The organism is Agrococcus sp. AC640b (assembly GCF_979255995.1).
The window spans coordinates 112,521-160,491 of the sequence record NZ_CEEDMM010000029.1; the positions used below are offsets into that span (position 1 = coordinate 112,521).

At 71.8% G+C, this 47,971-nt stretch carries 46 protein-coding genes and 4 tRNA genes (1 of these 50 running past the window's edge); 17 read left to right on the plus strand and 33 right to left on the minus strand.

The window, feature by feature from the left end:
* From secF to ACZ6H8_RS12205, 8 genes are all read right to left on the minus strand, one after another.
* Positions 1-291 carry the beginning of a protein translocase subunit SecF gene (gene secF, locus ACZ6H8_RS12170; RefSeq protein WP_464147110.1) on the minus strand. It extends 684 nt beyond the left edge of the window, so the window shows 291 of its 975 coding nt (coding positions 1-291); it begins with the start codon at positions 289-291; the stop codon falls past the left edge of the window.
* Positions 291-1,916, minus strand: a complete 1,626-nt coding sequence (gene secD, locus ACZ6H8_RS12175) for a protein translocase subunit SecD (protein ID WP_464147111.1) — start codon at positions 1,914-1,916, stop codon at positions 291-293. The genes secF and secD overlap by 1 nt, the downstream gene beginning before the upstream one ends.
* A 47-nt stretch (positions 1,917-1,963) precedes the next feature.
* Entirely contained in the window at positions 1,964-2,344 is a 381-nt protein-coding gene (locus ACZ6H8_RS12180; RefSeq protein ID WP_464147112.1) for a preprotein translocase subunit YajC, read from the minus strand.
* A 74-nt stretch (positions 2,345-2,418) separates the two neighbouring features.
* The gene (ruvB, locus tag ACZ6H8_RS12185; protein ID WP_464147113.1) at positions 2,419-3,432 is read right to left on the minus strand and encodes a Holliday junction branch migration DNA helicase RuvB; all 1,014 of its coding nucleotides are present in this window, start codon (positions 3,430-3,432) and stop codon (positions 2,419-2,421) included.
* Positions 3,429-4,001 (minus strand): Holliday junction branch migration protein RuvA, encoded by a 573-nt coding sequence (ruvA, locus tag ACZ6H8_RS12190; protein WP_464147114.1) that lies wholly within the window; start codon positions 3,999-4,001, stop codon positions 3,429-3,431. The genes ruvB and ruvA overlap by 4 nt, the downstream gene beginning before the upstream one ends.
* 70 nt (positions 4,002-4,071) lie before the next feature.
* Positions 4,072-4,608, minus strand: coding sequence for a crossover junction endodeoxyribonuclease RuvC (ruvC, locus tag ACZ6H8_RS12195; RefSeq protein ID WP_464147294.1), 537 nt, complete (start codon positions 4,606-4,608; stop codon positions 4,072-4,074).
* 27 nt (positions 4,609-4,635) lie between these two features.
* Positions 4,636-5,403 carry a YebC/PmpR family DNA-binding transcriptional regulator gene (locus ACZ6H8_RS12200; protein ID WP_464147115.1) on the minus strand — a complete coding sequence of 256 codons (768 nt, stop codon included), beginning with the start codon at positions 5,401-5,403 and terminating at the stop codon, positions 4,636-4,638.
* A 24-nt stretch (positions 5,404-5,427) separates the two neighbouring features.
* Entirely contained in the window at positions 5,428-6,057 is a 630-nt protein-coding gene (locus ACZ6H8_RS12205) for a hypothetical protein (RefSeq protein WP_464147116.1), read from the minus strand.
* Between the two features lie 53 nt (positions 6,058-6,110).
* Here ACZ6H8_RS12205 and ACZ6H8_RS12210 point away from each other — a divergent pair, with 53 nt between their 5' ends.
* Positions 6,111-6,644: a hypothetical protein gene (locus ACZ6H8_RS12210; RefSeq protein ID WP_464147117.1), complete on the plus strand. Its 534-nt coding sequence runs from the start codon at positions 6,111-6,113 to the stop codon at positions 6,642-6,644.
* 6 nt (positions 6,645-6,650) lie between these two features.
* Here the strand turns inward: ACZ6H8_RS12210 and ACZ6H8_RS12215 are convergent, their stop codons facing one another.
* The 6 genes from ACZ6H8_RS12215 to ACZ6H8_RS12240 form a co-directional block, all read right to left on the minus strand.
* Positions 6,651-7,250 carry an HIT family protein gene (locus ACZ6H8_RS12215; RefSeq protein ID WP_464147118.1) on the minus strand — a complete coding sequence of 200 codons (600 nt, stop codon included), beginning with the start codon at positions 7,248-7,250 and terminating at the stop codon, positions 6,651-6,653.
* Positions 7,250-9,148, minus strand: a complete 1,899-nt coding sequence (thrS, locus tag ACZ6H8_RS12220) for a threonine--tRNA ligase (RefSeq protein ID WP_464147295.1) — start codon at positions 9,146-9,148, stop codon at positions 7,250-7,252. Before thrS ends, ACZ6H8_RS12215 begins: the two co-directional genes overlap by 1 nt.
* Before the next feature lie 163 nt (positions 9,149-9,311).
* Entirely contained in the window at positions 9,312-10,646 is a 1,335-nt protein-coding gene (locus ACZ6H8_RS12225) for an MFS transporter (RefSeq protein WP_464147296.1), read from the minus strand.
* 67 nt (positions 10,647-10,713) lie between these two features.
* Positions 10,714-10,788 (minus strand) — tRNA-Val (locus tag ACZ6H8_RS12230).
* 7 nt (positions 10,789-10,795) lie between these two features.
* Positions 10,796-10,866 (minus strand) — tRNA-Cys (locus tag ACZ6H8_RS12235).
* A gap of 48 nt (positions 10,867-10,914) precedes the next feature.
* A tRNA-Gly gene (locus ACZ6H8_RS12240) sits at positions 10,915-10,986 on the minus strand.
* A gap of 187 nt (positions 10,987-11,173) precedes the next feature.
* Between ACZ6H8_RS12240 and ACZ6H8_RS12245 the strand changes: the two genes are divergently transcribed.
* A tRNA-Val gene (locus ACZ6H8_RS12245) sits at positions 11,174-11,249 on the plus strand.
* A 57-nt stretch (positions 11,250-11,306) separates the two neighbouring features.
* Here the strand turns inward: ACZ6H8_RS12245 and ACZ6H8_RS12250 are convergent.
* On the minus strand, positions 11,307-12,278 hold the full coding sequence (locus ACZ6H8_RS12250; RefSeq protein WP_464147119.1) for an alpha/beta hydrolase: 972 nt from the start codon (positions 12,276-12,278) through the stop codon (positions 11,307-11,309).
* The gene (locus ACZ6H8_RS12255; RefSeq protein ID WP_464147120.1) at positions 12,275-13,288 is read right to left on the minus strand and encodes an alpha/beta hydrolase; all 1,014 of its coding nucleotides are present in this window, start codon (positions 13,286-13,288) and stop codon (positions 12,275-12,277) included. The genes ACZ6H8_RS12250 and ACZ6H8_RS12255 overlap by 4 nt, the downstream gene beginning before the upstream one ends.
* 104 nt (positions 13,289-13,392) lie before the next feature.
* Here ACZ6H8_RS12255 and ACZ6H8_RS12260 point away from each other — a divergent pair, with 104 nt between their 5' ends.
* Positions 13,393-13,962 (plus strand): hypothetical protein, encoded by a 570-nt coding sequence (locus ACZ6H8_RS12260; RefSeq protein ID WP_464147121.1) that lies wholly within the window; start codon positions 13,393-13,395, stop codon positions 13,960-13,962.
* Positions 13,963-14,051: 89 nt separating this feature from the next.
* On the opposite strand, the gene ACZ6H8_RS12265 is transcribed toward ACZ6H8_RS12260, so the two are convergent.
* Positions 14,052-15,278: an ammonium transporter gene (locus ACZ6H8_RS12265; RefSeq protein WP_464147122.1), complete on the minus strand. Its 1,227-nt coding sequence runs from the start codon at positions 15,276-15,278 to the stop codon at positions 14,052-14,054.
* 170 nt (positions 15,279-15,448) lie between these two features.
* Between ACZ6H8_RS12265 and ACZ6H8_RS12270 the strand changes: the two genes are divergently transcribed.
* Complete coding sequence (locus tag ACZ6H8_RS12270) at positions 15,449-16,645, plus strand: Na+/H+ antiporter NhaA (protein WP_464147124.1); 1,197 nt, start codon at positions 15,449-15,451, stop codon at positions 16,643-16,645.
* Positions 16,646-16,658: 13 nt separating this feature from the next.
* Here the strand turns inward: ACZ6H8_RS12270 and zapE are convergent, their stop codons facing one another.
* A complete protein-coding gene (zapE, locus tag ACZ6H8_RS12275) occupies positions 16,659-17,663 on the minus strand; it encodes a cell division protein ZapE (RefSeq protein ID WP_464147125.1) in 1,005 nt (334 codons plus the stop codon).
* 132 nt (positions 17,664-17,795) lie between these two features.
* Here zapE and ACZ6H8_RS12280 point away from each other — a divergent pair, with 132 nt between their 5' ends.
* Together ACZ6H8_RS12280 and ACZ6H8_RS12285 are read left to right on the plus strand one after the other, a co-directional pair.
* Positions 17,796-18,692 carry a sulfurtransferase gene (locus tag ACZ6H8_RS12280; RefSeq protein ID WP_464147127.1) on the plus strand — a complete coding sequence of 299 codons (897 nt, stop codon included), beginning with the start codon at positions 17,796-17,798 and terminating at the stop codon, positions 18,690-18,692.
* Positions 18,689-19,117: a SufE family protein gene (locus ACZ6H8_RS12285; RefSeq protein ID WP_464147128.1), complete on the plus strand. Its 429-nt coding sequence runs from the start codon at positions 18,689-18,691 to the stop codon at positions 19,115-19,117. The genes ACZ6H8_RS12280 and ACZ6H8_RS12285 overlap by 4 nt, the downstream gene beginning before the upstream one ends.
* 24 nt (positions 19,118-19,141) lie before the next feature.
* Here the strand turns inward: ACZ6H8_RS12285 and ACZ6H8_RS12290 are convergent, their stop codons facing one another.
* Entirely contained in the window at positions 19,142-20,281 is a 1,140-nt protein-coding gene (locus ACZ6H8_RS12290; protein ID WP_464147129.1) for an alpha/beta hydrolase family protein, read from the minus strand.
* Positions 20,282-20,303: 22 nt separating this feature from the next.
* Here ACZ6H8_RS12290 and ACZ6H8_RS12295 point away from each other — a divergent pair, with 22 nt between their 5' ends.
* The 5 genes from ACZ6H8_RS12295 (at position 20,304) to ACZ6H8_RS12315 (ending at position 27,106) form a co-directional block, all read left to right on the plus strand.
* Positions 20,304-20,894: a DUF3000 domain-containing protein gene (locus ACZ6H8_RS12295; protein WP_464147130.1), complete on the plus strand. Its 591-nt coding sequence runs from the start codon at positions 20,304-20,306 to the stop codon at positions 20,892-20,894.
* A gap of 71 nt (positions 20,895-20,965) precedes the next feature.
* Positions 20,966-22,168, plus strand: coding sequence for an HRDC domain-containing protein (locus ACZ6H8_RS12300; RefSeq protein WP_464147297.1), 1,203 nt, complete (start codon positions 20,966-20,968; stop codon positions 22,166-22,168).
* Positions 22,169-22,271: 103 nt separating this feature from the next.
* Complete coding sequence (locus tag ACZ6H8_RS12305) at positions 22,272-23,453, plus strand: thiolase family protein (protein ID WP_464147298.1); 1,182 nt, start codon at positions 22,272-22,274, stop codon at positions 23,451-23,453.
* Between the two features lie 2 nt (positions 23,454-23,455).
* A complete protein-coding gene (locus ACZ6H8_RS12310) occupies positions 23,456-25,591 on the plus strand; it encodes a 3-hydroxyacyl-CoA dehydrogenase NAD-binding domain-containing protein (protein ID WP_464147299.1) in 2,136 nt (711 codons plus the stop codon).
* Complete coding sequence (locus tag ACZ6H8_RS12315) at positions 25,592-27,106, plus strand: DUF7059 domain-containing protein (protein WP_464147131.1); 1,515 nt, start codon at positions 25,592-25,594, stop codon at positions 27,104-27,106.
* A 7-nt stretch (positions 27,107-27,113) separates the two neighbouring features.
* On the opposite strand, the gene ACZ6H8_RS12320 is transcribed toward ACZ6H8_RS12315, so the two are convergent.
* The 5 genes from ACZ6H8_RS12320 to ACZ6H8_RS12340 form a co-directional block, all read right to left on the minus strand.
* A complete protein-coding gene (locus ACZ6H8_RS12320; protein WP_464147132.1) occupies positions 27,114-27,935 on the minus strand; it encodes an ADP-dependent NAD(P)H-hydrate dehydratase in 822 nt (273 codons plus the stop codon).
* Between the two features lie 105 nt (positions 27,936-28,040).
* Positions 28,041-28,838 carry an ectoine/hydroxyectoine ABC transporter ATP-binding protein EhuA gene (gene ehuA / locus ACZ6H8_RS12325; RefSeq protein ID WP_464147133.1) on the minus strand — a complete coding sequence of 266 codons (798 nt, stop codon included), beginning with the start codon at positions 28,836-28,838 and terminating at the stop codon, positions 28,041-28,043.
* Positions 28,822-29,478, minus strand: coding sequence for an ectoine/hydroxyectoine ABC transporter permease subunit EhuD (ehuD, locus tag ACZ6H8_RS12330; RefSeq protein WP_464147134.1), 657 nt, complete (start codon positions 29,476-29,478; stop codon positions 28,822-28,824). Before ehuD ends, ehuA begins: the two co-directional genes overlap by 17 nt.
* Positions 29,475-30,197 carry an ectoine/hydroxyectoine ABC transporter permease subunit EhuC gene (gene ehuC, locus ACZ6H8_RS12335; protein WP_464147135.1) on the minus strand — a complete coding sequence of 241 codons (723 nt, stop codon included), beginning with the start codon at positions 30,195-30,197 and terminating at the stop codon, positions 29,475-29,477. The genes ehuD and ehuC overlap by 4 nt, the downstream gene beginning before the upstream one ends.
* 10 nt (positions 30,198-30,207) lie before the next feature.
* Positions 30,208-31,101, minus strand: coding sequence for a transporter substrate-binding domain-containing protein (locus tag ACZ6H8_RS12340; RefSeq protein ID WP_464147136.1), 894 nt, complete (start codon positions 31,099-31,101; stop codon positions 30,208-30,210).
* A 197-nt stretch (positions 31,102-31,298) separates the two neighbouring features.
* Between ACZ6H8_RS12340 and ACZ6H8_RS12345 the strand changes: the two genes are divergently transcribed.
* Positions 31,299-32,063 (plus strand): GntR family transcriptional regulator, encoded by a 765-nt coding sequence (locus ACZ6H8_RS12345; RefSeq protein WP_464147137.1) that lies wholly within the window; start codon positions 31,299-31,301, stop codon positions 32,061-32,063.
* Between the two features lie 15 nt (positions 32,064-32,078).
* Here the strand turns inward: ACZ6H8_RS12345 and ACZ6H8_RS12350 are convergent, their stop codons facing one another.
* The 7 genes from ACZ6H8_RS12350 to dut form a co-directional block, all read right to left on the minus strand.
* Positions 32,079-32,369 (minus strand): hypothetical protein, encoded by a 291-nt coding sequence (locus ACZ6H8_RS12350; protein ID WP_464147138.1) that lies wholly within the window; start codon positions 32,367-32,369, stop codon positions 32,079-32,081.
* Between the two features lie 5 nt (positions 32,370-32,374).
* Positions 32,375-33,757, minus strand: coding sequence for a TFIIB-type zinc ribbon-containing protein (locus ACZ6H8_RS12355; protein WP_464147139.1), 1,383 nt, complete (start codon positions 33,755-33,757; stop codon positions 32,375-32,377).
* A gap of 19 nt (positions 33,758-33,776) precedes the next feature.
* Positions 33,777-34,982, minus strand: a complete 1,206-nt coding sequence (locus tag ACZ6H8_RS12360) for an SPFH domain-containing protein (protein ID WP_464147140.1) — start codon at positions 34,980-34,982, stop codon at positions 33,777-33,779.
* A 128-nt stretch (positions 34,983-35,110) separates the two neighbouring features.
* Positions 35,111-37,972: an aconitate hydratase gene (locus ACZ6H8_RS12365; protein WP_464147141.1), complete on the minus strand. Its 2,862-nt coding sequence runs from the start codon at positions 37,970-37,972 to the stop codon at positions 35,111-35,113.
* 126 nt (positions 37,973-38,098) lie between these two features.
* Positions 38,099-38,878, minus strand: coding sequence for a DUF3159 domain-containing protein (locus tag ACZ6H8_RS12370; protein ID WP_464147142.1), 780 nt, complete (start codon positions 38,876-38,878; stop codon positions 38,099-38,101).
* Positions 38,875-39,462, minus strand: coding sequence for a DUF3710 domain-containing protein (locus tag ACZ6H8_RS12375; RefSeq protein ID WP_464147143.1), 588 nt, complete (start codon positions 39,460-39,462; stop codon positions 38,875-38,877). Before ACZ6H8_RS12375 ends, ACZ6H8_RS12370 begins: the two co-directional genes overlap by 4 nt.
* A 5-nt stretch (positions 39,463-39,467) precedes the next feature.
* Positions 39,468-39,902, minus strand: a complete 435-nt coding sequence (gene dut, locus ACZ6H8_RS12380) for a dUTP diphosphatase (protein WP_464147144.1) — start codon at positions 39,900-39,902, stop codon at positions 39,468-39,470.
* A gap of 32 nt (positions 39,903-39,934) precedes the next feature.
* Here dut and ACZ6H8_RS12385 point away from each other — a divergent pair, with 32 nt between their 5' ends.
* Positions 39,935-40,381, plus strand: a complete 447-nt coding sequence (locus tag ACZ6H8_RS12385; protein ID WP_464147146.1) for a DUF3093 domain-containing protein — start codon at positions 39,935-39,937, stop codon at positions 40,379-40,381.
* Between the two features lie 25 nt (positions 40,382-40,406).
* Here ACZ6H8_RS12385 and ACZ6H8_RS12390 read toward each other — a convergent pair whose 3' ends face one another.
* The gene (locus ACZ6H8_RS12390) at positions 40,407-40,694 is read right to left on the minus strand and encodes a DUF4193 domain-containing protein (protein ID WP_464147147.1); all 288 of its coding nucleotides are present in this window, start codon (positions 40,692-40,694) and stop codon (positions 40,407-40,409) included.
* Between the two features lie 163 nt (positions 40,695-40,857).
* On the opposite strand from ACZ6H8_RS12390, the gene sepH reads away from it, so the two are divergent.
* The 3 genes from sepH (at position 40,858) to ACZ6H8_RS12405 (ending at position 44,402) form a co-directional block, all read left to right on the plus strand.
* Complete coding sequence (gene sepH / locus ACZ6H8_RS12395; protein WP_464147148.1) at positions 40,858-41,976, plus strand: septation protein SepH; 1,119 nt, start codon at positions 40,858-40,860, stop codon at positions 41,974-41,976.
* 114 nt (positions 41,977-42,090) lie between these two features.
* Positions 42,091-43,449: an MFS transporter gene (locus ACZ6H8_RS12400; protein WP_464147149.1), complete on the plus strand. Its 1,359-nt coding sequence runs from the start codon at positions 42,091-42,093 to the stop codon at positions 43,447-43,449.
* A complete protein-coding gene (locus tag ACZ6H8_RS12405; RefSeq protein ID WP_464147150.1) occupies positions 43,446-44,402 on the plus strand; it encodes an NAD(P)-dependent oxidoreductase in 957 nt (318 codons plus the stop codon). Before ACZ6H8_RS12400 ends, ACZ6H8_RS12405 begins: the two co-directional genes overlap by 4 nt.
* Here ACZ6H8_RS12405 and ACZ6H8_RS12410 read toward each other — a convergent pair.
* Positions 44,399-45,493 carry an alkaline phosphatase family protein gene (locus ACZ6H8_RS12410; RefSeq protein ID WP_464147151.1) on the minus strand — a complete coding sequence of 365 codons (1,095 nt, stop codon included), beginning with the start codon at positions 45,491-45,493 and terminating at the stop codon, positions 44,399-44,401. The genes ACZ6H8_RS12405 and ACZ6H8_RS12410 overlap by 4 nt on opposite strands.
* A gap of 11 nt (positions 45,494-45,504) precedes the next feature.
* Between ACZ6H8_RS12410 and ACZ6H8_RS12415 the strand changes: the two genes are divergently transcribed.
* On the plus strand, positions 45,505-47,919 hold the full coding sequence (locus ACZ6H8_RS12415; protein WP_464147152.1) for a DNA gyrase/topoisomerase IV subunit A: 2,415 nt from the start codon (positions 45,505-45,507) through the stop codon (positions 47,917-47,919).
* The last annotated feature ends 52 nt before the right edge of the window (positions 47,920-47,971 follow it).

Sequence of the window (47,971 nt, forward strand, 5' to 3'; positions counted from 1 at the left end):
CAGGCCGTCCTGGCCGATCTGGGCGACGTTCGGCACCTGCTGGGCGCCGAGCACGCTCGTGACGGCGTCGGAGGCGACCTGCTCGTCGACCTGCTCGACGCCCGAGATGCGGAACTCGCTGCCGCCGCGGAACTCGATGCCGAACTCGAACCCGCCGCGCAGGATGGGGCCGAGGATGCACAGGGCGAGCACCGCGAGGGCGACGAGGAACCACGTCTTGCGTCGCGCCACGAACGGGAACGAGGTCTCGCCCGTGTAGAGGCGGTTGCCGAACTGGGTGAGGGATGCCATCACCGCTCCTGCTCTGTCGAGGCGGATGCCTTGCGCTCGGCGATCGACTGGCGGCGCTGCGCCTCGCGCGAGCTCGTCGCACCCTTGCCAGCTGCGACGGGGTCGCGGAACTGCGCACGGCCGCGGTAGACCGCGCCCAGCGCCTTCGGGTCGAGACCCGACAGCGGGTGGCCGCCGGAGAAGAAGCGCGTCCGTGCCACGAGCTGCAGCATCGGATGCGTGAAGAGCGCGACGACGATGAGGTCGATGATCGCCGTGATGCCGATCGTGAACGCGAAGCCGCGGACGTTGCCGACGGCGACGAGGTAGAGCACGACGGCCGCGAGCAGGTTGAGCGCCTTCGAGGCGAGGATCGTGCGCCATGCACGACGCCAGCCTGCCTCGACGGCGCTCGTGAGCGCACGCCCGTCGCGCAGCTCGTCGCGCACGCGCTCGAAGTACACGATGAACGAGTCGGCGACGAGGCCGATCGAGATGATGAGGCCCGTGACGCCGGCGAGCGACAGTCGGTAGCCCTCGGCCGACGACAGCCACGTGATGACGAGGTAGGTGAGTCCTGCTGCGATGAGCAGCGACGCGATCGTCACCCCCGCGAGCGCCCGGTACTGGAAGATCGAGTAGCCGATGACCAGGATGAGGCCGATGATGCCTGCGATGATGCCCGCCTGCAGCTGGCTCTCGCCGAGCGTCGCGGCGATGGTCTCCTCCGACTGCACCTCGAAGCCGATCGGCAGCGAGCCGAACTTCAGCTGGTCGGCGAGCGACGAGGCGCTGTCCTGGTCGAAGCCACCCGTGATGGACGCCTCGCCGTTCGTGATGACGGCGTTCGACTGCGGCGCGATGATCACGGCGCCGTCGAGCACGACGGCGAACTGGTTGCGCGGGCTCTCGAGGCTCGTGATGCGGCTCGTGACCTCGTCGAAGGCCTCGGTGCCCTCGGCATCGAGCTGGAGGCGCACCTCCCACTCGCCGGTCACGGCACCGGTCGACGTCGTCGCCTGGCCGGATGAGGCGTCGGAGATGTCGGCGCCCTCGACCTCGACGGGTCCGAGGATGTAGCGCGCGTCGCTCGTCTCGCTGCACGTGATGAGCGGCTCGTCGGTCGGCTGCTCGCCGCGCTCCGGGTCCTCGAGGGCCGCGCAGTCGAACGTGCCGAACTCGGCCTCGAGCGTCGGCGTGATCCACGCGAGGTCAGAGGCGTCGGCGGGGGCCGCCGCAGCCGGGTCGTCGACGGGCGGCGTCGCCTCGATCGCGGCCTCGTTCGCCGCGATCTCCTCCGGGGTGAGCGCGGCAGCGACGGTGAGGACGGGGCGGAACTCCATGCGGGCGCTCGACTGCAGCCGGTCCATCGTCGCGTCGTCGACCTCGCCTGGGATCGACACGACGATGTTCTGGCCGCCCTGCGTCGTGATCTCGGACTCGGAGACGCCGGAGGCGTCGACGCGGTCGCGGATGATCTCGACGGCCTGGGTCAGCTGCTCCTCGGTGACCTGCTCGCCCTCCTGGAGCTGCGGCGTGAGGATGACCTGCGTGCCGCCCTCGAGGTCGAGGGCGAGGCGCGGCGTCCACGAGCCGCCGCCTGCGATGCTCGCCCAGTTCAGCGCAGCGAAGACCGCGCCGATCACGACGAGCCAGATGAGTGCGCGCCCGGTGCGCGCCCGCGCCCGCGCCACTACGGGCGCTCGGTGGTGGTGCCGTCGCCGGTGGTCTCGGCGTCGTCGGCAGGCGTCTCAGCGACCGTCTCGTCGTCGACGACGCGAGCGAGCACCTGACGGTGCACGCGCAGCGTCGTGCCGGGTGCGACCTCGATGAGCGCCTCGTTGCTCTCCTCGTCGATCGCCACGAGCTCGCCGAACAGGCCGAAGTTCGTCATGACCTGCGCACCGGGGACCATCTTGTCCTGCAGCTGGGCGGCCTGCGCCTTGCGCTTCTTGCTGTTGCGGAACATGAAGAAGATCAGCACCGCGAGGATCAGCAGCATGCCGATCGTCAGCGGGTCGAACGGGATGCCGCCCTGAGCGTTCTCGTTCGCGGTCTGAGGAAGGAGGTGCATGTGGAAGTCGCTTCAGTCGAAGTGCGGATGGGTCCGGGCGACGATGCGCGCACGCGCAGGCACGGACCCGACGATCATAGTCGATCGTCCAATGTGGGCTGGACGAGCACGCCCGCATGGGCGAGCCCCTCGGGCGTCGCGATGCGGCCGCGGGGCGTGCGCGCCAGCATGCCCTCGCGCACGAGGTACGGCTCGACGACCGACGCGATGGTGTCGGCGTCCTCGCCGATCGACGCCGCGAGCGTCGACAGACCCACGGGACCGCCGCGGAATCGGTGCGCGATGCTGTGGAGCACGGCACGGTCGAGCCGGTCGAGCCCGGCCTCGTCGACGTCGTAGAGCAGCAGCGCGGCGCGCACGGCCTCGATGCCGTCGCTGTCGTCGTGCACGAGCAGCCAGTCGCGCACCCGTCGCAGCAGGCGGTTCGCGATGCGCGGCGTGCCACGGCTGCGCCTGGCGAGCTCGGCCATCGCCTCGTCGGGCAGCGGCACCTCGAGCAGGGCTGCCGAGCGGCGCAGCACGCGCTCGAGGTCGGCGGGATCGTAGAACTCGAGGTGGGCGGTGAACCCGAAGCGGTCGCGCAGCGGACTCGGGAGCATGCCGGCGCGCGTCGTGGCGGCGACGAGGGTGAAGGGTGCGAGCTCGAGCGGGATCGACGTGGCCCCTGCGCCCTTGCCGACCATGATGTCGATGCGGAAGTCCTCCATCGCGAGGTACAGCATCTCCTCGGCGGAGCGCGCCATGCGGTGGACCTCGTCGATGAAGAGCACGTCGCCGGGCGTCAGCGCGCTGAGGACGGCGGCCAGATCGCCGGCGTGCTGGATGGCGGGGCCCGACGACAGCCGCACGGCACGGCCGGTCTCGGTGCCGATGATCATCGCCAGCGTCGTCTTGCCGAGGCCGGGAGGCCCGGCGAGCAGGATGTGATCGGGGCTGCGCTCCTGCAGCGCTGCGGCACGCAGCAGCACCTCGAGCTGCCCTCGCACCTTCGGCTGGCCGACGAACTCGGCGAGCGAGCCGGGGCGCAGCGCGCCCTCGAAGGCGATCTCGTCGCCCGTCGCCTCCGGCTGCACGTGCTCGTCGGTCATGCGCGCGGCCCGAGCTCTGCGAGCGCGGCGCGCAGCAGCGAGCCCGCGTCGGCCTGCGCGCCGACGGCCTCGAGGGCGGCGCGCGCCTGCCGCTCCGGCCAGCCGAGGCCCGTGAGCGCGACGAGCACGTCGGCGCCCGCGTCGCCTGGGATGCCCGCGGAGGGCGCTGCGGCGTGGATCTTGCCGGCGAGCTGCACGATGATGAGCCGCGCGGTCTTGGGCCCGATGCCGCTCACGGCCTTGAACGACCGCTCGTCCTCGCGCTCGACGGCGTCGGCGAGCTGGTCGGGCGTCATGTGGCTGAGCACGCCGAGCGCCGACTTCGGGCCCACGCCCGAGACGCCGCGCAGCAGGTCGAACGCGTCGAGCTCCGCCTGCGTGCCGAAGCCGTAGAGCGACATGTCGTCCTCCCGCACGATGAGCGTCGTGTGGAGCGCGATCGTCGAGCCGACGGTCGCGACGAGCGACTGCTGCGGCGTGACCGCGACGGCGAGGCCGAGGCCGCCGACGCCGACGACGATGCGGGTGCCTGCGGCGCCCAGCACCGTGCCGTCGAGCCTGGCGATCATGGACTCCAGCCTAGGTTCGACGGCCGACGCGCCCGTGTCGCCGCGCCGTCGGCCGGCCCCGGCAGCCCCCTCAGCGGCGGGACGCGCGCTCTGCGGCCTGCCACGCCTGCTGCGCGGGCGTGAGCGCGGCAGACGGCGCGACGCTGCGGGCGCTCCACGCATGGCAGATCGCGATCGCGAGGGCGTCGGCGGCGTCGGCGGGCCGCGGCGCGGCGTCGAGCCGCAGGATGCGCTGCACCATGGCGCCGACCTGCCGCTTGTCCGCCTGCCCGTAGCCGGTGACGGCTGCCTTGACCTCGCTGGGCGTGTGCAGCTCGATCGGGATGCCGTTCGCAGCAGCCGCCCGCAGCACGAGGCCCGAGATCTGCGCGACGCCCATCACGGTGCGCACGTTCTGCTGCACGAAGACGCGCTCGAGCGCGATCGCGTCGGGACGGTGCTCGGCGATCGCCGACTCGATGCCGGTGGCGATGCGGTGCAGCCGATGCTCGAGGGCCTCGTCGGCACCCGAGCGCAGCACGTCGACCGACACGAGGGCGACGGCTCGGCCGTCGGCGTCGACGACGCCGACGCCGCACCTCGTGAGGCCGGGGTCGATGCCGAGGATGCGCACGGTCGCTCGACCCCGCTCGCCCTAGTCCTCGTCCTCGGCGTCGAGCTCGGCCCGCGCCTGGGCGCTGAGGGCGTAGTTCGAGAACACGTTCTGCACGTCGTCGGAGTCCTCGAGCGCGTCGATCAGGCGCATGACCTTGCGTGCCGTCTCCGCATCGACCTCGATCGTGAGGTCGGCGACGAACTCGGCGTCGGCGGCGTCGTAGTCGATGCCCGCCTCGACGAGCGCCGTGCGCACGGCGACGAGGTCGGTCGGCTCGGAGAGGATCTCGAACCCTCCGCCCTGGTCGATGACCTCCTCGGCGCCGGCGTCGAGCACGGCGAGCAGGATGTCGTCCTCGGTGACGTCGTCGGTCTTCGTGACCGACACGACGCCCTTGCGATGGAAGTTGTACGCGACGGAGCCGGGATCGGCCATCGTGCCGCCGTTGCGGCTCATCGCGGTGCGCACCTCGGCGGCTGCGCGGTTCTTGTTGTCGGTGAGGCACTCGACCATGAGCGCGACGCCGCCGCCTGCGTAGCCCTCGTACATGATCGTCGTGTACTCGATCGCGTCGCCGGAGATGCCGGCGCCGCGCTTGATGGCGCGGTCGATGTTGTCGTTGGGCACCGACGTCTTCTTGGCCTTCTGCACGGCGTCGTACAGCGTCGGGTTGCCTGCGAGGTCTGCGCCGCCGAGCTTCGCGGCGACCTCGATGTTCTTGATGAGCTTCGCGAACGACTTGGCACGGCGGCCGTCGATGACGGCCTTCTTGTGCTTCGTCGTGGCCCACTTGGAATGTCCGGACACATGCCCTCCCGGTCGGTCGACGGATCAGTCTACCGACGGCGCCGGCGACTGCGGGCGCCGACGCACGCCGGAGGCGGCGAGCTCGAGCCGGGCGAGCGCGTCGAGCACGGCGTCGTCCCCGTCGCGGATGGCGCGCAACGGGTCGGGCGCGACGGCCTGCAGCTCGCGCAGGGGCCGAGCGACGAGCGCACGCAGCGCGAGCAGGTCGCGCCCGGCGGGCGTCGCGGCCACGCGTGCCGTCTCGGCCGAGCGCAGCGCGAACCGCACGCGCGGCACCAGCCACACGGCGATGAGCACGAGCACGGGCACGATCCACGTCGCCGCCCCGGCGGCCGCGGCGAGCGCGTGGATCGCGACCTCGAGGGTTCGCCCCGCGCTCGCGAGGTCGTCGGCGGCGCTCGAGGCGTCGACGAACGGTGCACCGAGCCCGTCGCCGACGAGCGGGATGCCCTCGAGCCCCTCGGCCGCACCCAGCAGCGTCTGCGAGAGCTGGCTGCCCGCATCCTGCATCTGCACACCGAAGCGCGCGAGCGAGTCGATCGACCGCGTGACCTGCCCTGCGAGCCAGATCGCGACGACGAGCACGCCGAGGGCGAGGAGGTCGCCCGCGATCTGCCACGCACGGCGATCAGGACGTGCCGAGTAGAGCTGCATGCCGCAGAGGCTATCGTCGGCGCTCGTCCAGCAGACGGTGCGACGATGCGTGCATGGTCTCTCGCCGTCTGCTCCCTCTCGCCACCATCGCGCTCGCCGCGTTCGCGCTCACGGGGTGCGTGCTCTCGCCTCCCCCGCTCGCCCCGGAGGCGCCCACGACGAGCGATCCGACCACGGCTCCGTCGACGCCCGCCACGAGCGCGCCGGAGACGAGCGAGTCGAGCGAGCCCGCCGACCCCGAGCCGTCCAGCACGGACGCGCCGGCATCGACCGGGTCCACCGTCACGATCGACGGCCAGCCCGTGGGCTCGTGGGGCGGCACGATCGACTGCCTCGTCTTCGGCGAGACCGCGCTCATCACGAGCTCGTCCGACGACGAGTCGGGCTCGCTCGTGGGCACCGGGTCGAACGAGACGGGCTCGTGGGCAGCGGCGGGGTTCCTGCTCTCCGACGGCGACGCCGCGTACTTCCAGAGCGACGAGACGGCGCCTGCCACCTTCGAGGGCGGCACGTTCTCGACGGAGTTCGCCGCCGCCGGCGTGTCCGGCGAGTCGGTGACCATCGCGCTCACGACGCCCTGCAGCTGACGTCGGTCAGGAGATCCACGCCGCCTGCAGCTCGGCGCGGACCTCCTCGATGAGCCTCGGCAGCGCCTTCGTCTTCGCGATGATCGGGAAGAAGTTGGCGTCCGTCGCCCACCTCGGCACGATGTGCTGATGCAGGTGGTCGGCGATGCCGGCCCCCGCGACCCTGCCCTGGTTCATGCCGATGTTGCAGCCGTCGTTGCCGGAGACGGCCGAGATCGTGCGCATGGCCTGCTGCGTGAGCAGCGCGATCTCGGCGACCTCCTCGGTCGTCGCGAGGTCGTAGGTCGCGACGTGCCGGTACGGGCACACCATGACGTGGCCCGTGTTGTACGGGAACAGGTTCATGATCACGAACGCCGTGCGGCCGCGGTGCACGACGAGGCCGGCGTCGTCGGCGAGCGTCGGCGCGACGCAGAACGGGCACGCGTGCTGCTCGGGCTGCTGGCCCTGCTGGATGTACGCCATGCGATACGGCGTCCACAGCCGCTGGAACTCGTCGGGGACGCCCGGCAGCTCCGACGACATCCACGTGGGCGCGCCGGCCTCGCGCGCCGGGTCGTCGGCCGCGGGGAAGTCCCCTGGCCCACGGCCGTCGGCGCTCGGCATCAGGCGACCAGCTCGGTCTGCCGCGTCTCGATGGCCTCGAGGATGCGGGCGATGGCGTCGTCGACGGGCACGCCGTTCTCCTGCGTGCCGTCGAGGAAGCGGAACGAGACGCTGCCCGCCTCGGCGTCCTTGCCACCCGCGATGAGCTGGAAGGGCACCTTCGCGAGCGTGTGCGTGCGGATCTTCTTCTGCATGCGCTCGTCGGAGTGGTCGACGTCGATGCGCACGCCCTTGGCGCGCAGTCGGCTCGCGATGTCGTCGAGGTAGTCGGCGTAGTCCGAGGCGACGGGGATGCCGACGACCTGCACGGGCGCGAGCCACGCGGGGAACGCACCCGCGTAGTGCTCGAGCAGGATGGCGAAGAATCGCTCGATCGATCCGAGCAGCGCGCGGTGGATCATGACGGGTCGGTGACGCGCGCCGTCTGCACCCGTGTACTCCAGGTCGAATCGCTCCGGCAGGTTGAAGTCGAGCTGCACGGTCGACAGCTGCCACGTACGTCCGATGGCGTCGCGCGCCTGCACGGAGATCTTCGGACCGTAGAACGCGGCCCCGCCCGGATCCTCGACGAGCTCGAGCCCGGACTCCGTCGCGACCTCGCGCAACGTGGCCGTCGCTTCGTCCCAGACGTCGTCGGAGCCGACGAACTTCACGGGGTCCTTCGTCGACAGCTCGAGATAGAAGTCGTCGAGGCCGTAGCCGCGAAGGGTCTCGAGCACGAACTGCAGCTGGCTAGCGAGCTCGTCCTTGACCTGGTCGGGGGTGACGTAGATGTGGGCGTCGTCCTGGGTGAGGCCGCGCACGCGAGTGAGGCCCGAGAGCGTGCCGCTCTTCTCGTAGCGGTACACGGTGCCGAACTCGGCCAGGCGCAGCGGGAGCTCACGATACGACCGTCCGCGCGACCGGAAGATGAGATTGTGCATCGGGCAGTTCATCGGCTTCAGGTAGTAGTCCTGCCCCTGGCGCGTCACCTGCCCGTCCGCGTCCAGCTCCTCGTCGAGGTGCATCGCCGGGAACATGCCGTCCTTGTACCAGTCGAGGTGGCCGCTGACCTCGAACAGGGTCGACTTCGTGATGTGGGGCGTGTACACGAACTCGTAGCCGGAGGCAGCGAGCCGCTCCCGCATGTAGTCCTCGATCTCCTTGCGGATGATGCCACCGCGGGGGTGGAAGACCGCCATCCCCGACCCGATCTCCTCAGGGATCGAGAACAGGTCGAGGTCGGTGCCGAGCTTGCGGTGGTCGCGCTTCGCGGCCTCCTCGAGGCGAGCCCGGTAGGCACGCAGCTCGTCCTTCGAGGGCCATGCCGTGCCGTAGATGCGCTGCAGCTGCGGGTTCTTCTCGGAGCCGCGCCAGTAGGCGGCAGCGACGCGCATGAGCGCGGATCCGTTGCCGACCATGCGGGTGGACGGCAGGTGCGGGCCGCGGCAGAGGTCCTTCCAGACCGTCTCGCCGTCGCGGTTCACGTTGTCGTAGATCGTGAGCTCGCCGCCGCCGACCTCGACCGACGCCTCGTCGCTCGGGCCCTTGAGGCCGATGAGCTCGAGCTTGTACGGCTCGTTCGCGAGCTCGGCGCGCGCCTCGTCCTCGGTGACGACGCGGCGCGTGAAGCGCTGACCCTCGCGGATGATGCGGTCCATCTCCTTCGACAGCGCCTTGAGGTCCTCCGGCGTGAAGGGCTCCGCGACGTCGAAGTCGTAGTAGAAGCCGTCGTGGATGGGCGGGCCGATGCCGAGCCGCGCCTCCGGGTTGACGCGCTGCACCGCCTGCGCGAGCACGTGCGCCGCCGAGTGGCGCAGGATGGCGAGGCCGTCCTCGCTGTCGATCGTCACGGGCTCGACCGTCTGCGTGTCCGTCACCTCGCGTGCGAGGTCCTGGAGCTCGCCGTCGACGCGCATGGCGACGACGGCACGGTCGGTGAAGAGGTCGAATCCGGTGGTCACCCGACCATCGTAGGCGCGGACGCGGACGCCGGATCGCCCGTCGAGCACATCGTGGGATCCGTCGCGGCAGCACTCCTGGATGTCGGCCTCGATCCGCGCGGTGCGAGCCCCGACGCGCTCAGCCGACGGGATCGAGGGTGCGTGGGCGCCTGGAGATGCCGATGCTCACGACGGCCGCGACGACGCAGAGGCCGGCCGCGCCGAACCACGCGAGCGTGTACTCCCCCGTCGAGTCGCGGATGAGGCCGGCGACGGTCGCGGCGATCGCGGCGCCGATCTGGTGCGAGGCGAACACCCAGCCGAAGACGATGGGGCCGTCCACACCGAAGATCTCGCGGCAGATCGCCACGGTGGGCGGCACCGTGGCCACCCAGTCGAGCCCGTAGATGACGACGAAGAGGATGAGCGGTGGGCTCACCGAGTCCGACAGCAGCACCGGCAGCGACGCGAGCCCGACGCCGCGGCCCGCGTAGTACGCGGCGAGCAGGATGCGCGGGTTCACCCGGTCGGTGAGCCAGCCGGATGCGATGGTGCCGACGACGTCGAAGATCCCCACGAGCGCGAGGAGGCCCGCGGCGGTCGTCGTCGCCATGCCGTGGTCGTGGGCGCTGGGGATGAAGTGGGTGCCGACGAGCCCGTTCGTCGTGGCACCGCAGATCGCGAAGCCTGCGGCGAGCGCCCAGAAGGTGCGGGAGCGGCTCGCACGGCGCAGCGTCGACAGCGCGGCGCGCACGGCGTTGCCGCTCGAGCGCACCGGCGGCGACCACCCCTCCGGTGCGCCGTACGGCGTCGTGCCGAGGTCGGCGGGCCGGTTGCGCAGGAACAGCAGCACGAGCGGCACGACCACGAGCGCGCCCGCTGCCACGAGCAGCGACGCCTGCCGCCAGCCCGCACCCTCGACGAGGAGCGCGATGAGGGGCAGGAACACGAGCTGCCCCGTCGCGCTGCCTGCGGTGAGCACGCCGACGACGAGGCCGCGGCTGCGCACGAACCACTGGTCGGCGACGGTCGCGGCGAACACGAGCGCCATCGAGCCCGTGCCGAGGCCGATCATGAGGCCCCACGTGACCACGAGCATCCAGGGCGCGGTCGCCGTGATCGACAGCGCGGCACCGCTCGCGACGAGCAGGAGCGCGATCGTCGTGACGCGCCGCATGCCGAAGCGCGCCATGAGCGCCGCGGCGAACGGCGCCGTCAGCCCGAACAGCACGAGGTTGACGGTGACCGCGAGCGACAGCTCGGTGCGGGTCCAGCCGAACTCGTCCTCGAGCGGCACCATGAGCGCGCTCGGTGCCGCCCGGAACCCCGCGGCGCCGACGAGCGCGAGGAACGCGACGGCGGCGACGATCCACGCGGGATGGAGGAGGCGCGGACGCGGAGGCTGCACGATGCGAGTCTGCCCCGGCTCCGGTGCCGGCGTCGCGATCCAGCCGACGAGATCCGGTCCTCTCAGCGCGAGATCCCGCCGATCTGCCCAGCGCACGACGAAGCCCCGGCCGTCATGGCCGGGGCTTCGTGTCTGGTGGGCGATACTGGGATCGAACCAGTGACCTCTTCCGTGTCAGGGAAGCGCGCTACCGCTGCGCCAATCGCCCAGTTGCGAGGTGGAGACGGGATTCGAACCCGCGTAGACGGCTTTGCAGGCCGCTGCCTGACCACTCGGCCACCCCACCACGTCGGTCGAGCCCGGCGGACCGTGCTCGACCACGAGAGTTTCCTCGAGCGGATGACGAGATTCGAACTCGCGACCCTCACCTTGGCAAGGTGATGCGCTACCACTGCGCCACATCCGCACATCTTCGGGGCGTGAGCCCCTCGGACTTGACCAACAGTAGCCCACGCTTCCCCCCTCGGCAAATCGACCGACGACGCACGGTCACACGCTTGTCATTCGCCCGTCGCCGACGCGTCGCACCCGGGTCACGCCCGTGCGCGATGGTCACGTTCCACCTCTCAGATGTGGCAGGATGGAGCGGTCGCGGGCGATTGGCGCAGTTGGTAGCGCGCTTCCTTCACACGGAAGAGGTCATCAGTTCGAGTCTGGTATCGCCCACCACGACGAAGGCCCCGGTCCGATCGGACCGGGGCCTTCCGCGTTCGCACGGTCGTGCGATCAGGACTCTGGGCGCGGCGCCGCGTAGGCCGTCGCGAGCAGCCGCGCGTGCTGCTCCTGCCACCGGCGGGCGCCGTCGAAGATCGCCGTGAGGCCGGGCGCGCCGTGGAGGTGGCCGCGGCCGACGACGAGCTCGACGTCGACGCCTGCGGCGCGGAGTCGCTCGGCGTACTCGACGCCCATGTCGCGCAGCACGTCGTGCTCGGCCGCGAACACGAGCGTCGATGGCAGGCCGGTGAGGTCGTCGACGTCGAGCGGCGCGATGTTCGCATCGGCCGCCCCTGCCTCGCCCGCGTACATCCGAGCCAGGCGGTCGAGGTCGTCGAGGCCGAACCCGTGCCGGTAGTCGATGCCCGATCGCCCGACGGCGCGCATCGCCGTCGGCGGCACCTCGAGGTCGACGTGCACGAGCAGCCGCTCGCCCGCGTCGCGCAGCCGCAGCGCCGTGCTCGCCGCGACGCCGGCGCCCGCCGAGTTGCCGCCGATCCCGAGCCTGACGGCGTCGACGCCGAGCTCGTCGCAGCGCTCGACGAGGTCGCGCAGCGCGGCGACGGCATCCTCGACGGCCGCCGGGTAGGGGTGCTCGGGCGCGAGGCGATAGTCGAGGGAGACGATCTGGATCCCCGCGTCGAGCGCGCGCCTGGCCAGCAGGCGATCGTTGAGGATCTCGTCGGCCGTGCCTGCGAAGAAGCCACCGCCGTGCAGCCACAGCTGCGTCGGTGCGTGCCCTCGGGCACCGTGCGGTCGGTAGCGCCGGGCGTGCCTGCCTGCGACCTCGAGCACCTCGACCGCGACGCCGTCGGGGATCGGCAGCGTCGAGTCGACGGCGAGCGCGTCGGACAGACGCCGGCCCGCGGCGCGGCGCGCGACGGGTTCGGCGCTGTCGAGACCCGGGATCGTCGGCGCGAGCTCGTCGATGCGGGCGATCCACGCTCGGATGCCGGGGTCGAGGTCGAGGTCGGCGAGGTTCATCGGGCGCCTCCAGGCGTCGAGAGGGCGGTGGGGTCGTCGTGCAGCGTGCGCAGCGTCGCGACGATGTCGCGGTGCAGGTGGTCGGCGGCGGGCACGTGGCCGCGCAGGCCCGCGGAGCCGTGGTCCTGACCGATGAGCCGCATGCATGCCACGGGGACGCCTGCAGCGCTCAAGGCGCGCGCGAAGGCCTCGCCATCGCCGCGCAGGGCGTCGAGCTCTGCGGTGTAGATGACGGTGGGCGGCATGCCCCGCAGGGTCGGCGCGAGCAGCGGCGATGCGATCGGGTCGCGCCGCGTCGCTCGATCGCTGCCGAGGTACTGCCGCACGAGCATCCGCACGTGCGCGCGCAGCAGCGGCCTCGGCACCCCGGGCTGCGAGGCCAGATGCCGCATCGTCAGGTCGAGCAGCGGCACCTCGAGCAGCAGCAGCCGGACGGGACGCCCGGTGCGCTCGAGGTTCAGCAGCGCCGTCGCGCTCGCGAGGTTGCCGCCCGCCGATCCGCCGCCGAGCGCGATCCTCGTCGGATCGCCGCCGAGGTCGCGCGCATGCTCGGCGGCCCATTCGAAGACGGTCCAGCACTGCTCCGGCTGCGTCGGGAAGCGCACCTCGGGTGCGTGCGAGTACTCCCCTGCCACGACGATGACGCCCGCATCGCTCGCCCGCTCGCGGAACCGCGCATCCCACGTCACCCAGTCGATGCCTGCGAGCTCGAAGCCGCCGCCGAAGAAGTACACCAGGATCGGCAGGCCCGCCTCGACCGTCGGGCGCTCGGCCGTCGGCCAGTACACGCGCAGGCGGGCGTCGCGGTGTCCAGCGACCGGGAGCACGTGCTCCTCGGTCGCGACGTCGATCGGCACGATCCCGAGCTCGCGCGCCATGATCGGATCGAACGCCGCAGCGTCGGCACGGCGCTGCTGCGCGGTCGAGCGACGCCTGCGGGGCTGCAGCGCGGCGAGTCGCTGCTGCACGGCGGATGCGAATGCGTCGAGTCGCGGCTTCTGGAACGTCATCGTCTCGTCGACCTCCCTCGGTCGAGACCATCGTGCATCGGTCGAAGCACTTCGATGGACTCGGATCCGGATCGTTCGCTCGCTCGAGCGCGTAGCCTCGGATCGTGCGATGGCCGTGGAGTCGAGAGCGCGAGCCCGCGCCCACGCCGCCGACCGATCACGCGCTCACCGACCAGGTCGACGAGGGCCTCATGATCGTGCTGACGGGACTGCGCCTGTCCGCCCGCAACCGCATCGTGCTCGATGCGCTGCGCGACCGCGCCGACTTCGACGCGGCGGCGCTCGTCGCCGGCGTGCGCGCGGATGCCGACGAGATCGTCGCCGAGCAGCGCTCGGGCATCCACCGGCTGCAGCGCATCCGCGCGCGAGCCGCGAACCGTCGCGGGCAGGCGATGCACAGCGCCGACTTCCGGCGCGGCGACGTCGAGCCGCTCGAGCGACGAGAGCGGATCGCCGCGCTGCTGGTGGAGCGCCTCGAGGAGGCGGTCGCCGACGACGCGTTCGTCGACGAGCTCGTGCGCGACGCGCGACGCGCAGCGATGGAGGACATGTTCGACGCGACCCTGCGCAGCCTCCACGCCTCCCCCGCCGTCGCCGACGAGGGGCACGCTGGCCGCCTCGAGGAGCTGCACGAGCAGCTGCGCGCCCTCGCGCTCGACCTCGACGGAACGTGACGCGGCAGCGCACGAGGAAGGGGCCCGGATCCTGACGGATCCGGGCCCCTCCTGCCGACGCGACGACCGCGTCGATCAGACCTGCGCGATCAGACCTTCTCGATCTCGTAGGCGTACGCCTCCTCGCCGTGGACGATCGTGTCGACGCCTGCGAGCTCGTCCTCGTCCTTGACCCGGAAGCCGATGGTCTTCTGGATCGCGAAGCCGATGACGAAGGCGACGACGAACGCGTAGATCATGGCGCCGAAGGCCGCGATGAGCTGCACGACCAGCTGGCCTGCGCCACCGCCGAGGAAGAGACCCGTGTCGGTGGCGAAGAAGCCGAGGTAGAGCGTGCCGATGAGGCCGCCGACGAGGTGGATGCCCACGACGTCGAGCGAGTCGTCGAATCCGAGCTTGAACTTCAGCTCGATCGCGAGGGCGCAGACGGCACCCGCGACGACGCCCAGCAGCAGCGCCCAGCCGGGCGTGAGGTTCGCGCACGCCGGGGTGATCGCGACGAGGCCTGCGACGGCACCGGATGCGGCGCCGACGGCGGTGGGCTTGCCGTCCTTGATCTTCTCGATCACGAGCCAGGCGAGCACGGATGCGGCGGTCGCCCCGATCGTGTTGATCGTGATGAGACCCGCGTTGCCCATCTCGTTGAGCCACTCGGCGCCGACGTTGAAGCCGAACCAGCCGAACCAGAGGATCGCGGCGCCGAGGAGCACGAACGGCACGTTGTGCGGCTTGTGCGAGCCCTTCGCGAAGCCGACGCGCTTGCCGAGCACGAACGCGAGGGCGAGTGCTGCCGCGCCTGCGTTGATGTGCACGGCCGTGCCACCTGCGTAGTCGATGACGCCCGGCAGGCCCATGAGGTCGCCGAGGCTGTAGATCCAGCCGCCACCCCAGACCCATGCGGCGATCGGGAAGTAGCCGAGCGTCGCGAAGACGCCGGCGAAGATCATCCACGCGCCGAACTTGGCGCGGTCGGCGATGGCGCCCGAGATGAGCGCGACCGTGATGATCGCGAAGGTGGAGCCGTATGCGACGCCGACGAGGTCGGTGTTGGCGGTCTCGCCCGAGGCGAGGGCCGAGAGGCCGAAGTCGCTGAAGGGGTTGCCCGCGAACGCGAACGGGCTGTCGACGGCCGACATGTTGTAGCCGTAGAGGATCCACAGCACGCCGATGAGGCCGAGGGATCCGAACGACATCATCATCATGCTGATGACGCTCTTCGCGCGGACGAGGCCGCCGTAGAAGAACGCGAGGCCGGGCGTCATGAGCAGCACGAGGGCTGTCGCTGCGACGCCGAAGGCGATGCTTCCTGCATCCATGGAATGGGCTCCTTGGGGGTGTTCCGGTCAGGGATTGGTGCCAGCCTGAGCGAATGTCATTTCACCGGCCTGCATCCACTGTTTCCGGCTGGTAACGAAACGGCCGATCATGTTTCGCGCACGTTTCCGCGGCGTCCGCCTGGGCCGTTCGACCCTGGTTGGATGGCTCGGTGACGTGGATCAGGAACCCCCAGCTCGCGGCCGCACTGCTGCTCGTGGCGGCCGTCGCAGGCCTCGTCGTCGCGAACACCCCGCTCGGCGACGGCCTGCAGGCGCTCAAGGCGCTGCACGTCACGCCGTTCGGCGGCGTCGACCTGTCGCTCGCCCACTGGGTGACCGACGGCCTGCTCGCCGTGTTCTTCTTCGTCGCCGCGATCGAGCTGCGCTACGAGATGACGCAGGGCGAGCTGGCCGACCGTCGCCGTGCAGCGGTGCCCGCCATCGCGGCCGTCGGCGGCGTCGCGGCGCCCGCGCTGCTGTTCGTCGCCCTCGTCCCTGCGGACCTCGCAGGCGGCTGGCCCATCCCGACCGCGACCGACATCGCCTTCGCCCTCGGCGTCCTCGCGATCGTCGGACGCCGACTGCCCGTCGCGGTGCGTGCGCTGCTGCTCGCCCTCGCCGTCATCGACGACCTCATCGCGATCGGCCTCATCGCGATCCTCTTCACGACCGACCTCGAGGTCTGGGCGCTCGTCGGCGCCGCCGCGATGGTGGCGGTCGTGTGGGCGCTCGGCCGCCTCTACCGCTCGCGGCGCGGCAGCTGGCCGTTGCGGATCGCGATCGCGATCGCGTGCGTCGCGCTGTGGTGGCTCGTGCTGCAGTCGGGCGTGCACGCGACCATCGCGGGCGTCGCAGCCGGGCTCGTGCTCGCGCCGGCACCCGCCGAGGTGGCGAGGCATCGCCTCGAGCCCTTCGTGAACGCCCTCGTGCTTCCGGTGTTCGCGTTCGTCTCCGCGAGCGTGGCCATCCCGCAGGTGCCGCTGGGCGAGCTCAGCCCGATCTTCCTCGCGATCGCCGTCGCGCTGCCGCTCGGCAAGCTCGTCGGCATCACCGTCGCGGGGTGGCTGGGCCAGATCGCCCTGCACACCCCTCGCGCCGATCGCCTCTCGCTCGGCGACCTCGGCACGGTCGCGCTGCTGGGCGGCATCGGCTTCACGGTGTCGCTGCTCATGAACGAGCTCGCGCACCGCGAGGCGGAGGAGCTCATCGTCGACGGCACGCTCGGGGTGCTCGTCGGCTCGCTCGTGGCCGTCCTCGTCGGCGGGACCGTGACCGCGATCCGCAGCGCCCGACTCGCACCCGTGGACGCCGAGGCGCGGCGAGCGGCCGACGACGACGAGGACCGGCGTCGCTCCGACGGCGAGTGAGCCGCGACCGCGGCTACGCCTGGCCGGTGGTCAGCGCGATGAGGCGCGACATCGCGCGCAGGTACTTCTTCCGGTAGCCGCCACCGAGCATCTCGTCGGAGAACACGTGGTTCAGCGGGGTGCCGGAGGCCACGATCTGCACCTGCGTGTCGTAGAGCCTGTCGACGAGCGCGACGAGCCGCAGCGCCTCGCTCTGGTCGGTGAGCGTGCGCACGCCGCGCCAGCCGACGGCGTCGAGCCCCGTGACGAGGTCGACGTACCGCGACGGGTGCACGCTCGCGAGGTGGGCGACGAGCGCGTCGAAGTCGTCGAGCGCCACGGCCTCGCCACGCTCGGCGAGCGCGGCCTCGATCGCGTCGTCGTCGACGACGGGCGCCTCGCCCGAGACGTCGCGCTGACGGTAGTCCTCGCCGTCGATGCGCAGGATCTCGAACCGGTCTGAGATCGCCTGGATCTCGCGCAGGAAGTCCTTCGCGGCGAACCGGCCGTCGCCGAGCGCGTTCGGGGGCGTGTTGCTCGTGGCGGCGAGCTTCGTGCCGCCCTCGACGAGCTCGCCCAGCAGGCGCGTCATCACCATCGTGTCGCCGGGGTCGTCGAGCTCGAACTCGTCGATGCAGACGATCGACGCGCCCGAGAGCGCCGCGACCGCCTCCTTGTAGCCGAGCGCTCCGACGAGCGCCGTGTACTCGATGAAGGTGCCGAAGTGCTTCACGCCGGGCATCGTCTTCCACAGCGCCGCGAGCAGGTGCGTCTTGCCGACGCCGAACCCGCCGTCGAGGTAGATGCCCGGCTTCACCTGCGGCGCCTTGCGGAAGAGGCCCTTGCGGCCTCCCCCGCGCCACGCCGACGCGAGCTCCTGCATGCGCTCGACCGTCGCCGCCTGCGAGGGATGCGACGCGTCGGGCACGTACGACTCGAACGTCGCTGCCTCGAACTGCCGCGGCGGCGTGAGGCCTGCGACGATGCGTGCGGCGTCGGTCGTCGGCTGTCGGTCTGCGATGCGCGTGAGCGTGGGCACGTCGGTGGCTCCGGGCGGTCGAGGGTGGCCGCCCTCTGCGGGCGGCTGCGTGGAAGAATCGGCGTGGTCGCCGCGTTCCAGCGTAGACGCAGGGCCGTGCGCATCCGTCGCCGGCCGGATGGAGGAGCCACGATGACCTCGCAGGACACCGATCCGCGATTCGCCGAGTACGCCCACCCGGAGCGCCTCGTCTCGACGGCCTGGCTCGCCGAGCACCGCGCCGACCCCGGCGTCGTCGTCGTCGAGTCCGACGAGGACGTGCTGCTGTACGAGACGGGCCACGTGCCCGGTGCGGTGAAGCTCGACTGGCACACCGAGCTCAACGACCCCGTCACGCGCGACTACCTGAGCCCCGAGGCCTTCGCCGAGCTCATGCGCGCCAAGGGCATCGGCCGCGACGACACGATCGTGCTCTACGGCGACAAGTCGAACTGGTGGGCGACGTACGCGCTGTGGGTGCTGGCGCTCTACGGCCACCACGACACGCGGATCCTCGACGGCGGCCGCGACCTGTGGGTCGCGGAGGGCCGCGAGATGACGCGCGAGCGCACGGAGCGTCCCCGCACCGACTACCCCGTCGTCGAGCGCGACGACGCGACGCTGCGCGCGTTCCGCGACGACGTCCTCGCCCACCTCGGCAAGCCGCTCGTCGACGTCCGCAGCCCCGAGGAGTACACGGGTCAGCGCACCACGGCCCCCGCGTACCCCGAGGAGGGTGCGCTGCGCGCCGGCCACATCCCGACGGCCGCGAACGTGCCGTGGGGCAAGGCTGCCCGCGAGGACGGCACGTTCCGCTCCCGCGCGGAGCTCGAGGCGATCTACCGCGACGGCGCGGGCCTCGGCGACGCCGACGACGTCATCGCCTACTGCCGCATCGGCGAGCGCTCGAGCCACACCTGGTTCGTGCTGACGCATCTGCTCGGCTACCCCAACGTGCGCAACTACGACGGCTCGTGGACGGAGTGGGGCTCGCTCGTGCGCGTGCCGATCGTCGTGGGCGCCGAGCCGGGCGAGGTGCCCGCCCGATGAGCCTGACGCCGGCGCTGCAGGACATGGTCGACGACTTCGCAGCCGTGGGCGAGCAGGAGCGGCTCCTGCTCCTGCTCGATCACGCCGACGCGCTGCCGGAGCTGCCGGAGCGCTACGCCGACCATCCCGATCTGCTCGAGCGCGTCCTCGAGTGCCAGTCCCCCGTGTTCCTGTTCGTCGAGGTCGACGACGATGCGGTCCACGTGCACGCGACGGCGCCGCAGGAGGCGCCGACGACGCGCGGATTCGCATCGATCCTCGCGCGCGGGCTCGACGGCGCGACGCCGGACGAGGCCCTCGCGGTGCCTGCGGACCTGTCGTCGATGCTCGGTCTCGAGCGGGCCGTGTCGCCGCTGCGGCTGCGCGGCATGTCGGGCATGCTCGGCCGCATCCAGCGGCAGATCCGAGAGCGGCGCCCGGCCTGAGCGCCCGGCTGCTGCGCCGGTCGCTCAGCGTGCCGTGATGCCCGTGCGATCCAGCCAGCCGTGCACGATCTCGCGGTACCGCACCTCGTCGAGGTTCCAGAGCTTGCAGTGCTTCGCGCCGTGCCACTCGTGGTACTCGACGATGTCCGGCCGGGCCTGGGCGAACGCGCGCGACGCGTCCGGCGGCACGAAGCCGTCGTCGGCGGAATGCTGCAGCAGGATCGGCACGGCGTACGAGTCGGCGTAGGCGACGCCGTCGAGCTCGCCGAAGTCGAGGGCGTCGCCGCCTGCGAGGCGAGCCGCCGGCGACTCCAGCAATGCCGTCGCGGTGTGCACGAACGCGACCGGCACGCGCGCCAGCCGGGTGTGGAACAGCAGGGTCGGGCCCCACGACACGACAGGCGAGTCGAGCAGCAGCCCCGCGATGCGGCGACGGTGCCTCGAGCGGCGCGCCAGCTGCAGCACGACCTGCCCGCCCATCGACCAGCCCATGAGCAGGATGCGCTGGGCACCGGCGGCGACGGCGACGTCGATCGCCGCATCCACGTCGCGCCACTCGTCGAGGCCGAGCCGGTACGTGCCGTCGGGCGTGCGGGGCGCCTCGCCGTCGTTGCGGTACGCGACGCACATCGACGGGATGCCGCGAGCGGCGAGGATCGGCACGGCGCGCAGCGGCTCGCGCCGGTTGACGCCGCGCCCGTGCACCTGGATGCACCACGTCGTCGCCGACTCGTCGCCGATGATCCAGGCGGGCGCCGGCCCCAGCTCGGTGTCGACGATGACGGAGCGGAAGGGCAGCTCGAGGTCGCGCGGCCGGTACAGGTGGTAGCCGGAGAAGCGTGCACTCGCGCGACCGCCGATGCGCACCCTGCCCTTGCCCGTGATCTCGCGCAGCACGGTCTCGTCGTCCTCGTCGACGATCTCGCCGATGCGCACGAGGCGATCGCCGATCCAGAGCGCGTAGCGCCCGGGCAGCTCGGTGTCCGGCGTGCGCAGCAGGCGGATGCCCTCCGGCCCGATCGACGCGATCTCGACGTCGTCGCGGTGCCTGGGCGGGGTGATGAGCGTGCGGGCCAGCAGTGCCGACAGGCCGGTGACGGCCGCGGCTCCCACGGCGAGTCCGACGGCGGCGAGGGCTGCGGCGCGCCTCGCTGGTCTGCTCACGGCGCCAGCCTAGTCTTTCGACGTGGACACAGGATCGGAGTCGGCCGCAGCGCCGGCGATCTTCCTCGCCGCGGTCGAGCGCATGCGCAGCGCCGACACGCGCAGCGAGCTCACGGTGCGCGAGATCCCTGCCCCGGGTCGCATCGCGCCCTGGTCGTACGCGGTCGCCGCCGACGTCGGCTCGCCGGAGCACGGTCGCGACAGCGAACGCGGCACCGGCCGGTTCATCCTCATGCACGACCCCGAGGAGCCCGAGTCGTGGGGCGGGGCGTTCCGCGTCGTGACGTTCACGCAGGCGACGCAGGATCTCGACATCGCGCCCGACCCGATGCTGCCCGAGGTCACCTGGTCGTGGCTGCTCGAGGCGCTCGACCAGCGCGGCGCCGGCTACCACTCGGCCTCCGGCACCGCGACGCGCGTGCTGTCGACGGGCTTCGGCGAGCTCGCGGCGCAGGGCGAGGGAGCGCAGCTCGAGCTGCGCGCCTCGTGGACGCCCACCGACCACGCCATCGACAGGCATCTCGCCGCGTGGTGCGACCTCGTGTGCGCCAGCGCGGGCATGCCGCTGCAGCCCGGAGCGATCAGCCTCGATGCTCGGAGGCTCCACCCGTGACCGACGCCCCCGCCAACGCCGCCGAGCCCGAGGAGGCGCCTGCGGCCCCGCAGCCGGACCTCGTCGACGCCGTGCCCGTCGGTCCGCTCGAGACGGTCGTCGACGATGCGGGCCTGCGCGCAGCCATCGTGCGGCTCGTCGGTGGCACCGGCCCCATCGGGGTCGACGCGGAGCGCGCGAACGGCTTCCGCTACTCCTCCCGCGCCTACCTCGTGCAGCTGTACCGGCGCGGTGCGGGCACGGTGCTGCTCGACCCGATCGGCATCACGGCCTGGAGCGAGCTGCAGGCTGCGATCGGCGGCGAGGAGTGGATCCTGCACGCCGCCTCGCAGGACCTCCCATGCCTGCGCGAGCTCGGCCTCGAGCCTGCGACGCTGTTCGACACCGAGCTCGGTGCCAGGCTCGCGGGGTACGAGCGCGTCGGCCTCGCCGCCGTCGTCGAGCGGCTGCTCGGCATCCGACTCGCGAAGGAGCACGCGGCCTCCGACTGGTCGATCCGACCCATCCAGCCCGCGCTGCTCGCCTACGCCGCCCTCGACGTCGAGCTCATCGTCGACCTGCGCGATGCGATGGCCGCCGACCTCGAGCAGCAGGGCAAGTCCGAGATCGCGCGCCAGGAGTTCGAGGCTGCGCGCACGCGCCTGCCGAAGCCGCCCGCGGCCGAGCCGTGGCGGCGCCTGTCGGGCCTGCACGCGGTCAAGGATCGCCGCACCCTCGCCATCGCCCGCGCGCTGTGGACCGCGCGGGATGCGTACGCGCGGGAGATCGACTCCGCCCCTGGCAGGCTCGTGCCCGATCGCGCGCTCATGGCCGCCGTCATGAGCGGCGCCCGCACGAAGGCGCAGCTCGCGTCGACGAGCGGATTCCACGGTCGCGCCTCGCGCTCGCAGCTCGACCGATGGTTCGCAGCCCTTGAGGAGGGCCGCGCCGCCGAGGACCTCCCCGTGCTGCGCACGCCGGCAGACGGTCCGCCGCCGCCGCGGTTCTGGAAGCAGAAGCGGCCGGAGGCTGCTGCGAGGCTCCAGCGTGCCCGGGCATCGGTGCAAGCGGCTGCAGAGGAGCTGCGCATGCCGAACGAGCAGCTGCTCACGCCGGACACGCTGCGCAGGCTCACGTGGGAGCACCGGGGCGAGGCGTCGATCGAGAGCGTGCGCGACGGCCTCGCGGCGCTCGGTGCGCGCCCGTGGCAGATTGACGCGACCGCACAACGGATCGCCTCTGCTTTTGTAGAGGCTGACCAATCGCCGGACGAGCCGTCCGACGACGAGTCGTAGGGAATCCGCAAGCACCTCCCCCCGGATGCGTGCGCTGCCTAGGCTCGGGGTGCACCGTGACGTGCATCCACCCATGCAGGAGGCTTCTGTGGCACACGACGTCGTGTTCGTCGACGGCGTCCGCACCCCGTTCGGGCGTGCGGGCGAGAAGGGCATGTACTGGCAGACGAGAGCCGACGACCTCGCGGTCAAGGCGCTCGTCGGGCTCCTGGAGCGCAACCCGTCGCTGCCCACCGAGCGCATCGACGAGGTCGCGATCGCCGCGACGACGCAGACCGGCGACCAGGGACTGACGCTCGGCCGCACGGTCGGCATGCTCGCCGGGCTCCCGACGTCGGTGCCTGGCTACGCGCTCGACCGCATGTGCGCAGGCGCGATGACGGCCGTGACGGCCGTCGCCGGCGGCATCGCCCTCGGCGCCTACGACGTGGCCGTCGCCGGCGGCGTCGAGCACATGGGCAGGCACCCCATGGGCCTCGACGCCGACCCGAACCCGCGCTTCGTCGCGGAGCGCATGGTCTCCGGCGACGCGCTGAACATGGGCAAGACGGCAGAGCGCATCCACGACCGGTTCCCGCACCTCACGAAGGAGCGCGCGGACCGCTACGCCATGCGCAGCCAGGAGAAGTACGCCGCAGCCCTCGCGGCAGGCGACATCTCGCCCGACCTCGTGCCCGTCGCGCTGCAGACGGCGGAGGGCTGGGGGCTCGCGACCGCCGACGAGGCGCCGCGACCCACCACGACCCTCGAGGGCCTCAGCACGCTCAAGACCCCGTTCCGCGAGCACGGCCGCGTCACGGCCGGCAACGCGTCGGGCCTCAACGACGGCGCGACGATGTCGCTCATCGCATCGTCGGACGCGGCGAAGGAGCTGGGCCTCACGACGAAGATGCGCCTGGTGTCGTTCGGGTTCGTCGGCGTCGACCCCGAGATCATGGGCATCGGGCCGGTGCCGAGCACCGAGAAGGCGCTGCGGAAGTCGGGCCTGTCGATCGACGACATCGGCCTGTTCGAGCTCAACGAGGCCTTCGCGGTGCAGGTGCTGTCGTTCACCGACCACTTCGGCATCGACGACGACGACCCGCGCGTCAACCCGTACGGCGGCGCGATCGCCATCGGCCACCCCCTCGCCTCGAGCGGCGTGCGCCTCATGCTGCAGCTCGCCAGGCAGTTCGAGCAGCACCCCGAGGTGCGCTACGGCCTCACGGCCATGTGCGTCGGCCTCGGCCAGGGCGGCAGCGTCATCTGGGAGAACCCGCACTTCACCGGAAGGAAGCGCAAGTGAGCATCGCCGACGAGTTCCCGCGCCTCGCCGCCGCGCAGTTCGACGAGGTCGTCACGCACTCGTACGTGCGCGACGTCACCCTCGCATCCGGACGCACCATCGCGCTCGTGACCCTCGACAACGGCCGTGACCACACGCGTCCGTCGACGCTCGGTCCCGCGACGCTGTTCGAGCTCGGCGACGTGCTCGAGACGCAGCGCGGCCGCGCCGCCGCAGGCCAGATCGACGCGATCGCCGTGACGGGCAAGCCGTACTTCCTCGCAGCAGGCGCCGACCTGTCGAACGTCGGGCTGCTGCCCGACCGCGACACGGGTGCGGAGCTCGGGCGCCTCGGCCACCGGGTGCTCGGCCTGCTGCACGAGGCGGGCGTGCCCACGTTCGTCTTCATCAACGGCCTCGCCCTCGGCGGCGGCCTCGAGATCGGCCTGAACGCCGACTACCGCACGATCAACGCCACCGCGCCCGCCGTCGCGCTGCCGGAGGTCTTCCTCGGCCTCATCCCCGGCTGGGGTGGCGCGTGGCTGCTGCCGAACCTCATCGGCATCGAGCACGCCCTCAAGGTCGTCATCGAGAACCCGCTGAAGCAGAACCGCGTGCTGAAGCCCGAGCAGGTGCTCGAGCTCGGCATCGCGGACGCGATGTTCGGCGCGGCGTCGTTCCTCGAGCAGTCGCTCGCGTGGGCCGACGACGTGCTCGGCGGCGCGAAGGTCGAGCGCCCGAACCAGCCCGGCCGCCTCGAGCGCGCCGTGAAGTGGGACGTCGCGATCGGCATCGCCCGCAAGTCGCTGGAGTCGAGGATCGGCACGGTGGCGCTCGCCCCCTACAAGGCTCTCGAGCTGCTGCAGGGTGCGAAGAAGGCCTCGCGCGCCGAGGGGTTCGCCGCCGAGGACGCCGCCCTCGCCGAGCTCATCGCCTCCGACCAGTTCCACGCATCGATCTACGCGTTCGACCTGGTGCAGAAGCGCGCGAAGCGCCCGGCGGGTGCGCCCGACAAGGAGCTCGCGCGCCCTGTGGCGAAGGTCGGCATCATCGGCGCCGGCCTCATGGCGAGCCAGTTCGCGCTCCTGTTCCTGCGCCGACTGCAGGTGCCCGTCGTCATCACCGACCTCGACCAGGGTCGCGTCGACGCCGCGCTCGCCGGCATCCGGAAGGAGATCGCTGGGCTGCAGGAGAAGGGTCGCCTCGACGGCGACACCGCCAACCGGCTCTCGGCCCTGCTGTCCGGCACGGTCGACAAGGCCGACTTCGCCGACTGCGACTGGGTCATCGAGGCGGTCTTCGAGGAGCTCGGCGTCAAGCAGCAGGTCTTCGCGGAGGTCGAGCCGCACCTGAGCCCCGAGGCGATCATCGCCACGAACACGTCCAGCCTCTCGGTCGAGGCGATCGGCGCGCAGCTCGCGCATCCCGAGCGGCTCGTCGGCTTCCACTTCTTCAACCCCGTCGCGGTCATGCCGCTCATCGAGGTCGTGCGCACCCCGCACACCGACGACGCGACGCTCGCGACGGCGATGCGGGTCGCGAAGGAGCTCAGGAAGACGGCCGTCATCACGCGCGACACGCCCGGGTTCGTCGTGAATCGGGTGCTCGCCAAGCTGCTCGGCGAGGCGATGCACGCCGTCGAGCAGGGCACGCCGTTCGAGACGGTCGTGCAGTCGCAGCAGCCGTTCGGGCTGCCGATGGATCCGTTCGTGCTGCTCGACCTCGTGGGACTCAAGGTCGGTGCGCACGTGCTCGACACGCATCACGGCGCATTCCCCGATCGCTTCTTCGAGTCGCAGGCGCTGCACGAGCTCGCGGAGGCGGGCGTGCTGCTCGAGAAGGACCGCAAGGGCGAGGCCAAGGGCATCGACAAGCGTGCCGTGGCGATCGTCAAGCGGCACGTCCCGAAGGGGGCGACGCCGTACACGGCCGAGCAGCTGCGCGAGCGACTCGAGGTCGGTCTCGCCGACGAGATCCACCGCATGCTCGAGGACGACGTCGTCGTGGGCGCGGAGGACATCGACCTCTGCATGATCCTCGGCGCCGGCTGGCCCTTCCAGATGGGCGGCATCACCCCGTACCTCGACCGCGTCGGAGCGTCGGAGCGTGCGTTCGGCGGCGCGTTCCACGAGCCGCGCATCGCGGGCCCCACCTCCTAGGTGGATCGCGCCGTCGTCGACGCCCTCGCCTCCGACCTGGCAGCCGCCGGGTACGCGGGCGGGGGCGTCGCCGTGCGCATCGGGGCGGATGCGTCCGAGGCGCTCGCCCGCATGGTCGCGACGCCAGCCCGGCGCGCGCTCGAGGGTGCGACGGATCCGCTCGCGACCCTCGTGCGGCTGCTGTGGCTCGGCGACGCCGTGTCGGCGGTCGACGCCGCCTCGGCGCTGCCCACCGTCGGCATCGACGGGGCCGCAGCGCTCGGCCTCCTCGAGCGCCGCGACGACGCGGTCGCTCCCCTGCTCACGATCCGCCCGCACGCGTTCCGCGACGCGCTCGGCACCGGGTCGTGGTGGATCGCGAGCGACCTCGACGAGCTCTCGGGCGTGCATCCGCTGCGCCCCGACCACGTGCTGGGCGTCGGCGGAGCCGCACGCACCCTCGCAGCGATCCTCCCGCCGGTGCGCGCGGGCTCGGCGCTCGATCTCGGCGCCGGGTGCGGCATCGTCTCGCTGCACCTCGCGCGGCTCGCCGAGCACGTCGTCGCGACCGACCTCTCCGAGCGTGCGCTCGCCATGACGCGCCTGACGTGCGCGCTCAACGGCGTCGAGCACGTCGAGACGCGGCAGGGCGACCTGTGGGCGCCCGTCGCGGGCGAGCGCTTCGATCTCATCGCCTCGAACCCGCCCTTCGTCATCACGCCGCGGGCCGAGGGCGTGCCCGCCTACGAGTACCGCGACGCCGGCCGCACGGGCGACGCCCTCATGCAGGAGGTCGTCGAGGGGCTGGGCGCGCACCTCGCTCCCGGCGGCGCCGCGCGACTGCTCGGCAACTGGGAGTCGCTCGGCGGCGCGGCTGGCCTCGACCGCGTGCGCGGCTGGCTCGCCACCGGCGACGTCGACGGCTGGGTGCTCGAGCGCGAGTCGCTCGACCTCGTGCGCTACGCGGAGCTCTGGCTGCGCGACGGTGGCACGCGACCGGGGGACGCCGACCACGCTCCCCTGCTCACGGCCTGGCTCGACGACTTCGCCGCGCGCGACGTGCGCACGATCGGCCTCGGCTGGATCGCCGCGTCGGCGCGCGATGGCGACGACGGCCCGCGCATCCGTGCCGAGCACGTCGGCCACGGCGTGGCGCTCGAGCACGCGGGCGCCCACCTCGCGACGTCGCTCGAGGTGCAGGATCGCGTGGCGGCGCTCGACGACGACGGGCTGCGCGACGTGCACCTCGTGACCCCCTCGGACGTGACGGAGCTGCGGCACCTGCGTCCCGGGGCGACGGGCCCGACGGTGATCGAGCTCGTGCAAGGTGGCGCGCTCGGCCGCACGACGCAGGTCGACACCGCCGTCGCCGCCCTCGTGGGCGCATGCGACGGTGAGCTGACGCTGGGCGCGATCCTCGATGCCATCGCGTCGCTGCTCGACGTCGACGCCCGCGCGCTCTCGGCCGAGGCGCTGCCCGCGGTGCGCGAGCTGTGGATCCGCGGCTACCTCGCCGAGGCGGCGGACGCGGCCTGACCGCGCGTCATGCGAGCGCGTCGGCCACGACGCTCGCGACGTGCTCGGCGACCTCGAGCGCGACGAGTGGCCCGCCCGCCGAGGCGCGCAGCGCTGCCTCGCCATGCAGCCAGGCGGCCGTCGCTCCCAGCGGCACGAGCACGCCGGGATCGTCGGCGATGCGGTCGGCATGGGCCGCGAGCAGGGCACCGGCGATGCCGGCGAGCACGTCGCCCGTGCCCGCCGTCGCGAGCCAGTGCGTCGGCGCGTTCACCGCGACGACGCGATCGCCATGCACGACGAGCGTGCGCGCGCCCTTCAGCAGCACCGTCGCTCCCGTGCGCTCGCTCACCGTGCGCGCCCACCGCTCGGGGTCGGCCTCGACGTCGGCGCGCGCCACGTCGACGCCGAGCGACGCGAGCAGCGTCCGCAGCTCACCGGCATGCGGGGTGAGGAGCATCGGCCCGTCCCCGACACGCGAGAGGTCGAGGGCGCCGGCATCGAGCACGGTCGCGGCGCCCGAGCCGATGGCGTCGTGCAGCACTGCGCGCAGCGCGTCCGACCGCGCGCTCGGGTCGGTGCCGGAGCCGAGCACCCATGCCTGCACGCGGCCGATCTGCACGACGGTCTCGGGACGGCGGGCGAGCACGAGGTCCGAGACGCGTCGCGGTCCCACGTGGCGCACCATCCCCGCGCCGGCGCGGTGGGCCGCTTCGACGCCGAGCACCGCGGCCCCGGGATAGTCGTGCGAGCCCGTGACGAGCCCGACGACGCCCCTCGCGTACTTGTCGTCGTCGGCTCGCGGCGCGCGCAGCCACGATGACGCGTCCGCCGCACCCCAGGACCCCATCGCTCGACCTCCTGCATCGACGCTACGGCACAGCGCCGAGCACCCGCCACCGAGGCTCGAGCGACCGTGGCTCGGGCGACCGTGGCTCCTGCGGCCGCATCGCCCCTAGTCGCCGAGCACGGCGGCGAGGAACGAGCGCGTGCGCTCGTGGGCGGGGCTCTGGAAGATCGTCTCGGGATCCCCCTGCTCGACGACGCTGCCGCCGTCGAACATCATCACGCGGTCCGACACGTCGCGCGCGAACTGCATCTCATGCGTCACGATGAGCATCGTGATGTCGGTCGTGCGGGCGACGTCACGGAGGATCTCCAGCACGTCGCCGACCGTCTCGGGGTCGAGCGCGCTCGTGACCTCGTCGAGCAGCAGGACCTCGGGGTCCATGGCGAGCGCACGGGCGATGGCGACCCGCTGCTGCTGGCCCCCGGAGAGCGACGTCGGATGCGCGTCCGCCTTGTCCGCGAGCCCCACGCGATCCAGGAGCGTCCGCGCACGCTCGACGGCGTCCTCGCGGGACAGCCCGAGCACGTGGATCGGCGCCTCCACGAGGTTCTCGAGCACCGACATGTTCGGGAAGAGGTTGAACTGCTGGAAGACCATCCCGATGCGCGTGCGCATCTCCCTGCGGTGTCGCTCCCGAAGGGCGACCCGCCTGCCGTCGACGCGCTCGTGGGTGAGGGCGCGGTCGCCGATGAGGATGTATCCCTCGTCGGCCTCCTCGAGCGTCATGAGGAGACGGAGGATGGTCGTCTTGCCGGAGCCGCTGGGGCCGATGAGCGTCACTCGCTCGCCCTTGGCGACCGAGAAGTCGAGGTCGCGCAGCACGACGGTGTCGCCGTAGCGCTTGCCGACGCCGTCGAACCGGATCGCGGGGACGTCGGGCTGGTCGTCATGTGGTGAAGGCAATGCGCTGCTCCAGTCTGCGGATGAGGAGGGAGGTGGGGTAGCTGGCGAGGAGGAAGATGGCTCCCGCCGTCACGAGCACCTCGGTGTAGCGGAAGTGGTCGCCGCCGTACGCCAGCGCGTTGCTGACCATGTCGGCCACGGTGATCGCGATGAGGAACGGCGTGTCCTTGAACATCGAGATCACGTAGTTGCCGAGCGCCGGCAGCGTCGCTCGCACGGCCTGCGGCACGACGACGCCGAGCCACGTCCGGTGCCGCGGCAGGCTGAGCGCTGTCGCCGCCTCCCACTGCCCCGGTGGTACCGCGTCGATGCCGGCCCGGTAGACCTCCGCCATGTAGGTCGCGTAGTGGACGCCGAAGACGAGGATGCCGATCGTGAGCGGATCGAGCTGGAGCAGGACGAAGTAGGCGAACATCAGCTGCACGACGATCGGCGTCATCCGGATGAAGCTCACGACGAACGAGAGCGCTGCCGAGATCGGTGCGGGCGCCGACCGCAGCACGATCGCGATCGCGAGCCCGAGGACGGCGGCGATGAGGCTGCTGACGACCGTCACGAGCAGCGTCACGGTCACGAAGCCCTCGAGCAAGGCCGGGAGGGCGTCGAAGACGTGCTGCCAGCTCCAGCCGGACCCGCTCACGCTCGTGCTCCGTCCGCGGTCACGGCGTCGCGCAGCCGCAACGACCCGCGCGACGGCGGCGCCTGTCCGAGCCGCCGCTTCGCGCGCGACTCGAGCGTGCGCATCGCGACGGTGAGCAGCGAGGCGAGCGCGAAGTAGAGCAGCAGGCCGATCCCGTACGCGAAGAACGTGTCGGTCTCGACGCGCAGCCGGTCGAGCTCGACCGTGAGGTCGGTGAGGGTGATGAACCCCACGATCGCGGTGCCCTTCAGCAGCTGCACCAGCAGGTTCGTGAGCGACGGGAGCATGAGCGCCCACGCCTGCGGCAGCACGATGCGCCGCATGCGATGCATCCGCGAGAGGCTCAGCGCCGTGGATGCCTCCCACTGGCCCTTCGGGACGGCCGCGATCGAGCCGCGCACCACCTCCGCGCCGTACGCGCCGTAGTTGAGTCCGAGCGCGAGGATGCCCGCGACCATCGGCGCGAGCTCGAGCCCCAGCTGCGGCAGCACGAAGAAGAAGAGGAAGAGCTGCACCACGAGCGAGGTGCCGCGGAAGAGCTCGATGACGGTCCTCGCCGCTCCTCGCAGCAGCAGCGTCGAGGATCGTGCGGCGAGGGCGAGCGCCATGGCCACGACGAAGGTGACGCACGCGCCACCGATCGTGAGGGCGACGGTGATGCCCAGGCCGTCGAGGATCCGCGGAGCGGCCGCGAGCAGCGCCGTGACGTCCGCGCTCATCGAGCGCCGATCACTCGAGCTCGCCCGAGCACAGCTGCTCGGTCGTGAGGTCCGCGGGCGGCAGGTTCTCCTCCGTGAAGCCGAACTCCCCGACGAGGCCGAGGTACGCCTCAGGGTCGGCGGTGATGCTCGCGAGCTCCTCGTTGTACGCCTCGAGGAGCTCGGTGTCGCCCGGACGGAACACCGTGGCACCCGCACCGATCTGCTCGACCCCGTCGATCTCCTGCACGAACGCCTGCGTGACCTCGACGCCGGCATCGGGCGCGTTGTCGGCCATCCAGTTGAGCGAGATCGCCGTCATCGCGAAGGCGTCCGCTCGTCCATTCGCGACGATGTCCATGCCCGACTGGGCGTTGTCGACGCCGACGGCGTCGATGCCGAGGCTGTCTGCGTAGCCGGACTCGATGCCGCCGCTGAGCGTGGCGAGGCGCACGTCGTCGCCCGCGGCCACGACGGAGTCGAGGTCCGTCAGGCCCATGGGGTTGCCCTCGGGCACCATGAGCGCCGTCGTGTACATGATCTCGGGGTCGCTGAAGGCGGCTTCCGAGCAGCGCTCGGGCAGGATGGACATGCCCGCGCTGATGACGTCGAAGCGGCCGGCGTTCAGGCCGGGGATGAGCGAGTTCCAGTCCACCTCCACGACCTCGATGTCGTCGATGCCGAGGTTGCCGAAGATCTGCTCGTGCATCGCGATCGTCGCACCGGTCGGCTCGCCGCCGTCGAGCCAGGAGTAGGGCCGCTCGTCGGCGACCGCGACGGTGATCGAGCCCGACTCCTGCGCCGCCGCCAGCGTCCCGCCGTCGGTCGAGGCGTCGTCTCCGCCCGCGCTGCACCCTGCAAGCGCGAGGGCGACGGTGGCCGTCGTGGCAAGCCCGATGCTCGTGGTTCGCCGTGTCGTGTCCATGGTCGTCGTCTCCTCGTGTCGATTCGCGCTGGCATCGGCATCGCGGCACGTGCAGCGGCCGCGGGGCCGCGAAGCACGCTATCGACTACCGGTCGATGATCTGCTGGTCCGACCGTCGGATTGTCGACAATGAGATGAGAACGTTACGCTCGAACCAGTCGTCGACGGCACCGCTCGGCGCGTGAGAAGGGGTCCCCGTGCACGACCGCAGCGAAGCCTCCAGGCCAGGCAGCGTGCTGCCGCTCGCCCGCCCATCCACCGTCGATCTCATCGCTCGCGAGCTCCGCGCGGCGATCATCTCCGGCGCCCTGCCCGTGGGGTCCTCGATCGGCGAGGCCGAGACGGCCGCGCAGCTCGGGGTCAGTCGCGGCCCGTTGCGCGAGGGCGCCCAGCGCCTGGTGCAGGAGGGCATCCTGCGCGCCGTCCCTGGCAGGGGGCTGCGGGTGACGACGATCGTCGGCGACGAGGTCGACGACGTCTTCCGCACACGGATCGCGATCGAGTCGGATGCGGTCCGCCGCATCGTCGCCGACGGCCGCGGCCACGACGAGGTGCAGGCAGCCTTCGATGCGTTCGAGCGGGCGAGCGAGTCCGACGACGCCTTCGCCATCGGCGACGCCGACCTGTCGTTCCACCGCGCGCTCGTGCACGCCGCGGGCAGCGCCAGGCTCGACCGCGCCATGGAGACCCTCTCGATCGAGACTCGCATCGCGAGCCTCAGCGATCCCGAGGGCTATGCCGTCCGCCAGTCCATCTCCCCCACGTACCGCGTCCTGCTGGCCGCCATCGCCGAGGGCGACGCGGACGCGGCGATCGCTGCCCTCGTGCAGCAGCTGGACGATGCGGCCGACAGGCTGCGCGGCAGGACCGAGGTCGAGACGATCGAGCGGACCCCGTCTGCGCGCGGGCTGCGGCCGATCGACTCGGCGCATCCGTCGGATGGGACGCCGTCGAGCGGCTGAGCCCGCGAGCGTGCGCTACGGCACGCGTCGCACGCGCACGCGAGGCTGGTCGGCGACGTCGCCCTCGATGCGCCGACGCCGCGTGCCCTTGACCTCGTCGACCTTCGCATCGTCGCCCTGCACCGGAGCGATCTCGATGTGCGTCTCGTGCTCGAACACGTGCGTCTTGTCCTGGTTGCGGTAGCGGCGGTGCACCGTCGTGTAGATCGCGATGCCCACGGCGGGACCGGCGGCGAGCAGCGCGAGCAGGAAGCCCTCGCCATCCGACGAGGCGACGACCGCCGCCACCTGCATCAGCCCGTCCACGCCCATCACCGCCACACCGACGAGAGCAGCGTCGCGGCGACGATCGGCACGACCAACGCCTCGACGAGCAGGCCGACGCCGATGGCGACGGCGAGCAGCCTCCCCTTCGCGAGCGGGATGCTGCCCATGGTCTCGCCCGTGCGCCCGTTGACCGCGACGTAGTGCACCATCCCCTGCCCTCCCTCGACGTGGTGGTACGAGTAGAGCCACACGGGCAGGTACATCGCGACCCAGCGGGTGCCGTGCACGTCGAGCGCCTCGGTCTCCCACCGCACGCCGCGGTCGTAGATGCCCAGCGTCGGGCGCACCTGCGCACGCCCGACCGACATGAGCTGGTCCTCGAGGCGCGGATGCATCGCCCGCACGTCCTGGTCGCGCCGCTCCGACGTGAAGCCCGCGAGGTAGGCGGCGTTCCAGTCGACGGCGTTCTTCGTGTCGAACGGCAGGATCGAGTTCACGATGTTGTTCGTCGACCGGTCGACGTCGAGGTTCGACCGCTCGGCCGACGACTCGAAGGTGAGGTCGTCGACCGTGAAGTCGACCGAGCGCCGCACGCGCACCACGTCGGCGTCGTAGTACGTGCGGCGGTTGTTCTTCGTGCCGCGCGTGTAGCGACGCGTCTCGACCTCGCCGTAGCCCTCGAGCCGCGTCGACGCATGCGCGTCGACCACCATGTAGGGCAGGTAGACGCCCACGACGTTCTCGGGCGCGAACTCCGCCTTGAATCTCGCGTGCGCGAATCCACGTCGAGCGTGGGCGAACGCACGGATGCGCTCGACCGCCTCGGCGTGGGGCAGCGCGAAGGGCAGCACGGCGTCGGGCACGGCGCCGTTGGGGATCTGCCGGTTGACGTCGAGGCGCTGCCTGCACCAGTGGCAGCGAGCGCTCATGGCGTCGTTCGTGTCGATGACGACCTCGGCGCCGCATCCTGCGCACGCGATCGTGAGGACCGTCGAGACGTCGGGGCGGATGTCCTGCGCTCCCGACGCGACGAGCGTGCCCTGCAGGTCGCGGATGCCCTCGCCGAGCCCGAGACGCTCCTCGACGCGCTCCTCGGACCACTCGTTGCGGCAGTAGCCGCACCGCAGCATGCCCCCCTGCATCGCGAGACGGATGTCGGTCGCGCCGCACCGCGGGCACCGATTGATGCCGTCCTGCAGGCGCTGGTTCTGCGTCTGCGGTCCCTGCGGCGGCACGGCGAGCTCGGTGGGCTGCGTGGGCGTCGCCGCGGCGGCGGCGGGCGAGGACACGCGCTGCGCGGGGTTCGGCGGCGGCAGCGGCTGTCGCGGCACGACCGGCACGGCGCGCGGATGGGGTGGATGCGGCTGCGGGACGCCGCCACCCGGAGGTCCGGGCGGCGGCGCCTGCGGTGGCGGCGGCAGCGTCATGCGTCGATGGGCGTGGGCGTCAGAGCCCCAGCGCCTTCGCCTTCGCCGCCTCGTAGTCCTCTGGCGTGATGAGACCGGCGTCGAGCATGGTCTTCGCGCGCTGCAGCACGGCGACGGCGTCGTCGCCGCCCTGCGCCGGAGGAGCAGCTGCCGGTGCCGACTGCTGCGGTGCCGCCTGCTGCGGTGCCGCCTGCTGCGCGGGCACCGGCTGCTGCAGGCCGCCGAGACCCGTGGTCCCCGCCGCCATGCCCATGCCGAGGATGCCCGTCGTGCCCTGACCCTCGCCCGCCGACTCGAAGCCCTGCGCGACCGAGGCCTGCAGGTTCGCGTTGCCCCGCTGACCCGAGAGCGCGTCGGCGCGCTGCACGTTGCGCAGCAGCTCCCGCGTCTGCGCGTCGTACTCGATGGCGACGATCGCCGTCTTCACGATCGTGATGCCGCGATCCGTCGTCCAGCGGTAGCCCTGCTCGACCGCGGCCGACAGGCTCTGCGCGAAGCCGAGCGAGTCCTGCTGGATCCGCGTGATGCGGTTGCCCTTCGCGGGGTCGTTCGTGTACATCGAGAACGCGGGGGCGAGCGACGAGACGACCTCGTTGAACAGCTGCGACGCCGCGTCGTTCTCGAGGTCGGCGAAGTCGAACACGACGCCGGGGCGCAGGTACGACGCCGGCACGAACGACTTCACGAACAGGATGGGGTCGACGATGCGCAGCGTGTAGGTGCCGCGCGTGACCGCGCCGACCTGCGCGTTCATGTAGGCGTCGTCCCAGTAGATCTCCGACTGCGTGCCGAAGCGGTTGTTGGGCAGCTCCTTGAGGCTCACGAAGAACGCCTGCTGCTGCGCTGCCGGACGACCGCCGAACTTGAAGCGCTCCCACGACGTGCGCACGAGCGAGCCGACGATGTCGTCGCCCGCGAAGATCGACTGCGACTCCTGCGCATCCGTGCGCCACTCGTAGCCGCCCGCCTGCGACGCGAAGCCCGTGATCGCACCCTCCTGCATGAGGATGAGGCCGTAGCCCTCGGGCACGACGATGCGGGAGCCGTTCGTGATGATGCCGTCGCTGGCGGACGTGTTCGAGCCGCGGCCCGCGTTCTGCCCGCGCGGCACGGCGGCGAACAGCGCCGCCGTGGGGCTCAGCCCCTCGGGGACGGTGTAGAAGTCCTTCCACTGGTCGGCGAGCACGCCGCCAGCCGCGTCGATGGCTGCCTTGAAGAGGCCCATGTCGTCTCCTTCGCGTGCCCGGCGCTCGCCGCCGCGCTCGCGTCGATGCTACGACGCGACGACCCCCACAGGCTGGGAGCCTGCGGGGGTCGTCGTGTGCGTCGTGCGACGCCGGGCGTTCGCGGTGACTACACGAGCGAGCGCAGCACGTACTGCAGGATGCCGCCGTTGCGGTAGTAGTCCGCCTCGCCGGGGGTGTCGATGCGCACGACCGCGTCGAACTCGATCGTCTCCTTGCCGGGGGCGGAGTGCTCGCTCGGCTCGGCCGTGACCTTCACCGTCTTGGGCGTCACGCCCTCGTTGAGCTGCTCGAGGCCCGTGATCGAGACGACCTCGGTGCCGTCGAGGCCGAGCGACTCCCACGACTGCCCTGCGGGGAACTGCAGCGGCACGACGCCCATGCCGATGAGGTTCGAGCGGTGGATGCGCTCGAACGACTCGGTGATGACGGCCTTCACGCCCAGCAGGCGCGTGCCCTTGGCCGCCCAGTCGCGGCTCGAGCCCGAGCCGTACTCCTTGCCGCCGAAGACGACGAGCGGGGTGTCCTGCTCGGCATACGACTGGCACGCGTCGTAGATGAACGACTGCGGGCCGTCGGGCTGCGTGAAGTCGCGCGTGTAGCCGCCCTCGACGGCCTTGCCGTCGTTGACGGCTGCCGTGAGCTGGTTGCGCAGGCGGATGTTCGCGAACGTGCCGCGGATCATCACCTCGTGGTTGCCACGACGCGAGCCGTAGGAGTTGAAGTCGCGCTGGCCGACGCCATGCTCCGTGAGGTACTGCGCGGCGGGCGTGCCCGCCTTGATGTTGCCTGCGGGGCTGATGTGGTCGGTCGTGACCGAGTCGCCGAGCGCCGCCATGACGCGGGCGCCGTGGATGTCGGCGACGGGCGTGAGCTCCATCGTCATGCCGTCGAAGTACGGGGCCTTCCGCACGTACGTGGAGTCCTCGTCCCACTCGAAGATGGGGCCCTCGGGCGTCGGCAGGCTCTGCCAGCGCTCGTCGCCGTCGAAGACGGTGGCGTACTGCGTGATGAACTGCTCGCGCGAGATCGAGGAGTCGATGATGTCCTGCACCTCGTCGGGCGTCGGCCAGAGGTCCTTGAGGAACACCTCCGCGCCGTCCTGGTCGGTGCCGAGCGCGTCCGTCTCGAAGTCGAAGTGCATCGAGCCGGCGAGCGCGTACGCGACGACGAGCGGCGGCGAGGCGAGGTAGTTCATCTTCACGTCGGGGCTGATGCGGCCCTCGAAGTTGCGGTTGCCCGAGAGCACCGCGGCGACGGCGAGGTCGTTGGCGTTGATCGCCTCGGAGACCTCGTCGATCATGGGGCCCGAGTTGCCGATGCAGATGGTGCAGCCGTAGCCGACCGTGTAGAAGCCGATGTGCTCGAGGTCGTGGTTCAGACCCGACTTCTCGTAGTAGTCGGTGACGACCTTCGATCCCGGGCCGAGCGTCGTCTTGACCCACGGCTTGCGCGTGAGGCCCTTCTCGCGCGCCTTCCGCGCCAGCAGGCCGGCCGCGATCATGACCGAGGGGTTCGACGTGTTCGTGCACGACGTGATGGCGGCGAGGGTCACGGCGCCGTTGTCGAGCTCGTACTCGAGGCCGTCGGGGGTCGTGACGTGCGCAGGCGTCGAGGCGCCCGCGAAGCCGCCGGAGCGCAGCGGGGCGACCTTCGTCGTCGTGTGCTCGTGGTGCTCGTGCTCGTCGCCGGGGACGATCCCGGGGTCCGAGGCGGGGAACGAGTCCATCGACGCCGAGTCGACGACGTCGGCCGTCGTCTCGTCGATCGAGCCGCCGGAGACGTACGCGAGCACGTCCTGCTCGAACTGCGACTTCGACTCGGACAGCAGGATGCGGTCCTGCGGGCGCTTCGGGCCGGCGATCGAGGGCACGACCGTCGAGAGGTCGAGCTCCATGAACTCCGAGAAGCGCAGCTCGCGCGACGGGTCGTGCCAGAGCCTCTGCTCCTTGGCGTACGCCTCGACGAGCGCGACGGTCTGCTCGTCGCGGCCCGTGAGGCGCAGGTAGTCGAGCGTGACGTCGTCGATGGGGAACATCGCTGCGGTCGAGCCGAACTCCGGGCTCATGTTGCCGATGGTGGCGCGGTTCGCGAGCGGCACGGACGCGACGCCCTCGCCGTAGAACTCGACGAACTTGCCCACGACGCCGTGCTGGCGCAGCATGTCGGTGATCGTGAGCACGACGTCCGTGGCGGTGACGCCTGCGGGGATGTCGCCGGTGAGCTTGAAGCCGACGACGCGCGGGATGAGCATCGAGACCGACTGGCCGAGCATGGCCGCCTCGGCCTCGATGCCGCCGACGCCCCAGCCGAGCACGCCGAGGCCGTTGACCATCGTCGTGTGCGAGTCGGTGCCGACGCACGTGTCGGGGTAGGCGCGCAGCACGCCGTCGACCGTGCGGTCGTAGACGACCTTCGCGAGGTGCTCGATGTTGACCTGGTGCACGATGCCGGTGCCGGGGGGCACGACCTTGAAGTCCTGGAAGGCCGTCTGGCCCCAGCGCAGGAACTGGTAGCGCTCGCCGTTGCGCTCGTACTCGATCTCGACGTTGCGCTCGAGGGCGTTCTCGGAGCCGAACAGGTCGGCGATCACGGAGTGGTCGATGACCATCTCGGCCGGCGAGAGCGGGTTGATGCGGGCCGGGTCGCCGCCGAGCTCCGTGACGGCCTCGCGCATCGTCGCGAGGTCGACGATGCAGGGCACGCCCGTGAAGTCCTGCATGACGACGCGCGCGGGGGTGAACTGGATCTCGGTGTCGGGGTCGGCGTCGGCCTTCCACGCGCCGAGCGCCTCGATCTGCGCCTTCGTGACGTTGGCGCCGTCCTCCGTGCGCAGGAGGTTCTCGAGGAGGATCTTTAGCGAGAAGGGCAACGACTCGTGCCCCTCCACCGCGTCGATCCTGAAGATCTCGTAGTCCTGGCCGCCCACCTCGAGGGTGGTGCGGGCTCCGAAGCTGTCCACTGCCGACACGGTGACTCCCCACACGATCGTCTTGACGCTGTGCGCGTCCGAGCATAGCCGCGGGCTCGTGGCCGCGGCCGAAAGTATCTTGACGTCAAGACATCCTACGCCGTCCACGCGGCGGAGGCACGTCGCTCAGGCGGTCGCGGGCGTGTCGCGGGTCTCGTCGGACTCCGGCACGGCACGAACCATGAGCCACGTCACCCACAGCGCCGCCGCATACAGCGGCACGCCCATGACGAGCTTCGTCGTCGCGAGAGCCTGCGTCGCCTCCACGACGCCCCCCTGGGTCGCCGCCAGGTACAGCGGCACCTGCACGGCCAGTCGCGCGCCGAGCACGCCGATCCACAGGATCGTGGCCCGCACCGCGACCGCCTTGCGAGCGGGCTCCGTGCGCCATGCGTACGGCGTGCCCGTGAGCCCGCCGACGAGGAGGCCGACGAGGGGTCTGCGCGCGATGAGCGAGATCGCCAGGGCGACGACGCCGATCGTGTTGACGATGAAGCCCCAGAGGAAGTTGTCCGCGGCGTTGCCCGTGAAGATCGCCACGGCGGCCGAGATGCCGACGCCGATGAGCCCGGCGAACGCGAGCGCGGGCTGCCCCTTCGTGACGACGCGCAGCAGGACGGCGAGGATCGACACCGCCAGCGGCACGAGCACCGACAGCCACACGTCCTGCGTGATGGTGAACAGGACGAGGAAGAGGATGCCGGGCAGCAGCGACTCGACGATGCCGCGCACCCCGCCCATCGCCTGCAGGATCGCGCTGCCGGACGGGCGCTCGCCCGGTGCGATGTGGCCGAGCTTCGACGAGCGGATCGCGTTCGCGATCGCGTCGTCCGCGCGATCGCGGTCCGCGGCGCCCTCCGAGCCCTGCGGCGTCGATCCGGCCGCTGGGCGCTGCTCGTCGGTCATGCGGACTTCGGGGCGTGCAGCGGGATCAGCTCGCGCGGCGGCATGGGCGTCTCGCCGCGCACCACGACCGTCGAGCGGTAGATCGCGACGATGCCGGCCACGGCGGACTCGTCGGTCGCCGCCTTGCCGCCCACGATGCCCTGCAGCATCCACCTGGGCCCGTCGACGCCGACGATGCGCACCGCACGCTGCTGGCCGTCGGGGCCGGGCTGCAGCGTGCACCGCAGCTCGGGGCCGAGGAGCCCCTCGGCCTCCTCGACCGTGCCGCCCTGTCGCGTCAGCTGCGCAGAGACCACGGCGCGAACCGACGCCCAGATGCCCTCGGAGCGCGGGGCAGCGAACGGCTGCAGCTGCACCGTCGAGCCGTCGTGCTCGAGGGTCACGGCGACGACGCGCTTCGTCGCCTCCTCGACCTCGAGGCGCATCTGCAGCCCCTGGCGGGGCACGATGCGCAACCCTCCCAGGTCGATGTACGGACGCACGGGGGCCTCGGCCTCGTCGAGCGGACCCGCCTCGGCACGGTCCTCGGGTGCGCTCTTCTCGAACGTCTCGTCCTCGACGTCGTCGTGGGTCTCATCGACCATGGGCGTTACCTCGTCCTTCCGAATCCGCTGGAGCCGAAGCCACCCTCGCCACGATCCGATCCCGGCAGGTCGTCGACCTGCACGAAGCGTGCGCGCTCGACGCGCTGCACGATGAGCTGCGCGATGCGATCGCCGACGGCGATCGCATGCGGCTCGCTGCCGGTGTTGCGCAGGATGACCTTGATCTCGCCCCGGTAGCCCGCATCCACGGTGCCCGGTGCGTTCACGATCGTGATGCCGTGCTTCGCTGCGAGGCCGCTGCGAGGCACGACGAACGCGACGTGGCCCTCCGGCAGCGCGATGCGCACGCCCGTGCCGACCATCGCGCGCTCGCCGGGCCGCAGCGTGATCGCCTCGGCGGCATGCAGGTCGGCGCCTGCGTCGCCCGGATGCGCGTAGCTCGGAGCGTCGCCGACGATGAGCACCTCGACCTCGTCCACGGGGACCAAGGCTAGCGGGCAGGATGGGGAGCATGCGTCACCGTGAGCGACTCCTGCCCCCGATCTGGCTCTTCGCCGTCTGCCTGCTCGTCGTGCCCTCCGCGGTGCTGGTGTTCCTGCCGATCGATCCGACGTGGGGCTGGATCGTCGCCATCGTGCTCTACGCGGGCATCGTCGCGGCGCTCATCGCGGCCGCACCGGTCGTCGAGGTCGACGGCGACACGCTGCGTGCCGGCCGTGCGCGGATTCCGCTCTCCGCCCTCGGCGAACCCGTGTCGCTCGACGCGAAGGGCGCGTACGACGTGCTCCACACCGGGTGGGACGCGCGCTCGTTCCACTGCACGGTGCCGTGGACGCGGCTCATGGTGCGCGTGCCCGTCGTCGACGCCGCGGATCCGACGACGGCCTGGGTGGTCTCCACGAGACGACCGGACGCCCTCGTCGCGGCGATCCGCGGCGAGGGCGTCGAAGGCTCCTAGCGAGCCAGCATCGAGGCGCGTGCTGCTACGCGCACTCCTTGCAGATCGGGCCGAGCTTCGACTCGTGGTCGAACTGCAGCCGGTGCTTCACGAGGAAGCAGCTCACGCACGTGAACTCGTCCTCCTGGGGCGGGAGGACGATCGTCTCGAGCTCGACGTCCGAGAGATCGGCCGCCGACAGGTCGAAGCTGCCAGGGTTGTCGGCGTCGTCGTCCGTCGCCGTCTGCGTGCCGGCGGGCACGCGCTCCTTGAGGGCCTCGATCGACTCCGCCTCGTCGTCGTTCTTGCGCGGTGCGTCGTAATCGGTTGCCATTGCGTCTCAGCGTTCCTTCGGCCTGATGTCGGGGGGATTTCGGCGCACAGTCTGCACGCTGGAACCGTGGATTGCAACTCACGGCACGCCAGCGTCATTCCCGGGCCTCGTCGACGCCCTCTGCGATGCTGGGCTCGACCATCCGAACCGGGACGTGAGGCGCATGGACAAGCTCAGTGTGATCGGGGTCGAGGACGACCTGCTCGTCGTGGAGGCCGCGAACGGCGCGCGCTTCGCGATCGATGTCGCAGCCGTGCCCGACCTGCCCCGGGCGAAGGCGCAGCACACGCAGCGCAAGGCCTCGCCCCGCGCGATCCAGACCGCGCTGCGGTCGGGGCAGACGGCCGAGGAGGTCGCTGCGGCGACGGGCGAGGAGCTCGAGTTCGTCCGCCGCTTCGAGGGCCCGGTGATCGCCGAGCGCGACCACGTGCTCGACCAGGCGCTGCAGGTCGCCGTGGCCTCTGGCGACATCGACCCGCTCGCGAAGGAGTCGACGTTCGGCGACGCGCTCGAGGGACGCCTGCGCGACCTCGGGGCCAGCGACGAGTCGTGGTTCGCGTGGCGAGAGGGCGCAGGGGCGTGGGTCGTGCGCCTGCGATTCCACGCGCAGGGCATCGACCACGTCGCGACGTGGACGTTCGAGCCGCGCAAGGCGGCGCTCACGCCGCGCGACAAGGAGGCCACCGCGCTCAGCCAGCGCGGCGACGCATCCACCGTGCTCATGCCGAGGCTCCGCGCCGTCGACCACCAGCAGCAGCAGCAGCCTGAGCAGTCGCCCGCGGCCGCGCCCACGAGCGCTCCCGCTCCCGTCGATGCGCAGCGCACGACGCGCCCGCAGCCTCAGGTGCAGGGCGAGCGGTTCGACTCCGGCGCATTCCAGGTCGGCGACCAGTCGCCGTCCAAGCCCGTCACGCCGTCGCCCGTGCTGCGCGACGCGACGCAGGGGCAGCCGGCCGCCGTCGTGGAGGCCGCGGTCTCCACGGCGCGCGCCGCCCAGGCCCCGAACCACACCGCCGACCTGCTCGAGGCGCTGCGCCGCCGCCGTGGCGAGCGCGAGGCCGTGCTGCAGCAGGCCGAGACCGGGACGGTGCCCGACCTGCCGCGCTCGCACGAGCAGCAGAAGGAGGCGCTCTTCGACGCCGAGCAGCAGGCCGACGAGCAGCCGGGCGTGCACCACACGAGCCCGCTCTCGGGTGCCCGCGCCAAGCGCGGCAGCAGGCAGTCGATGCCGAGCTGGGACGAGATCGTCTTCGGCGCGCGCGGCGACGACGACCCCGCCTGACCGGCTCCACAGCCTCCTCCCGTCGACGCCTTCGCTCGCACGCCTCGCGCGTGCGAGCGCAAGGCGTCGACTAGCCTGGCCGCGACCAGCGATGGCACCTACGAGGAGGTAGGCATGACCGCGTCGACGGCGGCGACGACGAAGCAGGGCGGACTGCGACGGGTGGTGACCGCCTCGATGGCGGGCACGGTCGTCGAGTGGTACGAGTTCTTCCTCTACGCGAGCGCTGCGACGCTCGTGTTCAACCTCATCTTCTTCCCCCAGAGCGACGATCCGCTCGTGCCGATCCTGTCGGCGTTCGCGACGTACTCGGTGGGCTTCGTCGCCCGCCCGCTCGGCGGCATCGTGTTCGGCCACTTCGGCGACAAGTACGGCCGCAAGCGGCTGCTGCAGCTCGCGATCCTCATGGTGGGTGCCGCGACGTTCCTCATGGGCTGCCTGCCGACGTTCGACCAGATCGGGTTCTGGGCGCCGGCGCTGCTCGTGCTGCTGCGGTTCGTGCAGGGCTTCGCGGTCGGCGGCGAGTGGGGTGGCGGCGTGCTGCTCGTCGCCGAGCACTCCCCCGACCGCTCGCGCGGGTTCTGGTCCAGCTTCCCGCAGGCGGCGGTGCCCATCGGCAACCTGCTCGCGACGATCGTGCTGCTCGTGCTGTCGAGCACGCTGTCGGAGGACCAGTTCCTCGGCTGGGGCTGGCGGGTCGCCTTCTGGCTCTCGGTCGTCATCGTCGTCATCGGCTACTACATCCGCACCCGCATCGACGACGCCCCGATCTTCCAGGAGGTCAAGGCGGAGGTCGCCGAGTCGAAGGCGCAGTCGTACGGCGTGTTCGAGGTGCTGCGCCGCTACCCGCGCGGCGTGCTCACCGCCATGGGCCTGCGGTTCGGCGAGAACATCATGTACTACCTCGTCGTGACCTTCTCGATCACGTACCTCGCGACGCAGCACGGCTACGACACGGCGTCGATCCTGCGATTCATGCTCGCGGCGCATGTGCTGCACATGCTCGTCGTGCCGCTCGTGGGGTTCCTGTCCGACCGGGTCGGCAGGCGTCCGCTGTCCGGCGTCGGCGCGGTGCTCGCCGCGGGATGGGGGTTCGTCGCGTTCCCGATGTTCGACACCGAGCAGCCGCCGATCATCATCGCCGCCGTGTGCCTCGGCCTCGTGATCCACTCGTTCATGTACGCGCCGCAGCCGGCGATCATGGCCGAGATGTTCCCGACGCGCATGCGGTACTCGGGCGTCTCCTTCGGCTACCAGGTGACGTCGATCCTCGCGGGCTCGCTCGCGCCGATCGTCGCCGTCGCGCTGCTGAGCGCGACGGGGAGCTCCGTGCCGATCGCGATCTACCTCGCATGCGCCGCGGCCGTGACGTTCATCGCCGTGCTGGTGCTCCGCGAGACGAAGGGCACCTCGCTGCGCGCGGTCGACGAAGAGGATCGACAGCGACTCATCGCCGAGCGGGGCACGGCATGAGCGTCGTCGCCTGGATCGGGCTCGGCGCGATGGGCGGGCGCATGTCGGCCCACCTCGTCGACGCCGGCCACGACGTGCGCGGCGTCGACGTCGTGCCCGCGCTCGTCGACGCCGCGGTCGCCCGCGGCGTCACGGCCGCCGCATCGGTCGCCGACGCCGTGCGCGACGCCGACGTCGTCATCCTGAGCCTCCCGCGCGGCGAGCACGTGCGGCAGGTGCTCGACGGGCCCGACGGGGTCTGGGCGGGCGCGCAGCCCGGCACGCTCGTGCTCGACACGTCGACGGTCGACGTCGCGACGTCGCGGTGGTGCCACGAGGAGTCGCGGGCGCGCGGGCACCGATTCGTCGACGCGCCCGTGTCCGGCGGCGTGAGCGGCGCGGAGGCCGGGACGCTCACCGTCATGCTCGGCGGCGAGGTCGACGACGTCGCCGCTGCTGGACGCGTCGTCGCGCCGTTCGCGGGCTCCACGATCCCCGTCGGCCCTGCGACGCACGGCATCGCGGCGAAGCTCGTGAACAACATGATGCTCGGCATCGGCATGCTCGCCGTCTCCGAGGGCTCGCAGCTCGCGCACCACCTCGGGCTCGACCCGCAGGCGTTCTGGGACGTCGCGAGCGTCTCCTCCGGCGACTCCTGGCCGCTGCGCACCTGGTATCCCGTGCCAGGCATCGTCGAGTCGAGCCCGGCGAACCGCGGCTTCACGGCCGGCTTCTCGACCGATCTCGCCGCGAAGGATCTGACGCTCGCGGTCTCGGGTGCCGAGGAGACGGGCGTGCACGTGCCTGCAGCCAGGCTCGTGCTCGAGCAGCTGCGTGCGCTGCAGGCAGAGGGCCTCGGGTCGCTCGACTGCACGCTCGTGGCGCGCTTCGCCTCGCCGGACGGCACGCTCGCGGGCTACGAGCCGAGTGCGGACGACGGCGGGGTGGAGCCTGGGCGGCCCAGCGCGACCTAGGAGCCCGCGTAGGCGCCGAGGCGCACGAGCGGCACGCGCAGCTCCTCCGGCGTGAGCGACCCGTGCTGGCCGACCATGCCGCGGGCGGGATCGTCGTCGCGCACGTACAGGGCGCCTGCGCTGCGCATCGCGACGACGAGGTCGCCGATGCGCGGGAGCACCGACTCGTGCACGGCTCCGAGCCAGCCGCTCGCGACGAGCTCGTCGCGCGTCGCGACCCACGCGACGTCGCCGAACGTGGCACGCCACGCCTCGACGGTCGCATCCCAGCCGCTCCACGACGGGTCGCGATGCAGCTGCAGGCATCGCGGCTCACCGGCGACGTGCGCGACGCCGTCGAGCAGCGCGGGCGGCACGACGAGGTGGCGGTGCTCGGGGACGTCGACCATGCCGTGGTCGGCGGTGACGAGGATGCCGGCACCAGCAGGGGCGCGGTCGACGAGGCGCGCGACCGCGCCGTCGACGCGCTCGAGCGCGTCGATCCAGGCGTCGGACTGCCAGCCGTGCTCGTGCCCGATGCGGTCGAGGTCGGGCACGTAGCAGCTCACGATGCCGTCGCGAGCGTGCACCGCCTCGATCGCCGCGTCGACGCGCTCGTCGATCGTGCGCGCCGCGACGTAGCGTGCACCGCGCAGCGTCGCCTGCGTGAACCCCGAGTCTGCGTAGCGGGCCTCGTTCACGACCGTGCTCGGCACCGATGCCAGCAGCGGCGCCGATCGCTGCCACGTCTCAGGCTCCATGCCTGCGCCCCAGTCGCGCAGCTGGTTGCGCACGCCGACGCCGGGCACGAGCGCGTCGTAGCCGACGATGCCGTGCTGCCCGGGAGCCGTGCCCGTGTAGAGCGACGTGAGGGCCGCGGCCGTCGTCGTCGGGAATCCCGAGACGATGCCCTTGCGCGGCCCCGTCGCGAGCGTGCGTGCGTGCCCCGCTCTCGCCGCCAGGTTCGCGACGCCGAGCCCGTCGACCACGACGACGACGCTGCGACGCGCCCGCGGCAGCCCCAGCGGATTGCGCGCGCCTCCCATCGCGAGGATCTGCGACGGCAGCACGTCGGCGAGGCGCACGCCGGCGGGTGAGGTCGCAGGTAGCATTCGGACAGCCTATGACCGACATCGCAGCACCCTCCGACGGCGAGCGCATCGAAGACGTCGATGTCGCCACCGAGATGCAGGGCTCCTTCCTCGAGTACGCCTACTCCGTCATCTACACGCGCGCCCTGCCGGACGCGCGCGACGGGCTCAAGCCCGTCCAACGACGCATCCTCTATCAGATGGCCGAGATGGGGCTCACGCCCGATCGCGGCCACGTGAAGAGCGCGCGCGTCGTCGGCGACGTCATGGGAAAGCTGCATCCGCACGGCGACTCCCCCATCTACGACGCGCTCGTGCGCCTGGCGCAGCCGTTCACGATGCGCGTGCCCCTCATCGACGGCCACGGCAACTTCGGATCGCTCGACGACGGCCCCGCCGCGTCGCGCTACACCGAGGCGCGCCTCGACGCCGCCGGCCTCTCGCTCACCGCGGGCCTCGACGAGGACGTCGTCGACTTCGAGCCCAACTACGACGGCGAGTTCCAGCAGCCCGTCGTGCTGCCCGCGTCGTACCCGAACCTGCTCATCAACGGCGCGAGCGGCATCGCCGTCGGCATGGCGACGAACATGGCGCCGCACAACCTCATCGAGGTCGTGCAGGCGGCGAAGCACCTGCTCGAGCATCCGAGCGCGACGGTCGACGACCTCATGGCGTTCGTGCCGGGACCCGATCTGCCCGGCGGCGGCATCGTCGCGGGGCTCGACGGCGTGCGCGACGCGTACGCGACGGGCAGGGGCTCGTTCAAGACCCGCGCGAAGGCGTCGATCGAGCGCGTCGGCCGCAAGACCCAGCTGGTCTTCACCGAGCTGCCCTACCTCGTCGGACCCGAGCGCGTCATCGAGAAGATCAAGGACGGCGTGCAGTCGAAGCGTCTCCAGGGACTCTCCGACGTGCAGGACCTCACCGACCGCAAGCACGGCCTGCGCCTCGTCGTCGACCTCAAGGCCGGGTTCAGCCCCGAGGCGGTGCTCGAGCAGCTCTACCGCGTCACGCCGCTCGAGGACGGCTTCTCGATCAACGCCGTCGCGCTCGTCGACGGCACGCCGCGCACCCTCGGGCTCGTCGACCTGCTGCGCGTCTACCTCGACCATCGTCTGCGCGTCGTGCGCCGCCGCAGCGAGTTCCGCCTGCGCAAGGCCCAGGACCGGCTGCACCTCGTCGAGGGCCTGCTCATCGCGATCGTCGACATCGACGAGGTCATCCAGGTCATCCGCTCGAGCGAGGACTCCGCGCAGGCGCGCTCGCGCCTGCAGGACGTCTTCGACCTGTCGGAGGCGCAGGCGGAGTACATCCTCGAGCTGCGCCTGCGGCGACTCACGCGCTTCTCGCGCATCGAGCTCGAGCAGGAGGCAGACGAGCTGCGCGCGAGGATCGCCGAGCTGCAGCGCATCCTCGCAGAGGACGGGCTGCTGCGCCGCGTCGTCGCAGACGAGCTCGACGAGGTCGCCGAGCGCTTCGGGACCCCGCGTCGCACCCTGCTCACCGAGGCACGGGCGAAGCCCACGACGAAGGCGCAGGCCGCGCAGCTCGAGATCGCCGACGAGCCGACGGCCGTGGTGCTCTCGGCGACCGGCAGGCTCGTGCGCGTCGACACCGTCGAACCGCTGCCGGAGCCGGCGCGTCGCTCACGGCACGACGCGATCCGCGCAGAGGTGCGCACGACGACGCGTGGAGCGTTCGGCATCGTGACGAGCGCGGGTCGCGTGCTGCGCACGACGCCCGTCGAGCTGCCGTCGGTGCCGCCGTCCTCGATCGGCCTGACCGCGGGCCTCAAGGTCAAGGACCTCGTCGCCCTCGAGCGCGGCGAGGACGTCGTGACGATCGTGTCGCTCGCCGACGAGCGACCCATCCTCGTCGCGACGGCGCAGGGCACCGTCAAGCGCGTCGCCCCCTCGGCGCTGCCCGACCGCGACGAGGCCGAGATCATCGCGTTGAAGCCCAAGGATCGCGTCGTGGGCGTCGCGCACGCGACCGACGACGACTGGGTCGTGCTCATCGCCTCCGACGCGCAGGTGCTGCGCTTCAAGGCGAAGGACGTCAACCCGCAGGGCCCCGGAGCCGCCGGCATGAAGGGCATCGGCCTCAGGGGCGACGCGACCGTGCTGTTCGCGGGCGTCGCGACGGATGCCGCGTCGATCGTGACCGTGACGGTCGCTGCCGAGACCCTCGCGGGCCTCGACGACGCGCGCGTGAAGGTGTCGGCGATCGACGAGTTCCCGCCGAAGGGGCGTGCGACGGGCGGCGTCGCCGGCCACCGCTTCCTGAAGGGCGAGACGACGCTCGCGCATGCGTGGGCTGGCTCGGCGCCCCTCGCGGTCGGCGCCGACGGCAGCCAGCGCCCGCTGCCTCAGGCGTCGCCGCGCACGGGCTCCGGCGTCGCCCTCGAGCAGCCGATCGGTGCCATCGGCACGACGCTCGGCTCCTGACCCGCCCATCCCCGAGACCCCAGGGAGGGATTCGGGGGGGGGGGGGGGGGGG

Excerpts from the sequence above, each read along its gene's own strand:
- ACZ6H8_RS12180 (WP_464147112.1), bottom strand. The coding sequence starts at position 2,344 with ATGCACCTCCTTCCTCAGACCGCGAACGAGAACGCTCAGGGCGGCATC.
- ruvB (WP_464147113.1), bottom strand. The coding sequence starts at position 3,432 with ATGACCGACGAGCACGTGCAGCCGGAGGCGACGGGCGACGAGATCGCC.
- ruvA (WP_464147114.1), bottom strand. The coding sequence starts at position 4,001 with ATGATCGCCAGGCTCGACGGCACGGTGCTGGGCGCCGCAGGCACCCGC.
- ACZ6H8_RS12205 (WP_464147116.1), bottom strand. The coding sequence starts at position 6,057 with ATGCAGCTCTACTCGGCACGTCCTGATCGCCGTGCGTGGCAGATCGCG.
- ACZ6H8_RS12210 (WP_464147117.1), top strand. The coding sequence starts at position 6,111 with ATGGTCTCTCGCCGTCTGCTCCCTCTCGCCACCATCGCGCTCGCCGCG.
- ACZ6H8_RS12215 (WP_464147118.1), bottom strand. The coding sequence starts at position 7,250 with ATGCCGAGCGCCGACGGCCGTGGGCCAGGGGACTTCCCCGCGGCCGAC.
- thrS (WP_464147295.1), bottom strand. The coding sequence starts at position 9,148 with ATGCGCGTCGACGGCGAGCTCCAGGACCTCGCACGCGAGGTGACGGAC.
- ACZ6H8_RS12250 (WP_464147119.1), bottom strand. The coding sequence starts at position 12,278 with ATGAACCTCGCCGACCTCGACCTCGACCCCGGCATCCGAGCGTGGATC.
- ACZ6H8_RS12255 (WP_464147120.1), bottom strand. The coding sequence starts at position 13,288 with ATGACGTTCCAGAAGCCGCGACTCGACGCATTCGCATCCGCCGTGCAG.
- ACZ6H8_RS12265 (WP_464147122.1), bottom strand. The coding sequence starts at position 15,278 with ATGGATGCAGGAAGCATCGCCTTCGGCGTCGCAGCGACAGCCCTCGTG.
- ACZ6H8_RS12280 (WP_464147127.1), top strand. The coding sequence starts at position 17,796 with ATGACCTCGCAGGACACCGATCCGCGATTCGCCGAGTACGCCCACCCG.
- ACZ6H8_RS12285 (WP_464147128.1), top strand. The coding sequence starts at position 18,689 with ATGAGCCTGACGCCGGCGCTGCAGGACATGGTCGACGACTTCGCAGCC.
- ACZ6H8_RS12320 (WP_464147132.1), bottom strand. The coding sequence starts at position 27,935 with ATGGGGTCCTGGGGTGCGGCGGACGCGTCATCGTGGCTGCGCGCGCCG.
- ehuC (WP_464147135.1), bottom strand. The coding sequence starts at position 30,197 with ATGAGCGCGGACGTCACGGCGCTGCTCGCGGCCGCTCCGCGGATCCTC.
- ACZ6H8_RS12340 (WP_464147136.1), bottom strand. The coding sequence starts at position 31,101 with ATGGACACGACACGGCGAACCACGAGCATCGGGCTTGCCACGACGGCC.
- ACZ6H8_RS12355 (WP_464147139.1), bottom strand. The coding sequence starts at position 33,757 with ATGACGCTGCCGCCGCCACCGCAGGCGCCGCCGCCCGGACCTCCGGGT.
- ACZ6H8_RS12360 (WP_464147140.1), bottom strand. The coding sequence starts at position 34,982 with ATGGGCCTCTTCAAGGCAGCCATCGACGCGGCTGGCGGCGTGCTCGCC.
- ACZ6H8_RS12370 (WP_464147142.1), bottom strand. The coding sequence starts at position 38,878 with ATGACCGACGAGCAGCGCCCAGCGGCCGGATCGACGCCGCAGGGCTCG.
- ACZ6H8_RS12375 (WP_464147143.1), bottom strand. The coding sequence starts at position 39,462 with ATGGTCGATGAGACCCACGACGACGTCGAGGACGAGACGTTCGAGAAG.
- ACZ6H8_RS12385 (WP_464147146.1), top strand. The coding sequence starts at position 39,935 with ATGCGTCACCGTGAGCGACTCCTGCCCCCGATCTGGCTCTTCGCCGTC.
- ACZ6H8_RS12390 (WP_464147147.1), bottom strand. The coding sequence starts at position 40,694 with ATGGCAACCGATTACGACGCACCGCGCAAGAACGACGACGAGGCGGAG.
- sepH (WP_464147148.1), top strand. The coding sequence starts at position 40,858 with ATGGACAAGCTCAGTGTGATCGGGGTCGAGGACGACCTGCTCGTCGTG.
- ACZ6H8_RS12400 (WP_464147149.1), top strand. The coding sequence starts at position 42,091 with ATGACCGCGTCGACGGCGGCGACGACGAAGCAGGGCGGACTGCGACGG.
- ACZ6H8_RS12405 (WP_464147150.1), top strand. The coding sequence starts at position 43,446 with ATGAGCGTCGTCGCCTGGATCGGGCTCGGCGCGATGGGCGGGCGCATG.
- ACZ6H8_RS12410 (WP_464147151.1), bottom strand. The coding sequence starts at position 45,493 with ATGCTACCTGCGACCTCACCCGCCGGCGTGCGCCTCGCCGACGTGCTG.
- ACZ6H8_RS12415 (WP_464147152.1), top strand. The coding sequence starts at position 45,505 with ATGACCGACATCGCAGCACCCTCCGACGGCGAGCGCATCGAAGACGTC.